Below are 57,671 nucleotides of genomic sequence, written 5' to 3'. Positions count from 1 at the left end.
ACCCTTACCCGAACCAGGACCGATCAGGGGCACATCATGCGTGATGCTGCCCCAAAACCACCAGCCCGTCAGCATCGCTGACCACAATATGTTTGCGCCGGCTTTTTACCAGCCCCTTCTTTTCCCACGCACTAAGCAGGCGGCTGATGGTGTGAAGGGTGGTTGCTGTCATTTCCGAAAGATCCTGCCGGGTGATGGAAAAATCCACCTCGATGCCATCCTTCACCTTGCGCCCTGTCTGTTCGACCAGGCGCAATAAAGTATTGGCAACACGCTGTTCAACCTGCTGGGTCGCCATTTCCACCACCCGCATATTGATTTCCCCCATCCGCTGGCCAACTACCTTATAGGTTTCCGACGAAAAACCTTCGTAATCGGCAACAAAATGGTCCCACATCGTGGTCGGCCAGCTCAGAATAATCGCTTCGGATGCGGTTATTGCCGTTGCCGGATAGGTATCACGCCCGATCGCCTTGGCGATGCCAAAAAGCTGCCCGCTTGGGATATGCAGGGAAATTACCTGCTCGCCCGCCGGGGTAATACGCAACACACGAATATACCCATCCAGCAGCATGTAAAACCGTTCGGCCGGGTCGCCCTCGGTAAAAACGGTAACGCCTTCGGCACAGCGCCGGGCGATTGCATGATCCAGTATTTCCCGGATCTGAAAATCCTTTAAGCGTGAAAAGGGCGGAATATGCGTCAGCAGGCTTTCATCAAGCCTTGCCAGTGACTTGTGTTCGCTCTGGTTTTCCATCCGCTTGTCTGTCCCCTTGCCTTTTTGTGCACATCCCCCGTGCACGCCGCCACACGAATAATTCTTAAATTCAACCGCGGATTCACTCCAAAGGTTGTTCTAGCGCAAAGTTTATATCGGTCAGTCAGGTATTTTCACCCACACAAATCAAAAACTGAAAGGGGATTGAAAATGTTCCGGACAATCGCAACAGCAATGGTTCTTGCCACCGTTTTTGGCGGAACGGCGCTGGCTGAAACGTTTGAAGTGCAGATGTTAAACAAAGACGGCGACCAGACAATGGTGTTTGCGCCCGACCATCTGCGAATCGCACCGGGTGACACCGTTAAATTTGTCCCGACCGACAAGGGCCATAACGCCGCCACCGTCAAAGACCGCATTCCCGAAGGCGCCAAACCCTTTGCTGGCAAACTCAGCAAGGAAATCGAAGTTACCTTCGATACCGAAGGCTTCTATGCCATTGAATGCAAACCGCATTACGCCATGGGCATGGTCATGACCATCGTGGTTGGTGACGCCCCGGAAGCCCCGCAAAGCTTCCTTGAAGGCCGCGTCCCGCCCAAGGCCAAAGCCCGTTTTGAAGAACAGCTTTCCAAACTTTGATCCACACATCCCCCCTTAAAAACTGAACAGAAGTTCAGGGCATTTCCAGAAACTGGAGGCAAAAATGCGTAAAATGTTCGATATCGACGGTCTGAAAATCAATCGGCGCAATATCCTGCGTGGCGGCTTTCTCGCCGGTGCCGCAGCCGCAACACTGGGTGCCGCGACCGCACAGGCCCAGCCGATTGCAGCCCGCCCCAAACTTGTCACCCCGCGCAAGCTGCCCATCGCGCAGGCAAGCGCACAGGCAGCCGAAAAACCCAAGGCCAAACCGGCCGATCTGACCGGCTATGACCGCGTCAAACAGGAACTGGTCATGCCGCCGTTTGCGCCAAAGCATGAACAGGTTGCCAAGGGCGGGCCAAAGATCATCGAAATCACGATGGATATCGAAGAAAAACTTCTGACCGTCGATGAAGATACCGGTGCCAGCATCTGGGCGCTGACCTATAACGGTTCTGTCCCCGGCCCGCTGATTATTGCCCACGAAGGCGATTATATTGAACTGACCCTGCGCAACCTTGCCACCAATGCGATGGAACATAACATCGACTTCCACGCATCGACCGGCGCGCTGGGCGGCGGCGGCCTGACCCATATTTACCCGGGTGAAGAAACCGTTCTGCGCTGGAAAGCCATCAAACCGGGTGTGTTCACCTATCACTGCGCCCCCGGTGGCGCGATGATCCCCTATCATGTCACACATGGCATGAATGGCGCGGTCATGATCCTGCCGCGCGATGGCCTGAAAGACCGCGATGGCAAAGCCCTTCGCTATGACAGCATCGCCTATATCGGCGAACAGGATTTCTACCTGCCGCGTGATGAAAATGGCGATTACAAAACCTATGACGCCGCAGGCGATGATTATGCCGACAGCGTTGATGCCATGCGCACCCTGATCCCGACCCATTCGGTGTTTAACGGTTCGGTCGGCGCCCTGACCGGCGACAATGCCCTGAAGGCCAAGGTCGGTGAAACGGTTCTGATGATCCATAACCAGGCCAACCGCGACACCCGCCCGCACCTGATTGGCGGCCACGGCGACTATGTCTGGGAAGCAGGATCATTTGGCGATGCCCCGCAAACCGGGCTTGAAACCTGGTTCATCCGTGGCGGCAGTGCCGGTGCGGCCATGTATACCTTCAAACAGCCCGGCGTTTACGCCTATGTAAACCACAACCTGATCGAAGCTGCCCTGTTGGGTGCAACGGCACATTTCGTTGTCGAAGGTGCCTGGGATAATGGCCTGATGGAACAGGTCGTCGCCCCCCGCCCGATTGCAAAGTAACGGGAGATCAAAAAAATGACCGCCGCCTGTCAGACTGGTTATCGTGCGAAGGCTTTCGTCGTTGCCGGGCTGCTGGCGGCGTCATTATGGGGCCTTGCTGCATGTAACAAATCCCATGCCGACCTTGCCTATGTGCCCGAACTGGCAGAAAAACCCGTAACCCTGCCCGATGGTCACAAAATTTACGTCCAGAAATTTGAAGTCACCATCGCACAATGGAACACCTGCCACGCTGAGGGTGCCTGCGAGGAAGAATTGCGGGCACCAGCACGCCACAACGCTGCCAATGTCCCGGCAACCGGGCTTAATTTTTCCGACGTGTCGCAATATCTGGCCTGGATCAACAAAAAGTCCCGCCATACCTTTCGCCTGCCGACATCTCAGGAATGGGCCTTCATGGCAAAAACGGTCCTGCCGGAAAAGCCCGCCCCCATCTTTACCGATCCCGATTTGCGCTGGGCATCGGCCTATCTGACCAAGGGGCTTGGTCCCCGCGCGCTAAAGGACCAGGGGTCGTTTTCAACCAGCCCCGAAGGCATTGTCGATCTTGATGGCAGTGTCTGGGAATGGACAAATGACTGTTACGCTGGCAACGGTATTTCACCCAACCCGGACCGTTGCCCGGCCTATTACGTTGCGGGCGAACATATGGCCGTTATCCCCTTTCTGGTGCGTGACCCGGCCCGTGGCGGCTGTGCTGTCGGCACCCCGCCCGCCCATCTTGGCTTTCGACTGGTCACCGACCAGAAGCCGGTATAACGGCTGGTGTAACGCCAAAGCTTTGACATCAAATACAAAAAAAGAAGGCCCACCATCACGGCGGGCCTTCTGCGTCAGTCCTGAACAAACTGACGGGTTGGTAAACGGGATATTTACTTAATCCTCGAAATGGCCGCGCGCGGCAAAACCACCACCCTGATAAATCACAGCAGGATCATGGCGGTCTTCCTCGGGGAATTTGGCCTCGATATCGGCACGGAATGCCTCGGAGCTATCCTGCGGCTGCCAGCCGATAAAGGCGGCATGGTCATTGTTCCACCAGACCGACTTGTTGGGTGAAACGCCATACATCACGGTATGGCCGGTCATTGCGGCGTCAAAAATCGCCTTGATCAGCGAAATAAAGTCCCGCGGGCTCATCCATGTGGCAAGCATACGGCGGTCTTTTGGCTCCGGAAAGCACGAACCGATACGAACGCTGACCGTTTCGACATCAAATTTGTCGTAATAATAGCTCGCCAGTGCTTCGCCATAACATTTGGTCACGCCATACAGGCTATCGGGGCGCAGTTCCGCCTTGTCATCAAGCAGTTCCGTGCGCTTGTGAAAACCGATCGCATGGTTGGAGCTGGCAAACATAATGCGCTTGACGCCATTTTGCCGGGCAGCTTCATAAACGTTATAGGTGCCCAGAAAATTTGCCTGCAGCAGGTCATCAAAGGCAGCTTCGATTGAAATACCGCCCAGATGAACAATACCGTCGCAATCCTTGACCAGATCAATCACCGCAGCACGGTCCGACAGGTCGCATTTTACAACTTCTTCATTCGGGCCAGCTTCGCCCATATCCGAAATATCGGACAGGCGCAGAATATCGGCATAGCCCTTCAAACCCTCGCGCAGGATTTTTCCCAAATTGCCGGCAGCACCGGTGATAAGAAGCCGTTTCATAGGATCTCCTGTAGATTAAGCTTTGTCTTTAATGGCATCTTTTAACTGCCGAAAACAAGGTTTGGTAAGGTCAGCGAAATGGCCGGAACATAGGTCGTCAGGGCCAGCGCCACCAGAATGGCCAGGTAAAACGGCCAGATCGTCAGAACGGCCTTTTCAATTTTCACCCCGCCAATCGCACAGCCAACAAACAGGCAGGACCCGACCGGCGGTGTACACAGGCCCAAGCCCAAATTCATCATCAAAACCATGCCAAACTGCACCGGGTCCATGCCAATCTGCACGGCAAGCGGCAGGAAGATCGGCGTACAGATCAAAATCAGTGCCGCCATATCCATCACCATCCCGGCAATCAGCAGCATCAGGTTGATCAGCAACAAAATGACAATCGGGTTCTGGGTGTAACCGGTGATGAAACCGGCCAGTGTTTCAGGCACCTGATAAAAGGCCAGCATATAGCCATATGCCGTGGCGCAACCCACCAGGATCATCACCAGCGCAGTTGTTTTGGCCGCCTGGCGCACGGCAGTTATAAAGCCATGCCAGCTAAGTTCGCGGTAAACAAGCGTGGTAATAACCAGTGCATAGGCAACACCAATGGCGCCCGATTCAGTAACCGTGAAAATGCCGCTTAACACACCGCCAACAATGATGACGGCGGTAAAGAAGCCCGGAATGGCGCGCACAGCAGTTTGCCACAACACCTTCCAGCCCGGAAACGGAACCGACGGGTAACCGTGCTTCACCGCAACCGTCCAGGCCGCAATGCCCAGCAAAACGCACATCAAAACGCCCGGCACAAACCCCGCCATAAACAGGCGCGAAATCGAAATACCGCCGCCTGCCGCAACGGCATACAGGATCATATTATGGCTGGGCGGGATCATGATACCGGCGATGGATGATGTCACCGTGACATTGACAGCATAATCAGCGCGGTATCCTTCCTTTTTCATGATCGGAATAAGGATGGACCCCAGTGCCGATGTATCGGCCACGGCCGAGCCGGAAATGCCGCCAAACAGCATGGATGAAAACACGTTCACAATGCCAAGGCCACCACGGCGCGCACCAACAAGGGCGGTTGCAAACTGCACCAGTCGGTTGGCAATGCCACCATGAAGCATCAGTTCGCCAGCAAAAATGAAAAACGGAATGGCCAGCAGCGAAAACGACCCTACCCCGGAAGACAGGCGCTGAAACGCCACGAAATAGGGCAAACCTTCGTAAAGAAACGCGGAAAGTGCCGCCAGTCCCAGCGCAAACGCCACGGGCATGCCGATGATGATACCAAAGGCAAACAGGCCCAAAAGAAGTGTAATGCCCATTTATTACGCGTCCTCGTCGAGCAGATCGTCACTGAAATACGGGCTTTGCGAAATCCTGTCCCAATTCGCCAGAATGCGCAAAATATGCAGGATCGAATAAAAGATCAGGCCACAGCCGCACGCCACCATCGGCACATAACGCCAGCCATCCGAAATATGAATGATCGGCACCTTCTTGATCCAGTTGACCTCGGCCAGCATCCAGCCGCCCCGGGTCATATAAAATCCGAACACGCAAATGCCGATATAGCTGAGGATCGCAAGGCCAGCGGCAATTTGCGACGGCATGGAATCACGCACATAGGCAACGGCAAGGTGGCTGTTATCGCGCACACCGGCTGCCGCAACCGGAAAGGTCACAAATACCATCAAAATCAGGGAAACCTGCTCAACCCAGGTCGGGGTGGAATTCAGGACATAACGGCCGAAAACCAGCCAGGCAAAACTCGGGATCAGCAGAACAAGGGATACGCCGCCAATCAGATAAAGTATCCGGGATATGAATTTACCCAGGCTGTCTAGCATCAGGGTTATTTGCATATTGGTTCACCAGCCACCTGGAAATTGAAAAATCGAAAAAATCAGGGGCGGCATGTGATGCCGCCCCTGACCAGAAATCACTTATTTCTGGGCTGCCTGGATTGCCTTGACCAGTTCGGCCTGGTCGGGGTTTTCCTGCTCGAATTTTTCGTAAATCGGCTGCATCGCTTTCTGGAACGGTGCTTTGTCGGTAATTTCGTTTACCTTCACACCCGATGCTTCGACCTTTTTCTTGTCTTCCTCGGCAACCTTGGACCAGGTTGCGCGCTGCAGTTCGGCGGACTGCATGGCGGCATCACGGACCAGTTTCTTGTCGTCATCCGACAGGCTGTCATACAGGTCCTTGTTCATGCACAGCACTTCCGGAAGGATCAGGTGCTGGGTCACGGAATAGTATTTTGCCGCTTCGTAATGGCCCGACGATTCATAGGACGGATAGTTGTTTTCCGCCCCGTCAATCACACCAAGTTTCAGCGACTGGAACACTTCGCCATAGGGCATCGGTGTTGCGTTGCCGCCAAGGGCCGCAACCATCTGCACATACAGATCGTTGCTCATGACGCGGAACTTCATGCCCTTCATGTCTTCGGGTTTTTCGATCGGCTTTTTGGTGTTGTAAAACGACCGTGCGCCAGAATCGTAATAGGCAAGCGGCTCAAGGCCGGCATTGCGGATACCTGCCGAAATCTGTTCACCGACCGGACCATCCATCACCTTGTGCATGGAATCCATGTCTTTGAAAATGAACGGCAGCGAAACCACATTGGCTTCCGGCACGATTTCACCTAGCGGACCAAGGTTGAACTCGGCCCAGTCCAGGCCGCCAAGGCGAACCTGCTGGATGGCATCGGGCTGATCGCCCAGCACACCGTTATTGTAAACCTTTGCTTCCAGACGTCCGTCTGAACCCTTGTTAATCAGTTCGGCGAACTTTTCCATGCCGATGGTCACCGGATATCCCGGCGGGTGAATGTTCCAGCCGCGCCATTCGCGCGCCTGGGCCACACCGGCCAGCATGGTTGCCCCCATTGCACAGGCGGCAATGGTCAAGGTCGTCGTCTTCAAAAACTTGTTCATTATTAGGAATCCTCCCGTGACGTTAATCGTCGGCTGAACCTTCCCCATGGATGGGGTCTTGTTGTTGTAAGAAAAGCGTACAACTTGTAACTTGTAATTACAAGAGAGTGTTTTCCTCTTTTCCAACAAATGACGTGCCGATTTCTTTTGTGGCTTCGTCAATTCCGGTCTGGCTGCCCTGCAACCGTTGAAATCCGCCTAGAACGGGTGTTTCACCACGTCCTTGCCAAATGCCGATGCCATCACACCGGCCAGCATTTTCAATTCTTCACCTGTCAAATCCGTTAGCGGTGAACGTACCGGCCCGGTATCACGGCCAATAACCTTCATGCCCGCCTTCACGATCGACACAGCATATCCCCGGCCCCGATCACGGATTGCCAGATAGGGATAGAAAAATTCCTTCAGCATCCGGTTCATGCTGTCATTATCATCGGCACACAGCGCATCGTAAAAACTCAGTGCCTGCTGCGGCAAAAAGTTGAAAATCGCCGATGAATAGGTCGTCACCCCCGCCGCCTTATAGGCCTTGGCAAAGACTTCCGCCGTTGGCATCCCGCCAATATAGCTCAGCCGGTCACCCAGCAACGTGCAAACACGGGTAACAAGTTCGACATTGCCATGCCCATCCTTGAAACCAATCAGATTGGGGCATTCTTCGGCAAGGCGGGCAATGCTTTCGGCACTCAGGATCGAATTGTCGCGATTATAAACGATAACGCCAATATCAACAGCCTGGCACACCTGGCGAACGCGATCCACCAAACCGGCCTGCTCCGCCCCAACCAGATATTGCGGCAACAAAAGCAACCCGTCTGCCCCGGCCTTTTGGCACGCCTGCGCCAGTTCAACCGCCATGGCTGTACCATAACCGCAGCCCGCGATAATCGGTGTATTTCCGGCAACGTCTTTGGCAGCCTTCACCGTTTCAACGACTTCGCTTTGCGTTAACGAAAAAAACTCGCCCGTGCCACCGGCGGCAAACAGGGCCGCAGCCGGATATTGCGCCAGCCAGGCCACATGTGCACGGTAATTATCCAGGTCCAGCCGTTGTTCGGCGTCAAACGGTGTTACCGGAAACGACAAAAGCCCGGCACCAATGGCGGTTTTTAATTCAGAAAAGTCCATTTCCATCCCCAGATAGCTTGTTTGCTGTTCTTGTCGGGAAATTTAACAACTCATCATATCTTTGTGTCAATTATTATATTACGGCATTTCCCGTAGGAGACACATATTGTTTCAATAATTAACATTGATATTCATATAGTTAATAAGAAAATTGACGCCTTGCATCACGCAAATTTTAACGCCATTCCTGTAAAATAGTATGATGATGAATCATTTACAACCTGCTGACAGGTTACAAAATGGCTGCCTTTTTGCCCCCTGCAACACGCCTGCTTTACCCGCAAACCCAACCTGCATGATGAATATCACCGTAAAAGCGGATTCGGCTGATCAATTCCCATGCCACTAAAACAAAAAATGGCCAGCATCCGCAGGCGCCCCCGCAAATACTGACCATTTTCCAAACCCCTCCCCCAAGGGGTAACGCACCCCATCGGGGCCACTACCTTTTTCAGCATCACATTCGCTGCGCGACACTACATGGCGCACAACGCACCGGCATCAGAAGCCCTTCTTATGCCTCGCGAAACCGCGTTACAGGCACACCGGCCACATCCACGCGCAGGGCCATGACCCTGCCCGCATCAGGATGATCTTTCAGCTTTTGCGCATCGTAATTTTCGCTATGGCTGGTCACGAAAATGGTTTTCATGTCCGGCCCACCAAAGCACGGCATCGTCGGGTTGAGCACCGGCAGCGGAATTGACATCAAAAGCGTTCCATCGGGCGCAAAACGGTTCAAATTGCCCGCAGATACACCCGCACTCCAATAACAGCCCTCGACATCGGTTGCGGCCCCATCCGGGCGGCCCAGGGTATCGTCAAGGTCAAGGAAACGGGCGCATTTGGAAATTTCACCGCTTTGCGCATCAAACGACCAGCGATTAACCCACGGCCCGCGCGAATCCGAATGATACATAAACCGGCCATCGGGCGACCAGGCCAGCCCGTTTGATATTTTAACGCCGCCAACCTTATGCTCGACCGCGCCCTCACCGGTTACGCGAAACAGGCCGGCAACCGGCTGTTTTTCGGCATTCTGATCCATGGTGCCAACCCAAAAGGCCCCATCAGGGCCAATTTTACCGTCATTGGTGCGGCTCATGGCGTTGCCGCCATCTACTTCGGCAATCTTTTCACGCACACCCGTTGCCGGGTTAAACAGGATCACATCACTTTTAAGCGCAATCACCCAGCGCCCCTGATCGGTCAACCCAAAGCAGCCAACTTCGCTTTCAAAGCTCCAGCTTTCGCGCGCACCAGTGTCAAGCGACAGCGCATGGATTTTCTGCCCCAGGATATCGGCCCATAACAGGCGGTTATTTTCCGCATCCCAGTTCGGGCATTCCCCCAACACGCACCGGTCCTGCACCACAAATTCAACTTCCGGCATTGCCAGCCTGCTATATTGCGCCACCCCGGCCTCCCATTTCATCACATGACATTGAAATAAATCTGATTATGTCATGCAGGCAGGATCAAAACTTGTCAATCTTGTTAGTCTTTAACTAACAACCCACCCCGTCCACTGCTCTAAAAACAGGACTTCAAGACGCGATGCCAGCCCGCCAGTTAAAATTTTAACTTATAAATATCAATATATTGACGGCTATTTTGCGCCCTTGGCCCGCCCCTGCCTGGAAAAGAGATTGCCAATCCCCAACTTGTAACTTAAAAATACAACCAGACATCACGGAGGTTACAATGAAAACAAGTGCCGTCACCTCGGCAGATCTGGGGAAATCGATCCTTGCCGTTCCGCCCCTCGCCCGCAATGCGGACCTTGGCGTTTCGGACGCGGAAAACCAAAAACTTGTAAACCATCTTAAACAGGGTGGCGTCAGCACCTTTATGTATGGTGGCAATGCCAACTTTTATAACATCTCGGTTGGTGAATATGACGGCGTCCTTGACCAGCTTGAAAGCTGGGTTGGCGAAGATGACTGGGTCATTCCCTCGATCGGGGCTGATTATGGCAAGGCCCTTGACCAGGTTAAAATCCTAAAAAACCGTAACTTTCCAACAGCGATGGCACTGCCGCTCAATTTCCCGTCCACACCCAAGGGTGTTGACCAGGGATTGCGCCGCCTGGCCGATGCCTATGGCAAGCCGCTGATCGTTTATGTCAAATCCGACAATTACCTGACCCCGCGCCACGTCGCCGATCTGCTGGCCGATGGTGTTGCCTGCGCGGTCAAATATGCCGCCGTGCGCGAAAACCCGTCCATTGATGCCTTTCTGACCGAACTGACCGGCTATGCTGGCACGGATCGCATCATTTCGGGCATTGGTGAACGTCCCGCGATCGAACATCTGATGGAATTCAAGCTGACCGGCTTTACCTCCGGCTCGGTCTGCGTGGCACCGGCCCTTTCCACCGCCATGCTGCATGCTCTTCAGGCCGGTGACGTTGCAACAGCAACCACCATTCGCGAAAAATTCATCGCACTTGAAGATTTGCGCGATGGTTTCTCGCCGCTTCGCATCCTGCACGAAGCCGTTCGCCTGGCAGGCATTGCCGATACCGGCCCGATGTATCCGTTCCTTTCCAACATCGATGACCCGAAAGTCCTTGATGATCTGGAAACAGCATCGAAAGAACTGCTGGCAGCAAACAGCGCCGCCTAAATCAAAATGCGAACGGGCGCGCGGCCATCCGGTTGCGCGCTCAAAACTGTTTTGCGCCCGGTTTGTTATGATAGCGACAAAGCATCGCAAAAGGCCGGTCTTAACAGACAGTCCAATCATTGATGCGGCCGTATCAAAGCCGCATCAATGGCCTGAACTGGCAATGTCCCGGGCCACAAAGCACAGGGCACACACCGTCAGATGCACGGCCCAACGTCAGCACGATCAGCATCACAAACCGGAAGCCACTTTTTCAAAACCCGGGGGATATTTGGTTATTTGTCGCGGGCGTGGTCGGTGACGCGCTGGCGAGCCTGCATCAGATGATAACGCATCAGCAAATCTGCCGCCGCGGCATCCCGGCCCAGGATGGCGTCAAAAATCTGCTGGTGTTCACTGCAAACTTTCTGGGCGCGTTCTTTTGACCCCGTTCGCGTAATGCTGAGCGCGACACCCATGGAACCGGCAATGACGGAATGAAGCGAATTAAGCATGGTAACAAAAATATCGTTGCCGCTGGCCCGCGCGATAGCAAGGTGGAAGTCAAAATCCGCCTCGTTCGCAATGCCGCCGCTGCCAATCCCCTTTTCAAGGGTCCGCAGCGCATGCTCAATTTCCTTATGATGGCGGGTACCCGCACGTTCGGCGGCGAGGCGGGCGGTTTCGCCCTCAATCGCGATACGCGCTTCAAAACAGCGCAGCAATCCCGCAACATCGGCGGCCTGGGCAAATTCGATCAATCCCTGCGGCGGGCGTTTTTTCACAAACGACCCCACCCCCTGACGGGCAAAAACCAGCCCGTCGGTTTGCAATTTGCGCAATGCTTCACGCACGACCGGCCGCGAAACCCCGAAAGACGCACAAATCTCGTTTTCCGAGGGAAGCTTGGCACCTTCGGCAAGGTTACCCGAAACAATCTGTTCCAGGATCTGCCCATAAAGCTGATCTGCCAGTTTTTCGCGTTTCTGGATTTTAAGCTTCAATCCCGCCATGACGTGCCCCGCCCCAACTTGTCATCTTGTAAATTAACGTTGCAGGAAATTAACGCCAAAATACAAGCGGGTAAAGGGCAGAGGTATAGCGATGTGACATGAAACGCCCGGAAACAAAATAAATTCACCCTGCACCTGTCCGATTTTCCTTGAACGGACAGGCGCGGATGGTCAACATCCTGTTATAAAATTTTACAAGAATCGAGAGGGATCATGGAGAGGAAGAAAACACCCGAACAGCTCAGAAGCCACCGCTGGTTTGGTGTCAATGACCTGCGCGCCTTTGGCCATCGTTCGCGTATGCTGCAAATGGGCTATTCGATTGACGATTTCAAAGGCAAACCGATTGTCGCCATCGTCAATACCTGGAGCGACATTAATCCCTGTCACGCGCATTTCAAAAACCGGGTAGAGGATGTCAAACGCGGCATTCTTCAGGCTGGCGGTTTCCCGGTGGAACTTCCCGCCATTTCGCTGGCCGAAACCTATGTCAAACCAACCACGATGTTCTATCGCAACCTGCTGGCGATGGAGACAGAGGAACTGCTGCGATCCCATCCGGTTGATGGCGTGGTTCTAATGGGGGGCTGCGATAAAACCACCCCGGCCCTTCTGATGGGCGCAATCAGCATGAACCTGCCCGCAATCCTGGTACCCGCCGGACCAATGCTGCGCGGTAACTGGGGTGGAAAAACCCTTGGCAGCGGGTCGGACGTCTGGAAATACTGGGCGGAAAAAGAAGCAGGCAATATCAGCCAGGCCCAGTGGGAAGAAATGGAAGCCGGGATTGCACGTTCCTATGGTCACTGCATGACAATGGGTACTGCCTCCACCCTGACCTCCCTTGCTGAAACGCTCGGCTTTACCCTGCCCAATGCCTCCTCGATCCCGGCCCCGGATTCCGGCCATCCGCGCATGGCGGCCAACACCGGCAAAGAAATTGTCGAAATGATCTGGCAGGATCGCAAACCATCCGACATCCTGACCCGGGGTTCGTTTGAAAATGCCCTGACGGTACAGATGGCGCTGGGTGGTTCCACCAATGCCATTCCGCACCTTATTGCTGTTTCCAAACGCGCCGGGCTGGATATTGGCCTGCCGGATTTTGAAAAGGCATCGCGCCGCATGGGCGTTATTGCCAATTTACGCCCGTCTGGCGAATTCCTGATGGAAGATTTCTTTTATGCCGGCGGCCTGATCGGCATGCTGGAAAATATCCGCGACCATCTTGATACATCCTGCATGACCGTAAATGGCAAAACCATTGGCGAAAACATCGCCGGTGCGCCGATTTACAATGATGATGTTATTCGCAAGGTTGAAAATGCCGTTTACAGCGCAGGTGCCACCGCCGTTCTTTATGGCAACCTGGCGCCGCGCGGCTGCGTGATGAAACCCAGTGCCGCCGATCCGCGCCTGCTGAAACATACCGGTCCGGCACTTGTATTTCGCGATTACAACGACATGAACGAGCAGATCAACCGCGAGAATCTGGATGTCACGGCCGATCATATTCTGGTCCTGCAAAATGCCGGGCCGGTAGGCGGGCCGGGCATGCCGGAATGGGGCATGCTGCCAATCCCCAAGAAGCTTTTGAAAGAAGGCGTACGTGACATGCTGCGCATTTCCGATGCCCGCATGAGCGGCACCAGCTATGGCGCCTGCATCCTGCATGTGGCACCCGAAAGCTATATTGGCGGGCCGCTGGCAGCCGTGCGCACAGGCGACATGATATCGGTCGATGTGGAAAACCGCAGCATCCATGTCGAACTTGATGACGCCGAAATCAAAGCCCGCCTGGCGGAATGGAACCCGCCCAGCCGCGATTTTGGCCGTGGCTATGGCCGCATGTATGCCAACCACATCACCCAGGCCGATGAAGGCTGCGATTTCGACTTCCTGACGGGTACTGCCCCCATCGAAGACCCCGAAATCCATTAACGTTAAACTCGCTTCATCGCGGTCAGACAATACAGGCCCGGCAATCACCGCCGGGCCTGTTCTTTTTCGTCACCCGCCATTTGCAGGCACACCCGTCAATCTTCGATCAGGCCCGGGGCCAGTGTCATGGTGCCCAGCAGGTTCTGCCCGCTTGCCAACACCAGAACATCGCCAAATTCCTTGAAATCAACACGGTTATGCACGTTCGGCACATGGGAAACCGGCTCCAGGCACACCGCACTGCCATCCTTGGGAATATAAAGCTGCAAATTACGCAATGTGGTCGATGCACCAATGGCAAGGCCCACACCCTCATCGGGCCATAAAATGCGCGCCGCCCCATCCCAGCCACTATAATGGCAATCCAGCCCGCGATAACGGCGGGCGGCATCCACGCTCGAAAAATCACGGCCCAGATCAACCACCGTTGCAGCAACCGGCAACATATCTTCGTCGGTGTTAAAGCAGCCATTGGCGGCAAATTCGATCATCACATCTTCGGTCGCGCGAAACCACGGATGCAGCCCGATGCCATAAGGCATGGCCCCCTGCCCCAAATGTTTGACACCCAGTTCCCATTCCAAAAACCCATCACGCACCCGAAATTCCTGCCAGGCGATGTAATCAAACCCGGTTTTGTGGCGATCCGCATGACGGGTTTCAAGGCGCAGGGCTTCGTCATCGCTTTTGGTAATTGCCCAGTCTTCGCGCGATGAAAACCCGTGAATGGCGTGCGGTCCCGGCGGGCGGTTGGCGGGCACGGCAATGGTTTTTCCATCAAACTCAAACCGCGCATATGCCATGCGGTTGGCAAAGGGCACCATGGGAAAACAGCCAAGATATGATGGATTACCCGATTCCATCGCCGATTGGTCAGACGGTCTTAGCAGATCAACGGCACTTCCCGTATCGGGCCTTGTCCATTCCAGCCGGGTGATGCCACCCCCAAAGGTCAGGAACCCCACGCGAAAATCACCACTTTGCCAAAACAATTCCCGTATTGGTGTTTTTTGCATGGTAATCATTCCCATATATCGTTAAATCATACTATGACTTTAGCCATAAACGATGTATCGCGTTAGGGCAAAGGCCGCCTGTCCACTATATGGCATGCAAACGTCAGATAAAGAGATTCCATGAACAATACCGCCCCGCAAAAAACCCAGCGTAAAGTATCCCTCACCGAAAAGGTGATTTCCAGCCTGCGACGGGAAATTGAAAGTGGCAATCTGACACCGGGTTCCAAACTGCCAACCGAACCGGCCCTGACCGAACAGTTTGGCGTCAGCCGGACCGTAGTGCGCGAAGCCATCGCCGCCCTGAAGGCTGACGGCCTGCTGGAACCGCGCCAGGGTGCGGGCGTGTTTGTTCTGGCCCCGGCACCGCGCAAAAATGCCGGATCAATCTTTGACGTCGATTTTGCCCAGATCTCCGATGTGCTGGAAATTCTGGAACTGCGCATGGCCGTCGAGATCGAGGCCGCTGGCCTTGCCTGCGCTCGAAGCTCGGTTGCGCAGCAGGCAAAAATTTACGAAGCCCTGCGTGAAATGGAAGTCCAGGTCCAGTCAGGCAGCCCGGCCGAAAAGGCCGATTACGAATTTCACCGTGCCATTGCCGATGCCACAAATAACCGCCGCTATGGCGAGTTTCTGGAATATCTGGGCGATAAGACCATTCCGCGCGCGCAACTGCGCCGCAAACCGGCCGAGGCCGAAGACCAGAAAGCCTATATGGATAAAATTCTGGCCGAACATCACCGGATTTATGATGCCATTTCCCTGCGCGATGCCGAAGGGGCGCGTGAAGCCATGCGCGAACATCTGAGCCAAAGCCAGGCACGCTATCAAAGCCTGCTGCGAAATCGCTGATCGGCCCGCCACCTGCCGTCACCTTCAAGCCCGCAATTTCACCTGCCATGCACCGCGCATCGGCAGGTGAAATTTTTTCGGGCGGGTTCGCCCAGGTAAACGCCCCAACCTGCTGACAGGATTGGCGGTTATCTGCATTTTCGCCATTGCCAATATTACACTGGACGGAAATGATGGCGACACATCCGCGCCAATGCCACCACCCTATTGCCCATCGCAGGAACATCCCCATGCCCGTCCCTACCCAACCTGCCCTTGCTCAACCTGCCCTCGCCCAACATCCGCTTGACCTGCCCGACGCCCGATTAATCTGGACCCACGAGGGGAATGAAACCGGCCCAACCCTGATCTGGGCGCATGGCCTGATGTCAGACAGCTATTCGCTGGAACAAAACGGAATTTATGATTTCGCCCCTATTTCTGCCGCAGGCAGGCTTGTGCGCTATGACGCCAGGGGGCATGGCCGATCAACCGCCAATCCCGTTCCTGAACGGTTTAGCTGGCCTTATCTGGCCGATGATTTACTGGCCCTCGCCCGCGCCGCATCACCTGATAAACCCGTTATCGGTATGGGCTGTTCAATGGGGACGGCAACCTTGCTTCATGCCGTTCTGAAGGCGCCTGACGCCTTTTCAAAACTGGTTTTGACGGCCGCACCGACGGCATGGGAAACACGGCAGGCTCAGGCATCGGTTTATGAAAACGCGGCCGCCACAATCGAAAAACTTGGTCAGCCCGCGCTTGATGCGCTGGTCGCCAATATGGCGCCACCGCCCATTTTCACCGACCTGCCTGCTTTTCCGGTGGAAATCACGCTGGAGATGCTGCCCGCCATCCTGCGCGGTGCCGGTATGTCGGACCTTCCCCCGCGAAACGATTTGACATCAATCACCCAGCCAACCCTGATCCTGGCATGGGAAAGCGATCCCAGCCACCCGATCGCCACGGCACAAACGCTGGCCAGCCTGATGCCCAATGCCGAATTGCATATCGCAAAATCCATCGGCGAGGTGAACAATTGGGGCCAGCGTATTGCGCAGTTTATGGGCGAATAAAACCCTCGCCCGGCCGAAACAAAAAAGGCGCGCAAGGATCTCTCCCGCGCGCCTTCAAACTTTAAATTCCGTATGGTCGGTCGCCCGTCAGGCGCAAATGGCGTTGGCGATATCGGCCATCGTTTCAAACACCTGGTGCGCACCCGCATCGAACAGGCGCTGGCGGGCAAGTTCACGACCGCCATCATAATGGCCACCACCGACAAAGCCCCAACAGGTCATGCCCGCGGCAATGGCCGCCTGCACACCAGCAACGGAATCTTCCATTACCAGGCAATTTGCCGGTTCAAACCCCATATCGCCTGCGGCATGCAAAAACAGGTCCGGTGCCGGTTTGCCGTTTTTCACGAAATCGGCACTATAAATGTGCCCTTCAAACCAGTGACCAAGGCCGGTCAGGCGCATGGTGGTCTCAAGACGCTGCACCGAACTGCTTGAAGAAATGCAAAACGGAATGTCACGCGCCTTAAGGGCAACCAGCACATCATCAATATCGGCAATCTTGTGAAGTTCGGTTTCGTATCTTACAAACAGGCGTTCATAGAAATACGGCTTGAATTCCGCACTTACATCCCGCCCGGTTTCATTAAGGATATGTTCTATTGGCGCGGCACTTGATCTGCCTGTAAAAAGGCGGGCTACGTCTTCGCCCGATAACGGCGCACCAAAATGGGCCAGGACGTCAACCAGTGTTGAAAGCGAAATCGGTTCACTGTTAACAAGGACACCATCGCAATCAAACAGGACCGCCTTGATCGCGGCGGGCAGCGAAATGCGCGACGCATGGGACACGGAATCGGTTTGCATTTGTTTCTCGGACGTTATTTTTTTGTAATTTTTAAACCCTATCCAATCGAGAATATTCGCGTCAACAAAAATGAACATTTGACCAATAGCTGGTCTTTTGTTCAATTTGCGCCATAACAGCGCAAGAAGGCAGACTGGCCTTCTTCTGGGCGCTCCGGATCGACAATAACAATGGCCCGGAAAAACAACGTCAAGAGGCGGGAGGACATATCGCCATGACCCTGAAAGACAAGGCAATTATCGGTGTTGATGTTGGAACCGGCAGCGCACGCGCCGGCGTATTTGACAGCACCGGCAAACTTCTGGGCAGCGCATCTTACCCGATCGCAATGAATCGCCCGCGCCCGGATTTTGTCGAACAGGATTCCGTAAATATCTGGCAGTCGGTTTGCAAATCGGTCAAGGACGCACTGGTGAAAGCCAATGTTGATGGCAATGATGTTGCCGCCATTGGTTTTGATGCCACCTGTTCACTTGTCATTCGGGGTGCCGATAACACGCCGCTGCCCGTTTCGCCCGGCGGCCCGTCCAACTGGGACGTTATTGTATGGATGGATCACCGTGCCACCCGTGAGGCCGAAGAATGCACTGCGACCGGCTCCAAGGTGCTGGAATATATTGGTGGCACCATGTCGCCGGAAATGGAAATTCCCAAACTGATGTGGCTGAAACGTCATAGCCCCGAAGTCTGGAATAAAATGACGGCGGCCTATGACCTAGCCGATTTCCTTGCCTATCAGGCAACCGGCGACAATGCCCGTTCCTGCTGCACCGTTACATGCAAATGGACGCACCTTGCCCACGATGAAACCCCCTGGAACCAGGATTTTCTTTCAACCGTTGGCCTGGACGATTTTATTGAAAAAGTCGGCATTGATGGACCGGCTGTTGCCGTTGGCACCCCGGTTGGCAACCTTTCGGCCGAAGCCGCACGTGACCTTGGCCTTAACACCAGCTGCATGGTTGGTGCCGGTCTGATCGATGCCCATGCAGGTGCGCTTGGCACCCTTGGTGCCCATCTGGGGGGCAATCTTGACCAGCGTTTTGCCATGATCGCCGGGACATCCACCTGTCATATGGCGCTATCGCCCGAACCGCGTTTCATCAAGGGTGTGTGGGGTCCGTATTTTGGCGCTGTTGCACCGGGCCTGTGGCTTAACGAAGGTGGCCAGTCCGCCACCGGTGCCCTTCTGGACCATATCTGCGCCATGCATCCCTTTGCCCGCGATATGGGCCGCGATGCCCACCGTCTGGCCGGGGAAAAACTGCTTCCCCGCATGATGGAAAAGGCTGATCTGGCACCGCGCCTGCACATGCTGCCCGACTTCCACGGCAACCGTTCCCCGCTTGCCGACCCCGAAGCCCTTGGTGTCATCAGTGGCCTGACCCTGGATCAAAGCGAAGACAGCTTCCTTGATCTTTACTGGGCCACCGCCTGCGCCATTGCCTATGGCACCCGACATATCATTGATGCGCTTAATGCAACGGGTTACGACATCCGCCACATCCATCTTAGCGGCGGCCACACGGCAAGCCCGGTTCTGGTCAAACTTTATGCCGATGTCACCGGCTGTGACGTTGTCATGTCGGAATGCCCCGAACCCGTCCTGCTGGGTTCCGCCATGCTGGCAGCAGCGGCACTTGATGCCGAAGGCGGGCTTGAAGCCGCATCGCGCACCATGGCCGCACCGGAAACCGTCAAATCCCCGGATGAAAGCGCAAAAACGGACCATGACCGCCGTTATGCGATTTTCCACAAGCTGCACGCCCATCGCCAGGAACTCGACGCGATGAGCGAAGCCTGATCCGGCATTGCGCCAGCCACCCCGTCATCAAACCATGACGGGGTGGCCCGCAGCACATGCCCCATCAAACACAAACCCCCGCCAGCGTGCTGACGGGGGTTTGTCATTTCTGATCCACAATTCCGGGATGGCTATCAAAGGACGCAGGCATTTAGCGTGCCAGCACCCCTTCGGGGTCTGCTTTCACCGCCTGCGCATCCCAAATCACCAGATGGTCGTCTTTATAATCAAACCGGGCCAAAGGCTGATCCGCACCCGTAATCGGGTTATTGCGGCGTGCAATGATTTCGCCATTAGGGTGGGCCGAAACCCATTGTGCGACTTCATCCATATCCACCAGCATCGGGATCGGCTGTTCCAACCGGCCCAGGAACTGGAACTGCGCATGGTATTTGCCCCAATAGGCCACATTGCGGCCAGCCTGCTGCTGGGTCTTCAGATACTGCGCCATCGGCCGCATATCGTAATCCGTTTGCAGGCGCGGGGCGGCAATCATGAACACCATGGCAACCAGCAGCAAGTTCACCCCGGCAATCACACCAACAGCGGCCACACGCCCGGTTTCAATCACCAGCAGGGCCAAACCGGCCAGCAACAGGAACGCACCCCACCAGCCTTCCAACAAACCAACCCAGGCCGGAATTTTGGCAAAGAAGGTCGGCAGGAACGGCGCGACCAAACCGGCAACACCCAGAATAACAATAAATACCGCAACCGGGATCTGATCAATCCGGCGGGTCGGCAGATCGGCCAGGATGCGGGCAAAAACCAATGCCAGCAATGGCAGAACCGGCAAAATATAATGCACGCGCTTGCCCGAAATCAGGCTGAACGCAACCAGCAAAAATACCGCCACCAGCATGCAGAAACGCAAACCGGCATCCATGTCCCGGCGCCAGCCAAACCCGAACAGCGACCGCCACAAACCACCCCAGAACAGCCAGGGCAACAGCATGGCTGGCAGCGCCACCAGATAGTAATAAAATGGTTCGACATGGGCAAAGCTATCCACCATGCGGCCCGCCGTCTGGCCCCAGAAAATCGCATTGCGATATTCCGCGCCGCCAAAAATTGCCGCTGGAACAGCCCAGCACAGCGCAATGGCCGCGCCCAACAACACCGCAAGGCCCATACCCGCATACCAGCGGCCAAGCCCATCAGGTGCAACGGCACCATTTACAGGCTTGGCAGCGGCAGCGTTTGAACCAGCAGCAGGTGATGCACCCGATTTACGGCCAATACCCAAACCAAAACCGTCGCGACGCCAAAGTGGTGCAAACACGGCAGCAGGCAGCACATAAAGCAAAATCACCGGCCCCTTGGCCAGCACACCCAGGCCAACGGCAATACCGGTAATAATCCAGCCTTTGCGACGGTCGCCGTCATTGGCAACAAAAACGCCATACCAGCCCAGCAACGCAAAGAAGCATTGCAGCATGTCAAAATAGGTCAGCGTGCCATAACCGGCATAATAGGTGCCCCCAATCAGGAACATCGGGGCAAGCTGCGCAATGGCGGTTTTACCAGGCCAGATACGCTTTGCCAGCAAAGCAACCATCACCATGTTCAAACCGGCAAAAAGCGGAGCAATCAGGCGGGCGGTAAAATCATTGACGCCAAAAATAGCCCAGCTGGCATTGATCAGCCAGAACAGCAGAGGCGGTTTGTGCGCATAGGGTTCACCATTCAGGTGCGGCACCAGCCAGTTGTGATGCACCCACATTTCCCACGCCACCGACAGGTAACGGGTTTCATCCACGGGCAATAACGGCCGGGCAGTAACGCCCACAACCGCAACCAAAACCCATAGAACAAGGATCACGCCAAACGAAGCCGTCTTTGCGCCGGTGCGGTTGTGAATGCTCATATAATTTCCGTTTAATTGATGGCCGTTTTATTCGGCTACGATCGACGGGATGGTTTCTGCCTTGGCGTCGCGTTTTTCACGGTGAATGAAATAAAGGTTCCGTGCATAAACGATCAGGCCAAAGGACTGCCCAAGAATAATGATCGGTTCGGCCCGTTGCAGGCCATAAACCATCAGGCAAATCCCGCCAGCAATGCTGAGATACCAGAATGCCACGGGAACAATGCTTTTGGCGTGTTTTTCACTGACCAGCCACTGAACCAGAAACCGGCCGGAAAACATCACCTGTCCGACAATACCCAGCACGAACCAGGCATCGATATTGGAGAACAACCTTGCAAGCCATTCCTGCATTGCCGCCCCCTATTCTTTTGATTTCACAACGGGTGTTTTGGCACGGGCCTGCAGCCACATCACACCCATAATATCAACAATGCCGACCCAAAGACGGTTCATCATGCTGTAATTCGATTGTCCCCGCAACCGTGGCCGGTGATTGACCGCCACTGAAAAGACCCTGCCGCCATCACGCAGCATCAGGGCCGGCAAAAACCGGTGCATATGGTTAAAACGCGGAAATGCCAGGAAATCTTCCCGGCGAAACAGCTTGATGCCACAGCCGGTATCGGGCGTCTGGTCCTTCAAAAGGCCACCGCGTACTTTGTTGGCAATGCGCGACTGAATGCGTTTCATCGCCGTGTCATGGCGGTTTGCCCGCCAGCCCGCGATCAGAACCTGTGCATCCGCCCCTTCGGCACGATAACGTTCAAGCATCTGCGGAATATCGGCCGGGTCATTCTGCCCGTCGCCATCAAGCGTTACAATCAGCTTGCCGCGCGCATTTTTCACCCCGGTCAGAACCGCAATCGACTGACCACAGCTTTTTTCATGGCAAATCAGGTGCAATTCTTCGATGCGCTGGCGTAAATCACGCACGATGGTCGTGGTTTCATCGGTGCTGCCATCATCAACATAGATAATTTCAAACGGCACCTTGCCGCGCAGGGCTGCGACAATTTCCGTCACCAGCGGTTCAATATTTTCAACTTCATTTTTGACTGGCACCACAACCGAAAGTTCCGGCGCGCCTGCATCAAAAACCTGTTTTGCCGCATCATCCCCCGCCCCGGTAGCCGGGTTGGATTGTTCAGGCAGCGCATTTTTTTCAATTGTCATTCTGATGAACCGTCATGGCGATCAACGCACCGCCTGCTCCACATGTCCCAAATCATCGGGCGGCCTTGCGGGCGCAGATGCGTCAATGTCCCTTATCCTGTTGAAACGTCGAAAAATTTAAAACAAACAAACCAAGCAATCATACGACATGAAACCTGACAATTCCATGAATGCCCGTGCAATAAAATCTGGCTGGCGCCAAAATTACAATCTGGCATGGAAATGACGGCATGGCCCCTTTTCGCCGCAAGCGCTGTTGATAATATTTTCCGGGTCCAACCGCAAGAAAACTCTTGTTTGCACCCTGCCCGCCACGGGCACAACAGCTATGAATATTTGCAGGCCAAACACCCGGCTTTTACGGCAGTTTTGTTCAAATCCGACAGCAGGCAAACATGCCCGCCTTTGCGGCCTAACCCCACAAAAACCACCAGATGAAAAACAGCTTTGATCGCTGGTTTCGTTCATCAATCATGCGTCACTTTCTCCGTCCAGGCGCAAAATAAAAGGCAGAGTAATATGCATCACCAACCCGCCATCATCGCGGTTGCGCGCATTAATGCTGCCGCCATGCGCCTCTATCGCGCGCTTTGCGATCGACAGGCCAAGGCCAAATCCACTTTTGCTGGCAATAAATCCATCATTGCCGGTATTGCCCGCAATGCCCTGCGAAACAGCTGTCACTCCGCCCTTTGTGCCTTCTTCGCCTGTTTCACCTTTTTGCCCGGCAGCGCCTGCATCACGGGTGAAAGGGTCAAACACGGTTTCAAGCATATCGGGTGCAATGCCCGGTCCGCGATCCGCAATGGTAATGTCAAAAAACTGCCGGTCATAATTGGCGCTTGCGGCAATTTCAACCAACTGGCCAGCGTGCGTATGATGCAGGGCATTACGAATGACATTTTCAAAGGCGCGGCGCAGCAATTCGGCATTGCCCAAAACCACGGGCACCGCGCCAAAATGATCCCAGCGCACAACAAGGTCGGCTTTTACGTTAATTCCCAGCCCCTCGGCCTCGAACCGGGCATCGGAAATCACCCGGCCCAGCAAATGGTCCAGGTCCAGATGCACAGGCTGGTGTGCAGCCCCGCTTTCCACCCGTGACAGGGTTAAAAGGCCACCAACCAGTTCATCGAGGCGGATGGTTTCTTTTTCGATGCGGTCGAACGAGCTTTCAACCCGTTCGGGTTTTTGCCGGGCCAGGGCAACTGCCATTTGCATGCGAGCCAGGGGTGATCGCAATTCGTGCGACACATCGTTTAACAGGCGGTCCCGTGCGCCAATCAATTGCTGCAGACGGCCTGCCATATGGTCAAAATCGCGGGCAAGATCGGCAATTTCATCGCGCCTGCGGCCCATTTTCGGGCGCAACCGATGGGACATTTCACCAGCGGATAATTGTTCAAACCCCTTGCGAAGCTGCAAAATCGGTCGCGTCAGATACCAGGCCAGAAATGCACTGAAAATAAGCCCGCCTGTCACCCCGGCAATGATCATGGGCATGGGAATGTTCAAATGCCGGTCGCGCGGCAATTGCGCCACGATATCGGCGGCATCAAACTGCAATTGCAGCCATTGGCCATCGGCCGATTGCACATTACGGGTGATAGACCCCGTTTCCCATGCCTGATGGGCAGCAATGTAACCTTCACGCAATTGTGCCGGGGTTAAACGGCGCGTCGGGCTGCCGGTTTTTTCGGACCATTCCGCCAGTTCCTGTTCGGTCGGTGCAACATTACCCGTCGCATCACTTTGCGCCTTTTGCGCAATGGCAGCAGGAATAACACGATAGGTCAGGCGTTCACGTTCGGCGCGTGGCCAGTCCTCCACCAATTGTTTTAATGCCGGTTCCCCGCCCCGTTCGGCAGCACGGCTTGCCATTTCCACATAACCCGGCACGGTGGCCGACAGATAACCAATCAAATATGGTGTCGGCGGATGGCCGTAAAACTGAAACAATAGCCATATGCCTTCGGCAATACCGACAAAGGTAATGGCGAACCCGACCAGAATTTTCCAGAAAAGCCGTCCCCTCATGCGTCCTGCCTCAGGCGATAGCCAAATCCGCGCACGGTTTCAATCAGGGTGGCATCGCCACTGGCCTGCTGCAATTTCTGGCGAAGGTTGCTCATATGCACATCAATCGAACGGTCATAAACCTCGCGCGGGCGACCCAGAACAGTCAGCGATAATTCATTTTTGGAAAGGGCCCGGTCACGCGCCCGCATCAGCGTTTCCAGAAGGTTGAATTCCGATACCGTCAAATCAAGCTCCTGCCCGCAATAGGCAGCAACCCGGCGCGCCGGGTCCAGGGTGATATCCCCCTGTGTCAGGGTTGCATCGCGCCCGCCATTTGCCGCACCTGCATCACCACCGCCCGCACTGCCAGCACCTGTCATGCCCGCAGTCCCGGCCCCTTCGGCCCGGCGCAAAACGGCCCGAATGCGCGCGACAAGCTCCCGCGGATAATAGGGTTTGGGGATATAATCATCCGCGCCAAGTTCCAGCCCCACAACCCGGTCAACATCATCGCCCTTGGCAGTCAGCATGATCACCGGCATCCGGCTTTGGGCGCGCACCTGGCGCAAAACCTCGATCCCGCCAATGCCGGGCATCATGATATCAAGCAGCGCCATCGCATAATCACCTGTCAGGGCATGGCGAATGCCGTCCGTTCCATTATGAACAACGGTAATCGCAAACCCCTCCCCCTCAAGATACTCTGCCAGCATCTCGCCAAGTTCGGTGTCATCATCAATCAGAAGTATTCGGGTCACGGGCGTTTTCTCCAGTACCCTGCCATCATACCGGCGAAAATTGTCGCGAAAAGGCCACATGCGCGCCCTTTACACATCCCTTACATATGTTTTTCATCCTCCTCACCCCATTGTGCGTTCAGGAATGCTATTTAGGATGCAGCCCCCTGGGTAAAACCCCACCAGGCACCGGGCAAAGCACATATCAATGCGCCCGGCGCGTTTTTATGTCTGTTCTGTTCAGTGCCTGTTTTTTGAATTCAGCCCAACGGATTCCCATGAAAAAACTGTTCGCCCGCCGCACCACCATAATCATCGTTCTGCTGCTGCTTGCCGCAGGCGGATGGTTGGGCCGCAATTATTTCTTTCCGCCCGAAACCACACCAAACTACGTCACCGCCACCGTTTCACGCGGCGACCTTGAAAGCACGGTTCTTGCCAGTGGTGCGCTGGAGGCATCACAGCTTGTTTCGGTCGGCGCGCAGGTTTCCGGGCAAATTCAAAAACTGTTTGTCGCACTGGGCGATGTCATCAAAAAAGGCGACCTGATCGCGGAGATTGACCCCTCGACCCAGCAAAACGCCCTAAGCGATGCCAAGGCAAAACTGGCCAATATCGAAGCCCAGCTGGCCTCAAAAAAGGCCACCCTGCGCCAGGCCCAGCAAGCCTTTGACCGCCAGAAAAAAATGCGCCGCCTCGATGCCACCCCGCAGGAAGACCTTGAAACCGCCGAAGCCACCCTTGCGGTAACCAAGGCCGAAATCAATGCCCTGAATGCCCAGATCGACCAGGCCCGCATTGCCGTTGATACCGCCCAAATCGACCTTGATTACACCCAGATCCGCGCACCCATGGATGGCACGGTTGTTTCCCTGCCCGTCAAGGTCGGGCAAACGGTGAATGCAGTGCAATCCACACCAACCATCATCAAACTGGCGCAGCTTGCCACCATGACGGTGAAGGCCGAAATTTCCGAGGCCGATGTTATTCGCGTCAAACCGGGCCAGGAAGTGTATTTCACCATTCTGGGCGATCCTGATTCACGCTATCACGCCGCCCTGCGTGCCATTGAACCCGCACCCGATGAAATTGATGATAATGACGATGGCCTCGCCGATAACGAAGCCGTCTATTACAACGCCCTGTTTGATGTGCCCAATCCCGATGGCATCCTGCGCATTGCCATGACAACCGAGGTCACCATTGTCCTTAAATCGGTCAAGGGCGCGCTGATCATTCCCTCATCTGCCTTGATGAGCGATGCGGATGGCAAATACTATGTCCAAATCCCCGATGCCAAAGGTGCCATTACCAAACAGCCTGTGAGTGTTGGTCTGAATACCAATGTCAAAGCCGAAATCACATCGGGCCTTAAAGAAGGCGACACCGTTATCATTGGTGCCGCCAGCGATGCCGCCCTTGCCAGCGCATCGGGTGGCCGTCGCCCGCGGGGGATGATGTTCTGATATGCAAGCCCCGTTAATCCAGATTACCGACCTGTGGCGTGAATACCCGGCAGGCGACCAGAAAATCGCGGTTCTCAAAGGTGTAAACCTGACGATCGAGCGCGGCGAAATGGTTGCCATTGTCGGGGCTTCAGGCTCGGGCAAATCAACACTGATGAATATTCTGGGCTGCCTGGACCAGCCCACACGCGGCACCTATCGCGTTAATGGCCGCGCCACCGATGCGCTGGAGGCCGACGAACTTGCCGCCCTGCGCCGTGAATATTTCGGCTTTATTTTCCAGCGTTATCACCTGCTGTCTGACCTGACAGCCCTTGGCAATGTCGAGGTTCCGGCCATTTATGCCGGTTATTCCGCCAGCCAGCGCCATGACCGCGCGTACAGCCTGCTGGAAAAAGTCGGCCTGGGCGACCGCACCCATCACCGCCCCGGTCAGCTTTCCGGCGGACAGCAGCAGCGTGTCAGTATCGCCCGCGCCCTGATGAATGGTGGTGATGTGATATTGGCCGATGAACCCACCGGCGCGCTGGATAGCAAAAGTGGCGAACAGACCCTCGCCCTTTTGCGTGATCTTCATGCCGACGGGCACACGGTTATCCTGGTTACCCATGATGCCAATGTTGCCGCCCATGCCGAACGCGTGATCGAAATTCTTGACGGCGAAATCATCCGCGACGAACGCCAAACCGCAACCGGCAGCAGCGAAAACACCACCCCCGCGCCAATTGCACAAAAACCCAAAGGCAAACGCCTGCTGGCCGAATTTGGCCGCTTTGGCGAAGCGTTTAAAATGGCGCTGGTTGCCATGATGGCGCATCGCCTGCGCACCTTTCTGACCATGCTGGGCATTATCATCGGTATTGCCTCGGTGGTATCGGTCGTTGCCCTTGGCACCGGGTCGCGCGAAAAGGTTCTGGCTGATATCAGCTCGATTGGCACCAACACCATCGACATTCGCCGTGGCAAGGATTTTGGCGACCGCGATGCCGATGCCATCCGCACCCTGACGGCGGATGACGCCAGCGCACTTAATAACGAATATTACGTCGATAGCGTCACGCCCAGCGTCTCAACCAGCGTCACCCTGCGCTATCGCAATATCGAGGTTACATCCTCCGTCACCGGTGTTGGTGTGGATTACGACCGCGTGCGCGGCTATGAAATGGACAGGGGCATCTGGTTTAACCAGCGTTCCGTCCAGAACCGCGATCAGGACGCGATTATTGATAACAACACCCGTGACAAGCTGTTTCCCAATGGCGAGGACCCGCTGGGCAAGGTGATTTTGCTGGGTTCTGTTCCCGTGCGTGTCATAGGCGTGACCAAACCCCATGACAGTGCCTTTGGCCGGGGCGACAGCCTTAATGTCTGGCTGCCCTACACCACCGTCATGACACGCCTGACCGGCCAGAATTACCTGACCAGCATCACGGTGCGCGTGGCCGATGCGGTGGATACCAAACTGGCCGATCAAAAAATTGGTGATTTCCTTGAACGCCGGCACGGCATTCGCGACTTTTTCACCATCAATACCGACACCATCCGCCAAACCATTGAAACCACCACCGCAACCTTGACGCTGCTGGTTTCCTCCATCGCGGTGATCTCGCTGATTGTGGGGGGCATTGGCGTTATGAATATCATGCTGGTATCTGTCACCGAACGCACCGGCGAAATTGGCGTGCGCATGGCCGTTGGCGCCCGGCAGGGCGATATCCTGCGCCAGTTCCTGATCGAAGCTGTCCTTGTCTGCCTTATTGGTGGCGGACTGGGGGTTTCGCTCGCCCTTTTGATCGGGGTTCTGTTTGGTATGCTCGGCACACCTTTCCAGATGATCTATTCCACCACATCCATTATCGCGGCCTTTGCCTGCTCTTCCATGATCGGGGTTCTGTTTGGCTTCCTGCCCGCGCGCAGTGCCGCCCGCCTCAACCCTGTTGATGCCCTGAACCGGGACTGAAGGATAAGAAAATGCTTAAATCAACCCTCAAAACCGGCACCATCCTTACCCTGCTTTTGCTTGCGGGCTGTTCCAGCCTGGAAAAGGCCACCTATAACCAGCCCGACGTCACCCTGCCAGCCGGCTGGCGCAGCGACAGCACCGTGACGGGCACTACGGCCACAAACCCGGCAAGCCGCAGCACACCTGCAACCAAAACCGGCACAACGCCACAATCCTCCGGCACGGCCAATAATGCAGGCGTTGCCATGGCCCCGTCCAACTGGTGGCACAATTTTAACGACCCGGCATTGGACCAGCTTGTCGCCAACGCGCTTGCTCAAAATAACGACCTTGCCGCCGCCACCATCAAGGTACGCCAGGCGCAGCTTCAGGCAGGCATCGCCAAAACCGACCTGTTCCCGGACCTGTCCGCCGGGGCCAATTCCTCGACCTCGCGCAACCTTGATACCGGGCGCATATCGCGCAGCTATGGCACCACCAGCAGCGTCAGTTACGAGGTCGATTTATGGGGAAAACTTGGCAGCAATTATGACGCCAAAAAATGGGAAGCCCTGGCCACCGAAAAGGACCGCGCCAGCACAGCCCTCACACTCACCGGCACCACCGCCAATTTGTACTGGCAAAGTGTTTACGACCAGCAACGCCTTGCCATTGCCCAGGCCAGCATTGACTATGCCCGCAAAACCCTTGAACTGGTGAATGTGCAATATCAGTCCGGCGCGTCCAGCTCGCTCGAACTTTATGAATCGCGCCGCAGCCTCGAAAGCCAGCTTGCCGATTACACCCAAATCGCGCAAAGCCTGAAAGCCAATAAAAACGCGCTATCCATCCTGTTTGACCAGCCCCCGCAGGAAATTGCCATCAGCCGCGATACCCTGCCCGATGGCACACTCCCGGCCGTCAAATCCGGCCTGCCCGCCGACCTTCTGGCACGCCGCCCGGATGTAAAAGCAGCAGAGCTTCGCCTGCGCGCCGATATTGCCAATATCAACACCGCCAAAACCAGCCTGCTGCCCACCCTGAACCTTACGGGTGAACTCGGCACCAGCAGCGATCAGCTCCGCAACCTTCTGGAAAACCCGATTGGCACATTGGGTGCCAGCATCGCCCTTCCCTTCCTGAACTGGAACGAAAGACAGCTCGATATCCGCGTCTCCGAAGCCCAGTACGAACAGGATGTAATCAATTACCGCCAAACCCTCTATCAGGCCTTCAGCGACGTTGAAACCGCCCTGTCTGCACGCGATCACTATATCGCACAGGCCCAGAACCTGCGCGCCGCCCTGAATGACGCGCGCAACGCCGAACGCATCTACGAAACCCGCTTCCGCGCCGGTGCCGTCTCCATGCAAAGCTGGCTGGATGCCCAGGAAAACCGCCGCACCGCCGAAGAATCCCTCCTGCAAAACCAGCTCAATCAGATTTTAAATCTGGTCACGCTGTATCAGGCGTTGGGTGGGGATAGCGAAACATGAATATTCGCTTCCAACCATAGAATCATAATCTTAGCTCAAGCTACTTAACCGATACAAATTTTGACAAATTAACGCCTTTGTTAATCTCAACCCCATAGCTATCTGGCACATTTGACAACTTCGCTAACCGAGACGGGGAAGTGTCTGCCGCCTTAATTTGATTTGCATATTTTATGCCGAATAAATGCACCATAACAGCAGCCTCCCCTGAAGCCGCACCTTCATACATTTCATTTAAAACATTTACCAAGTCTCGTTCATTCATAAAAACCTCCCTTGAACACATAAAACGAGCAACAAAAATAATATCACCCGATTCTTTTTCAGCAGCTACTATTATTAGTAATTTCTCTTCACTTTTGAACAGACAAACTCCTTAAATAGTTAAATGCATCAGACCCAAGAACGGAGACCTCCATGAAATGCCTCCGCATCTACGCCACCCCGGACGGGGAATCGCATTTTGATGAAGTTGAATTGCCGACGACAAAGCGCACGGTGCATCCTGAGGCCGTGCCATTTGATGTGACGGCAAGTTATCCGGCGTCGCGGGTTCGCATCACGCATATTCCAGCCGGGATGCGTGAGGTTTCTTGGCATACGGTGCCAGAACCGGTTTTAACGGTTCGGCTGGACGGGGCTGTGGATTATGAAACAAGTGATGGTGAGGTACGCCATGTGGCGGCGGGCAGTTTTGTTTTGGTAGAGGATACCCATGGCAAAGGCCATCTTTCACGCCACTCGCCAGAGGCGCAATCCGTGATCTGGGTATCGCTGCCAAACAGTTTTGATCTGTCGCCGGAATAAAAAATCCGCCATCCGTGGTTAAACAGATGACGGCTTTTTAAAATACGGGTCTTTAAACAGCGTGTGGGCGATTAGGCCTGCACGGTTGTCTGTTTCTGGCTGCCAAGGCCTTCAATGCCGAGTTCCATAACGTCACCGGCCTTGAGGTAGACCTGCGGGTTCTGGCCCATGCCAACGCCTGGGGGGGTGCCGGTCGAGATGATGTCGCCCGGTTGCAGGCTCATGAATTGCGACAGGTAGTGGATGAGGAACTGCACGCCATAAACCATCGTCTGGGTGCTGCCATCCTGGTATTTATGACCATTGACCGTCAACCACATCGGCAGGTTCTGCGGGTCTTTGACTTCATCGCGCGTTACCAGATACGGGCCAACCGGGCCGAAGGTATCGGCACTTTTGCCTTTTACCCACTGGCCGGAACGTTCGATCTGGAAGGCACGTTCAGACAGGTCGTTAACCACGCAATAACCGGCAACATGGTCCATCGCATTGGCTTCATCAACATATTTGGCTTCTTTGCCGATGATGACGCCCAGTTCAACTTCCCAGTCGGATTTTTCCGAACCGCGCGGAATTTCAACATTGTCGTTCGGGCCGCAAACAGCCGAGGTGGCCTTGAAGAAAATCACCGGTTCCGGCGGCACCTGCATGCCGGTTTCAGCCGCATGGTCGGAATAATTCAGGCCGATGCAAATGAATTTGCCCGGGCGGCCCACACACGCGCCAATACGCACATCACCCGACACTTCCGGCAGGCTGGCGGCATCAAGGGCAGCGATTTTATCGAACGTTTCCTGCGAGATGGTCGAAGGATCAAGATCGGCAATCACACCGGAAAGATCGCGAATGGTGCCATTGGCATCCAGCAGACCGGGCTTTTCCGAACCGACCGGACCATAACGTAACAGTTTCATTGGAATTTATCCTTTTGGTTTTTGCAGATTAGGGCCAAACCCCGTAACCGGACAGACCTTGAACAGACCCTGAATGGATCAGTTTACCCAGCCGCCGTCAATCACATGAATGGCACCGGTGGTATAGCTTGCTTCATCCGACGCCAGATAAGTGGCAAGGGCGGCAATTTCGCCGGGCTGGCCGATACGGCCAATTGGCTGGCGGGCGACAAAGGCCTTGCGGACTTCTTCAAAATCCCCGCCCTGCGATGCCATGCGCTGCTGAAGCGACGGGCTTTCGACCGTGCCGGGGCAAATCGCGTTGCAGCGAATGTTTTTACCGACAAAATCCGCTGCGACCGATTTGGTCATGCCAATAACGGCGGCCTTGGTCGCGCCATAGATAAAGCGGACCGGAACCCCCTTAACCGAGGATGCCACCGACGACATATTGACGATCGAGCCACCGCCATTTTCCAGCATGGCGGGCAGCAAAGCGCGCATCATGCGATATTGCGAACGCACATTAAGGTTAAAGCTGAAATCATAGGCATCTTCATCGCATTCAAGGATGGTGCCATGATGGACAAAGCCTGCGCAGTTAAACAGCACATCAACCGCACCCACCTTTTTGCCAAATTCGGCAATGGCGGCCCCGTCGGTCACGTCCAGTTTGTGGGTTTCCATGCCCGAAAGGCTTGCCAGGGCCTCTTCGTTAATGTCGGTGGCAATCACCCTTGCCCCTTCGGCGAGAAACATTTCTGCCGTGGCCCGGCCAATTCCCTGGCCTGCGGCGGTTACAACGGCGGTTTTTCCTGCCAGTCTTCCTGCCATTTCATTCTCCTGCGTGTGTGGCGCGCCCCTGTGCCGGTGTCCCGGCGGGCCTTACGCCATGTAAAAGACTTCTTCCATTTCCGCCCACCATTCGCCTTCCTTGCGCGTTGCAAGGGGGGACTGGCACGGGTCGGTCAATTTCCACCATTCCTGAGTAACCGGGTCTTTGGCGATTTCGGCCATATCGGCCTTAAAATCGCTGCCGTCATATTCCAGATGGCCAAATAAAAGGTCGGCATGCTGGTAAATCACGTAATTATGCACGTGATGTTTGCGCAAAGTGTCGATCACGCCGGGCCAGGGCTCGGCATGGAGTTTTTTATATTCGGCCAGTTTTTCCGGCCTTACATGGATCACCATGCCAACACGTTTCATTGCGGCCTCACTTGCCAATCACAATCGGGGTAAAAAGCTGCCCGGCGGCTATTGCATCCCAGTCCCAGTCAATGCCCAGTCCCGGCGCATCTGACGGCAGGGCATGGCCGTTTTCAATGCGCAGGCCCTGATGGGTCAGGCTGTCAAGCTGGGGGATATATTCCAGCCAGCGGCTGTTGGGCACGGCACAACACAGCGCGACATGCAATTCCATCAGGAAATGCGGGCACACGGCAACATCAAAACTTTCGGCCAGATGCGCCACCTTTAGCCAGGGAGTAATGCCGCCAATACGCGCCACATCAACCTGCACGATCGAGCAGGCCGAAAGCGCCAGATATTCGCGAAACTGCCCCAGGCTATACATGCTTTCGCCCACCGCGACCGGCAGGGTCGTTGCCGCCGCCAGGCGCTGATGGGCAAGAACGTTGTCCGCTGGTAACGGTTCTTCAAACCAGGCAATGTCAAAGGCTTCAAAAAGACGGGCACGACGTATTGCTTCGGAAAGGTCAAAGCCCTGGTTGGCATCGGTCATGATTTCAAAGTCATGGCCCACCGCCTCGCGCACGGCCTGCAGGCGTGCTACATCCTCGGCCGCGCGGGGTTTGCCAACCTTGATTTTTGCCCCACCAAAACCCTGCTGTTTCATGGCAAGGGCATCATCAACCAGTTGCGATGTTTCAAGCTGCAACCAGCCGCCTTCGGTGGTGTAAAGCGGGATTTTACCCTTCGCCCCACCGGCAAGCTGATAAAGCGGAATGCCGGTTTTACGTGATTGCAAATCCCAAAGGGCGGTATCAATCGCGGCCAGCGCCAGCGAGGTTATCGCCCCCACCGCCGTTGCATGGGTTGAAAACAGCAGATCACGCCAGATCGCCTCGATATCATGGGCATCCCGGCCAATAAGCTGCGGTGCCAGATGGTCACGCAGCAGCGCAACCACCGATGATCCGCCCGTTCCGATGGTGTAGCTATAGCCCGTGCCACACACGCCATCGGCATCAAAAATGCGGATAATCGGCGTTTCCTGGCTGACAAAGGACTGGATGGCATCCTGTCGCACCACTTTGGGCTTCAGGTCCACCATCCGGATATCGACATGGGTAATAATCGCCATGATAAACCCTTACAGCCGCTTTTCGCTGGTTTTGTCAAACAGGTGAACACTTTCCATGTTCAGATGCAGGGTAATGGTTTCACCCGGCGCAATATCGCGCGGATTAAACATGCGTGTTACCCATTCAGCCCCGCCATGTTCGAAAAACACCAGGCTTTCATTGCCCAGCGGCTCGGTCAAATTCACCTGCGCCTTTACGGTGCTGATATGGTTGCCAATGCGGCCATGGCCCTCGATCGCCATGTCTTCGGCGCGAATACCCAGGGTAACGGCTGTGCCCTCGGCCACGCGTGCCGCCATATCGGGGGCCAGTTGCAACACATCCCCGCTGGCAAGGGTCAGGCTGCCATTGCTACCCACAATGCCCTCGGCAAGGTTCATTGGCGGGCTGCCGATGAATTGCGCGACAAACAGGTTGGCCGGGTTATGGAAAATATCCATCGGCGATCCGACCTGTTCGATATGCCCGCCCCGCATGATGACAATGCGATCGGCAAGGGTCATGGCCTCAATCTGGTCGTGGGTCACGTAAATAACGGTGGTTTGCACCTTCTGGTGCAATTTCTTGATTTCGGTGCGCATCTGGGTGCGCAATTTTGCATCCAGGTTTGATAGCGGTTCATCAAACAAAAACACATCCGGGTGGCGCACAATCGCCCGGCCCATTGCAACACGCTGGCGCTGCCCGCCCGAAAGCTGGCCAGGCAAACGATCCATCATATCGCCCAGGCCCAAAATGGTGGCGGCCTCGGTGACGCGTTCGTCTATTTCGGCCTGGCTGCGCTTGGCAATTTTCAGGCTGAAACCCAGATTTTCCGCCACCGTCATATGCGGATAAAGGGCGTAATTCTGAAACACCATCGATACATTGCGATCCCGCGGCGGCAGGTCATTCACCACGCGGTCGCCAATTTTTACCGCACCATCGGAAATTTCCTCAAGCCCGGCAATCATGCGCAGCGTGGTGGATTTACCACAGCCCGAAGGCCCGACCAGCACGACAAATTCGCCATGTTCGATTTCAAGGTCGATGCCATGAACAACATCAATCGGCCCATACCGCTTGACGACTTTTTCAAGATTAACAGTTGCCATTTCTCTTTTCCCGTCGTTCCGATCAGCCTTTGACGCCGCCAAAGGTCAGGCCGGCCACAAGGTGTTTTTGCACGATGAAGGTCAGAAGCAGCGCGGGTACAATCATGATCACCGCCAGCGCGCACATTCCGCCCCAATTGATGGTAAATTCCGATGTGAAATCCAGAAGCCCGACCGGCAGCGTTTTTGACCCCGTTGACCGGGTAAGCTGGCTTGCCAGGGCAAATTCGTTCCAGCTTGTCAAAAAGGCAAAAATACCGGCCGATGCGATGCCCGATTTTGCCAGCGGAAATTCCACCAGCCAGAAGGCCTGCCACGGGGTGCAGCCATCAATCTGGGCGGCCTGGCTCATTTCCTGGGGCACCTGGCGGAAAAACCCGTCAATCAGCCAGATGGTAAAAGGCAGGTTCATCGCCACATAAATCAGGATCATGCCAAAATCGGTATCGATAATGCCAAGGCGCGCATAAACCATGAATAACGGCAAAGACAGCGCAATGCCCGGCACCGTACGCGACAGCATGAAGCCCAGAAACATCGTATCCTTGCCCTTGAAGCTATAGCGCGCAAAGGCGTAACCGCCAGCCATACCAATCAGAAGGGCAATCAGGGTGCTGGTGGTGGCAATGATCAGCGAATTCTGGAAATAGCTCCAGACCGGCACGGCACCCTGCCCCGGATCGGAGCTGAAGATGGCGGCGTAATGATCAAAATTAAGGTCCTGCGGAATCCAGATTGCCGGTTTTGCCAGAATTTCCACATTGGGCCGGAAAGACGACAGCACAATCCAAAGCCCCGGAATGCAAATGACCGACATTGCCAGAAACGTTCCGATCCAGCGCGCCCATTTCAGGTAAACCTTGCGCGTTGCGTGCGAAACCATCATTGCGCACCCCCCATATAGCGACGTGCCGCCATTAGTTTGCGGAAGAAATAAAAGGTGAAGAAAATCGACAGCAGGATCGAAATATAGGCCATGGCATTGGCCAGCCCCATATTGGCATCGACATATCCCGAGCGCGAAATCATCGTCCATAGAAGCTCGGTCCGGCGTGCCGGGCCACCGGCTGTCATGATCTGAACAATGTCATAGGCACGCGCGATATCGAGCGAACGAATGGTCATGGCAATGAACATGAACGGCATCAGATATGGCAGGGTGATATGGCGAAATGTCTGCCAGGCCGTGCAGCCATCCACCTTGGCAGCTTCCAGCGGGTCGCGCGGGATCGCCATCAGGCCTGCCAAAATCAGAATGGCAAAAACCGAAGTCGAAGACCAGATTTCCGCACTCAGGATCGAAAACAGGGCCAGATGTTCGTCCACCAGCCACGGGATCACCCGTTCCATGCCCATGCTTTGCAGGGCATTATTGACAAGACCAACCGTGTCATTGAACAGAAATTTAAACTGAAAACCGACCAGAATGGGCGAAAACATCATGGGAAACATCATGATGGTCCGCAGGGCGCGCTGGCCCATGGTGGCCTTGTTCACCAGCAGCGCCAGGCCAAGACCCAGCAGCATTTCCAGGTTCAGCGCAATGGTCAGCACAACAAAGGTGCGCAAAAACGCTGCCCAGAAATAGTAATCTTCAAACAGGCGGGCATAGTTGCGCACCCCGATCCAGCGATACAGCGTATCGGGACGCGTCAGCTTGAAAGGCGTAAAGCTGGTATAAAGCGATAGAAGCAGCGGAACCAGAACCACGGCCGCGATAATGATGATCGCAGGCAATAGCAGCAAAACTGGCGGGCTGAGAAATTTGCGTTTCATGCGCTCGGCAACCGCGAAAATGAAATGAAAAGGAAAAAAGGGCGGTTGAGGTGTGGATCAACCGCCCAAATCCCGGCGGGTAGGTTATGGCGCACCACCGGGAGGGAGCTTTGATGCCAGGATGGATCAGTATCCGTAATCAGCCATCATGTCGCCGACACGCTGGGCTGCTTCATCCAGGGCCTGTTTCGCGGTTTTGTCGCCCACGATTGCCGCCTGCAATTCAGGATAAATCAGGTTGGTGCTTTCCACCCATTCCGGGAATTTCGGCACGGCAAACGCGTGTTTGGATGCTTCCTGAAATGCCGAAAGCACTTCGGCGCGGTAGCCATCACCACTTTCCTTGACCTGGGCAATCAGGTCATCCCAAACCTGGGTGCGGGTCGGAAGCGGGCCTTTGGAGGCTTCAAAAAGCTGGCTGTCATGGTTGGTCAAAAACCAGATCAACGATGCCGCGGCTTCTTTCTGGTCACAATCCTTGGTCATGGAAAAACCATGCATGCCCGACCAGCCGGTACGTTTGCCGCTGCTGCCTTTGGGCTGTACGACGACGCCAACATCACCGGCAATTTTCGACTGTTTCGGATCGTTGAAATAACCCGCCCAGCCCGGCCAATCCAGGTCAAGCGCCACCGAACCACTGGCAAACCCGCTGCCCAGATCATCCCAGACATAGGAAAGCACGCCGGGCGGTACGGCCTTGGCTTTATAAAGGTCAACAAACCATTGCAGGGCCTGCTGTCCCGCCTCGGAATTGAAGGTCGGCTTCCAGTCTTCGTCAAACATCTGCCCGCCATTGGCGACCAGCAATTCGTAAAACCGGCCAACAACCGCTTCTTCCTTGCCCGCATATTGCGTGCCATAAAAATTGGGCGGATCGGCAAAGAAAATCGCCTGGTCCTTGAACTGGTCAAAGGTTTCCGGCGGGGTCAGATCATAACCGTACTTTTCCTTGAATGCCTTTTGTTTGGCGGGGTCGGCATACAGGCTTTTGCGATAATAAAGCGCGCTGACATCAAACTGCGCGCGCGGCAGCATCTGCAATTCGCCGTTAATGGTGGCCGCATCAATCAGGGCTGGCGAAAATTTATCAAGGGTATCTTGCGGGATATAAGGCTTAAGGTCGGTATAAAGGCTGGTATATTGCGGGGCAAAACTGACATGGTTATAGCCCACGCACCAGTCGGTCGAACCCGCCGCGATATCGGATTTGATTTCCTTGTCGATTTCAAAATGGCTTTTCTTGGAAATGATTTCCACTTTGCCACCGGTCGCTTTTTCCCAGTCCGTGATGCGGGAATAAAGCGGTTCATACTGGTTTCCGCCAATAAATTTGGCCTTCAGGGTCACCCCTGAAAAATCCCCCATTACTTCATCCTTGGCCTGTGCGGCGGTGCCTGCACCAAACAGGATGACAGCGCTCATGGCGGTTCCTAACAGAAACGCCCTGCTTTCTGACTTCATGAACGTAACCTCCGTGATGTGCCGGTTTTTCCCAGCTCAAATTACAATCGGTAAAATTGCGTTGCCGTTTTTCCGGCAATCTTTTCAATATCCTTGGGGGCAAAAGTCCCCAGCCATTGCCGGGTCATTTTCACCCAGTCGGCATAGTCGGCTGCCAGTCCCAGGACCGGCCAGTCACTGCCCCACATCAGGCGATCCGGCCCGAAAACGCGCGGCAAATGGTCAAGATAGGGTTTCAGATCATGCAAACCGGCATGGGGTGCAGCCTCGGTCAGCAGGCCCGACACCTTGCAATAAACATTTTTAAGCGGGGTGAATTCGCCCATCATACGTGCCCATTCGACATAGGCATCGGGGCCATGAATACCATTGCGAATTTTGGGTTTCGCCGCATGGTCGATCACGATACGCAAATGGGGAAAACGCCGGGCCAGAATATGCAAATTCGCCAGATGACGTGGTAAAACCAGCGCATCAAACGCCAGATTGCGCGCAATCAGTGCTTCAAAAACCGGCAAAAATTCCGCACGCAGCATCCAGTCCGCATCTTCGATATCCTGCATCATCGGCCGCACGCCAACAAATTTGTCGTTGCGCGCCCAGCGAGCAATATCGGCAATGGCGGCATCGGGTTTTTCAAAATCAACCCAGCCCACCACACCGGCAATAAAGTCATGCGCATCGGCCAGCGACAGCATAAAATCGGTTTCCGCCGTGCTGGGGGCGGCTTGCACCAGCACCGTTCGCGTAATCCCCTGCCCTGCCAGGATCGGTTTCAGGTCATCGGGCAAAAAATCGCGATACAGCACCGACAGGTCTGGCGTGATCCAGCCATAATCGCCACGGTCGATTTTCCAGAAATGCTGATGCGCATCAATCAGCGATATATCGCGCGACATCAGGATGCATCCCCACCGGCCAGCAAATCTTCGCCGGGCACGGGCACATCGGGCCGCAACAGGCCCTGATCACGCAAATCGCTCCACAGGGCGGATGGAATGTTCATTTCCGCCCATTCCACCGCCTGGGTCACATGGCGCGGCGAACTGGCACCGGGAATAACCGACACCACCGCCGGATGGGTCAAGGGGAATTGGATGGCCGCTGCTGGCAGCGGAACGCCATGATCGGTACAAATCCGTTCAATCTTCTGCGCGCGTTCCAGAATATGTTGCGGGGCATTTTCGTAATCATATTTGGCACCCGGTTTTGGCCCGGTCACCAGAATGCCGGAATTAAATGCACCCCCAACCACGACCGATGCATTACGCCGCAAACATTCCGGCAGGAAACTTTCCTGTGCTTCCTGCTCCAGCAACGTATAACGCCCGGCCAGCAAGAACACATCCATATCGGTTGATTTCAGGGCTTCAAGGCAGACTTCCCATTCATTGACACCCAAACCATAAGCGCCAATCAATCCGGCCTTTTTAAGCTCGTCAAGCGCGCGTGCGCCGCCTTCCATGGCATCGCGCATCAGGCGCGGATGGGCATCAACGCCGTGGGTCAGGCTGCCAATATCGTGGATATAGGCAATATCAATGCGCCGCAGGCCAAGGCGCTGCCAGCTATCCTCGACCGAGCGCATCACCGCGTCATAGCTGTAATCGTAAACTTCAACAAATGGCAGGGCATCAACAAAGGGCCGGTCGGCGGGGATGTCACCCTCAATCCGGTGCAGCAGGCGGCCAACTTTGGTCGACAGGATATAGGGCTCGTCTTGCGCACGCAGGAAATCACCGGTGCGCCGTTCGCTCAGGCCATAACCATATCGCGGGGCCGTGTCAAAATAGCGAAATCCAGCATCCCAGGCGACCTGCAAGGTTTCGCGGGCCTGCGCATCGTCCAGCGGGCGATACATATTGCCCAGCGGCGCACCCCCAAAACCAAGAACACTCACCTCTAAACCGGTATTACCAATTTGGCGCTTCTGACGGGCCATAATTCATATCCTCCCAAACTCGCATTCTTGCGACGGGTGGATCGTTTCATATTTAAACCGTCATTTCAATTATATTTTGCGACAAATCGTCTCCTGCGGGCAAAGACCCGGGCAAAAATCCCGTAAAAGCGGTTATTTGTCGGGCCTACAGCCCCCCATGCGAACCGGTCAGGCGGGTTATTTCCTGTGCAGTCTCAACAATAAAGGGCACCGTATCGGCCACTTTATAGGGTGTGCTTGGCCCTCCCAGATAAGGAATGGTCAGGCTGGCCAAAATCTCGCCACCCTCGCCCTGCAACACAGGCGCACCCACGTCGATAATGCCGACAGTCGCGGTACTTTGCACCTCGACATATCCCCGCGCCCGAATGGCTTTTAATTCATATTCCCAAACTTCGGCATTAAAGGACGCCCCCAGCCGTTCGGCAAAATATTCCATCAATGGTGCACGTCGTTCGGGCGACATCCAGGCCAGTAAAACCTTGCCCGAACCGGAATCCGCAAGGCTGCGCCGATACCCCACACGCACCGAAAAACCAATGGCTTCGGGGCTTTCAACGCGGGCAATCACCACCATCTGATCACGCGATGGCACCGCAAGGTGGCAGGACTGCCCCACCCGTGCCGCCAGGCGCCGCATTTGCGGCAAGGCTGCTTCCAGCAAGGTTGAAACCGGCGAAACCTGCATGCCCAGTTCAAACAGATGGTTGGTAATATGAAACAGTTCCGACCCGTCCCGCCGTTCCAGATAGCCCTTTTGCTCCAGCACCGAAAGCATGCGGAATATCTCGCTTTTGGAACGGCCAAGGGCGCTGGCAATCGCCCCCATGCTCATGGGGCGGCGTTCCGCTGCCAGAATTTCCAAAATCTCCAGGCCCTTCTCAAGTGCGGGGGCCTTATATGTGCGTTTGGTTTCGTCGGTCATTTTTAACCCTTATTCGTCAAGTGCCACAGCTTTTCGCAAAAAACGGGTCTTGCCAAGCACCAAAATACACCATATTTAAAACGTTATTCCATTTATAAAATAAAGAGGCATCAGGGATGAGTCCGGTTATCACAGGGATCAAGGCAATCGATATCCGTTTTCCGACATCGCGTCAGCTTGACGGGTCGGATGCAATGAACAAGGACCCGGATTATTCTGCTGCCTATGTCATTATTGAAACCGACCAGCCCGGTCTTTCCGGCCACGGCCTGACATTTACCATCGGCCGGGGCAATGATGTGTGTGTTGCCGCCATCAATGCCATGTCGCATCTGTTAGTCGGCAAATCGCTTGGTGTTTTAACCGCCAATATGGGGCAAACCTGGCGCGATCTGACGGGCGATAGCCAGTTACGCTGGCTTGGCCCGGATAAGGGTGTGATGCATCTGGCAACCGGTGCGGTTGTTAATGCGATTTGGGATATGTGGGGCAAGGCCGCGGGCAAACCCGTTTGGCAGCTTGTCGCCGAAATGACGCCGGAACAGTTCGTGGAATGTGTTGATTTCCGCTATCTGACCAACGCACTGACCCGTGATGAAGCCCTTGAAATTTTACGTGCTGCCGAACCGGGCAAACAGGCCCGCATCGATGAAATGCGCAATCAGGGTTACCCCGCCTACACCACATCGGCAGGCTGGCTGGGTTATAGTGATGAAAAACTGCGCCGCCTGTGCCAGGAAGCCATTGATGCCGGATGGACCCATATCAAACTGAAAGTCGGCCTTGATGTGGAAGATGACCGCCGCCGCCTTGCCATTGCACGCGATGTAATTGGCCCGGACCGCAAATTGATGGTCGATGCCAACCAGAACTGGGAAGTCTCCCAGGCCATTTCATGGATGAAGCAACTGGCCGAATTTGCCCCCTGGTTCATCGAAGAACCCACCAGCCCTGATGATATTCTGGGTCACAAGCAAATCCGCGAGGGGATTTCCCCCATTCGTGTCGCCACGGGCGAGCATTGCCAGAACCGCATCATCTTCAAACAGTTCCTGCAGGCCGATGCGATTGACGTGGTGCAGATCGACAGTTGCCGTGTGGGCGGCGTAAACGAAATCATGGCGATTTTGCTGATGGCCAAAAAATTCAACAAACCCGTCTGCCCCCATGCCGGCGGCGTTGGCCTGTGCGAATATGTCCAGCACCTTTCCATGATCGACTATATCTGTGTGTCTGCCACGCTCGAAGACCGTGTGCTGGAATATGTGGATCATCTGCACGAACATTTTGAAACCCCGTGCATCATCCGCAATGGCCGCTATATCGCGCCGACCGCACCGGGTTTCTCGATCACCATGAAGCCCCAAAGCATCCAGGACCACACCTTCCCTGACGGTCGTGTCTGGCAGGAAGAAACGGCGTCTTAAACCGCCGCTTCCAAACCCTGTCAAACGCTCTCTCTCCGGCCGGGGTTATTCCCGGTTTGAACCCCCGGCATCTGTCAGTGGCCGGGGGTTTTATTTTCGCCACTCACATCATATTCCCTCAGACCGGCCGGATGATTTAGCGCAAAAGAAAACCCCGCCAATCGGTTACGATCAGCGGGGTTCGCATCAATGCAAATTAACGCCTGCCTATTTCACATCAGGTGCGTTTTCGCCAATATCCCAGAAAACACCGGCCATAATCTGCAGGGCTTCGCGGCTAAGGCCCTTCAGGATATGTTCGTTTGGTGCATGCTGCGAACAGGCGGCATAGGAATGCGGGATCCACACGGTTGGCATGCCCAGAATATAGGCAAAGGTTTCATTAGGTAGCGATCCGCCAAGGTTGGGCAAAATGGCGGGGGATTTGCCCGTGGTCCGCATGATTGATTCCCGCGTCCACGATACCCACGGATGATCCGGATCCAGGCGGGTGGCCTGGAAGAAGCCCTTTTCCGCCGGAATAATTTCAATATCGGTAAAGCCATGTTTATCAAGATGGCGGCGCAATGCAGGCAAAATATCATCCGGGTCGGTACCCACAACATAGCGCAGCTGGCAATGCGCAATCGCCCACGGGGCAATGGCATTTACCGGCTTCTCCGGGTTACCGCTTTTCATTGCCAGAATGGCAAAGCTGTTCCAGCCAAAAACCTTTTCAGCCAGGCTCAGGCTTTCTTCGCCCCAATCCGGGTCTATTTTCGGGCCGGTCGGGTTTTCAGTAATCGCACAATCTTCAAGGGCTTTGCGGACCGGTGCGGTCAGGCTGTCTGGCCGCCATTCCGGGATCTGGATTTGGCCGCGCACATCGGTAATTGTTGTTAAGGCATGGGATAAAACCATGCCGGGGTCTTTTAACAGCCCCCCCCAATTGCCCGAATGATGGCCGCCTTCACGATACTTCAGCGACAGCGAAAAATTGATAGCCCCGCGCGACCCCATAAACATGGTCGGGCGATCCGCACTCAGGCGCGGGCCATCGGATGCAATCAAAACATCGGCGGAAAACAGCTCTTTATTCTGCTCGAAAATTTCGGCTAGGCCGGGGGACCCGGTTTCTTCACCGGTTTCAATAATCACTTTGCAGTTAAAACCAAGCCGCCCGCGTTCCGCGATAACAGCACGCAATGCCGCAAGATTGATGCAATGCTGGCCCTTGTTATCGGCCGTGCCACGGCCATAAATACGATCCCCTTCAACCGTGATTTTGAACGGTGCCAGGCCTTCGCGCCATTCGCCTTCCTGCCCCAAAATCACATCACCATGGCCATAGGTCAGGATGGTGGGTAGATCGTCGCCTTCGTGGCGTTCAGCAAACAGAAACGGGCCAAATCCGGCTTTGGGGTTTTCAAGAACGCGGGTGGTAAATTCCATCGCGCCCAGCATCGGAATCATCTGTTCATCAATATAGCGCTGCAACTCAGCAGCACGGGCGGGGTTCTGGCTTTCGCTGGGAATTTCGACCAAGGCTGTCAATTCCCGCAGGAAATCACCGTCATCGAAATAGCGGGTTATGCGCTCTATGGCCTGTTCACGGGTGGTCATTGTTCTTGCTTCCTTTGCTTCGTCATGCATTTTCCGCCACCGCATCACCCCAGGGCGACATGATTTCGGTCGCGCCGTAATTCACATTCCCGGCCCGCTCCACTCCCGCAGGGCAGGCAAAGGCATAGGGGAACATGGTGCGTCGCGTTGTTACGGTTGGGTAATTCTGTTTAAGCTGAGCCAGAACATCATCTGGCAGGCTTTGATCGGCAATTACGGTATCGCCACCACTGCTATCCACCCGTTGCTGATGGATTGCCTCTTCCAGGGTCATGCCGAAATCGGCCATGAAGGAAGTCAGCTGTAAAATGGCCGGTAAAATCTTGCGCCCGCCAGATGCCCCAATGGCAAAGCGACGGCCGCCAATTTCACCCAGCGCCGGGCACACATTCATCAAACAGCGTTTTGCCGGTGCCAGCGAATTGGGTTTGCCCGGTTCGGTATCAAACCACAAAATGCCGTTATTCATCAAAAGGCCGCTTTGCGGCAGCACCACCTTGGACCCGAAAATGGACAGCAGGGTCTGGGTGACCGCCACCATATTGCCATGGCGGTCCACTACGCTGAAATGGGTGGTACAGGTTGGCGCAGCATCGTCATTGATATCGCCCATTTCGCGCAGGCGGCGATGGTATGTTTTGCGCAGGGCATCCACATAGGCCAGATAGGCCTGCGCGCCCGGCCGATCACCAGTAAAATTCTGTTTGCCCAGCATCCCAAGGCATTCGGCCAGGTTTTCACCAGCCGTGAAATGTGCGGGGGCAAAAACTTTACCGCCACGATAATCAACAGCAAGCGGGGTTTGAATTTCTGCCCGGTAATCGCGCAAATCCTGTGCGCTCAGGCATCCGCCGGCATCCTGCACATCGGCAGCAATTTCATGGGCAAGGTCACCTTCGTAAAATTCGCGCGCACCTTTATCGGCCATGCGGCGCAAGGTTTGCGCCATGACCGACATATCAATGCGTTTGTCCGAAAGGGCGGTCCAACCCGCGATGGTGGGCCACTGGCCATCCTCGAGATAGGTTTTTGCCGCGGTCGGGTTTTTTGCCAGTTCACGGGTGCTCGCCGCAATGACAAGGGCAGCGTACCAGTCCACATGCAGCCCTTCATCGGCAAGCTTTACTGCCGGGTTTAAAAGGTCGCCCCACGCCAGTTTGCCAAATTTATCATGGGCGGTTTCCATCCCGGCCACGGTCCCGGGCACGGCAATGGCGGTTGCGCCCACCTGGTTGCGGTCTTCCACCACATGCGACCAGGGAAATAAATCACCCGCGCGGCCCTGCCCCGATAGCGGATAATCCGCCGGATTCAAACCGGCAGGTGATCGCATGCCGAAATAAACCGTATAGGCGCGGTCTTCATCGGCACGATAAATCATCATCGCCCCGCCACCGGCAGGCCCGCTCATCCAGGGTTCCAGCACCCCCATGGCAAAGGATGTGGCAACCGCCGCATCCACCGCATCGCCCCCATCGGCCAGGATGGCGGCACCGGCCTGCGCACCACGTTTATGCTGGGCGGCAACAATGCCGCCATTGGCACTTCTGGTAGCTGGTTTGCGAATGATTTGTGAATTGGAAAAACTGTCCATTATCTATGCTTTTTGTTGGGCATGATCACATCGGAACGACAAAGACGCGCCTATCCTGCGCCGTAAAGGTGGCATTCGACACGGCGATGGTCCTCGCGCAGGCAGGGCGGGGCCACACTTGAACAAACATCCATCGCCTTTGCACAACGTGGATGGAAATGGCACCCGCTGGGCGGATCAATCGGGTTGGGGTAAACCGCGCCCAAATGGGTATCAGGCACGCCCATAAACGGATCAGGCGTTAAAACAGATTCCAAAAGGGCCGAACTATAGGGATGGCGCGGTTCGGCAAAAAGCGGGGCCGCAGCTGATTCCTCAACCACCCGGCCCAGATACATCACCGCAACCCGCGTTGCCAGATGTTCGATCACCGCCAGATTATGGCTGATAAACAGATAGGTCAGGCCCAGTTCATTGCGCAGATCCACCAGCAGATTAAGGATCTGCGATTGCACCGATACATCAAGTGCCGATGTTGGTTCGTCGCAAATGACGATTTCGGGTTTCATGATCAAGGCACGCGCAATGGCAACACGCTGGCGCTGCCCACCGGAAAGCTGATTGGGGAAGCTGCGCAAAACACGTTTGGGCAAACCGACAAAATCAAGAATATCGGTTGTTTTCTTGTCCCATTCGCGGGCATCACCCACCTTATGCACCCGCAATGGCAGGGAAATAATATCGGCAATGCTTTTGCGCGGGTTCAGTGATGAATACGGGTCCTGAAAAATCGGCTGAATGCGCCGCGCCAGATAGGAACGGTCCTGCGTGCCGATATCTTCACCATCAACCAGAACCTGGCCGCTGGTTGGTTTTTCAAGGCCCAGCAAAATACGCGCAAGCGTACTTTTCCCGCAGCCAGATTCACCGACCAGCCCCAAAACTTCACCCTTGTTCAAGCGCAAATCAACTTCGTTAACCGCCTTAAGGGGCTTGCGTTTGCCAAACATGCCCTGCTTGATCGAAAAGGTTTTGGAAACGTTTTTAAGTTCCAGAACAGGTGTTTTTTGATCAGCGCTCATGGCCGGCCCTCGCTTTGGCTGGTGGCAGTCGGGCTTTCGCCCGGTGCCTGGAACGGTATTTCGCTGTTATCATGCACGCAGCGGTAAACATGCCCGTCAACGCCCTGGCGTTCGGGAATGTCGTGTGCGCAGGCATCAACCGCCACATCGCAACGGCCACGAAACGCACATCCCTGTGTTTTGCCAATCAGGGATGGCACAATACCGGGGATGGACCCCAAATGTTCACCGGGTCTGGTTTTGCCCGGCACCGGGATACAGCGCAGCAAACCACGGGTATAGGGGTGTTTCGGGGCGGTAAACACATCCTTTGAATTGCCCGATTCAATCACTTCGCCCGCATACATGATCGCGACCTTGTCGGCAACGCGCGCCACCACGCCCAGATCATGGGTGATCAAAATCATCGCCATGTTCATTTCGCGCTGTAAATCCACCAGCAACCGCAAAATTTGCGCCTGAATTGTTACATCAAGGGCGGTTGTCGGTTCATCGGCAATGATCAGGTCGGGTTCCGCCATCAGGGCCATTGCAATCATCACACGCTGGCGCAGCCCGCCCGATAATTGATGCGGATATTGCCCCAACCGGCTGGCCGCAGCAGTAATGCCCACTTTTTCCAGCAACTCGATGGCGCGGGCCTCTGCCGCCTTGCGTCCGACCTTGCGATGAAGAAGCAACGCTTCGGTCAACTGGTCGCCAATGGTGTAAGCGGGGTTTAGCGACGTCATCGGTTCCTGGAAAATCATCGAAATCCGGTCACCACGCAAACTGCGCATTTTGCGGTTATTCGCCGTTGCCAGATCAACCCCGGAAAATTCCAGTTTTTGCGCCTGCCGTTTGGCAAGTTTGGGCAGCAACCCCATAATCGCAAGCGACGTCAAGGATTTGCCACTGCCGGATTCCCCTACGATGCACAGGGTTTCGCCGCGTGCCAGGTCAAAATCCAGCCCGCGCACGGCATGCAGAGTGCCACCAGCCAGCGGAATATCCACCCGAAGATCCCGTACAGAGAGAATATTTTCCATTGCTTCTCTCCTTTCCTTAATTGCGGTTTTCAGGGGCGGTGACATCGCGCAAACCATCGCCAAGCAGGTTGATCACCAGCACCAGCACAAACAGCGCGACACCGGGAATGGCAATCAGCCACGGTTCAAACAGCAGCATCTTTTTGCCCTCGGCCACCATCAAACCCCAAGACGGCGTTGGCGGCTGCACACCCAGCCCCAAAAAGGACAGGGCTGCTTCCAGCAGGATGGCATGTGCCATTTCCAGCGTCACAACCACAATCAGGCTGTTGACGATGTTGGGCATGATTTCGCTAAACACGATGCGCGAGGTTGAACAGCCAATGGCACGTGCCGCATTGACATATTCCATCGATCGCAATTGCTGGGTCGAAGACCGCATGACAACGGCAAAGCGGTCCCACAACAGCAAGCCCAGAACCAGGATAACCACCTGAAGCGAACCACCAAAAACCGCAACCACCGCCAGTGCTACCAGTACCACCGGCATGGCCAGGCGGACATTGATGATAAATGTCACCACCGTATCGACCTTGCCGCCAAAATACCCGGCAGCAACACCCATCATGGTGCCAATCAGGCCGGAAATCAGGGCTGCTACCCCACCAATCAACAGTGAAATACGCGCGCCATAAATCAGACGGGATAAATAATCACGGCCCAAATGGTCCGTCCCCAGGGGGTGATCCCACGTGCCCTTGGCAAACCAGACAGGCGGCTGCATGCGTGCCAGCAGGTTTTGCGCATAGGGATCATGCGGGGCCAATACCGGGGCCAGCACGGCAACAATGCAAATTGCCGCCAGAACCACGCCACCAAACATCAACCCGCGATGGCCGAAAATGCGCCCGCGCAATACCTGGCCCGGTGTCGGGCCACTCAGGGCGGCTTCGACGGATTCAATTGTTTTTGCCATGTCAGCCCACCCTCATGCGCGGATCAAGCCACGCATTCAACAAATCGGAAAGGAAGGTAAAAACGATATAGAACAGCGCAAAAATCAGGATAAGCGCCTGCACTGTTGGCAAATCGTTCCGGCCAATGGATTCCCACGCCAGATATCCTGCCCCATGCAGGGCAAAGATGGATTCAACCACAATCGATCCACCCAGCATGAACCCCATCTGAACAGCCGAAAGGCTGACAACCGGGATGATGGCATTGCGAAGCGCGTGTTTGAACATCACACGGACTTCGCTGGCACCTTTGGCGCGCGCAGTACGCACATAATCGGCACTTAAAACATCAAGCATCCCGGCGCGCGTCAGGCGCATGATGGCAGGCATCGCGTAATAGCCCAGCACAATGGTTGGCATCACGAAATTCTGCCAGCCATCCGTGCCCGACGGTGGCAATAGCCGGAATTTGATACTGAAAATCACCACCAGAACCAGGCCAAACCAGAAACTGGGCATGGCCTGCCCCATGACCGAAATGAACAGGGCCATCCGGTCAATCATGCTGTTGGGGCGGACGGCTGCTGCAACGCCCAAAGGCACCGCCGTCAGAATGGCAAAGGAAATGCCACAAATGCCAAGTGTCATCGTGATCGACAGCCGGTCGCCGATCAGTTGGGCAACGGGCAGCTGAAAGTAATAACTTTCACCAAAATCACCCCGAAGCGCACTGAACAGCCAATCGGCATATTGCACGATCAATGGCCGGTCGAACCCGTAAAAGGCGCGAATGGCCGCGATATCTGAATCCGTTGCGGATTCCCCGGCAATCGCCGATGCCGGGTCCCCCGAAAGATGCAGCAAGGTAAAACTCAGCATCGAGACGGCAAGGGCAACCAATAAGGCCAGCCCCAGCCTTTTGAGTGTGTAAATCAACACCGTCCGTACCCCGTTTTCTGGTTACCGGAAGATTATTTCCAGCTCATCTGGAAGAAGCGCGGAATAGCATCCGTGGTAGGCGTGTAATCCAGATCGTTGGTGAAGACGTAGTTGGCGTTATAGGAAAATAACGGCACCCAATAAGCCTGATCGGCGATCTTTTTGAAGGCCTTGGCGTAATATTCCTTACGCTTTTCAGGATCGATGGAGCTATCAGCCACATCCAGCCATCCCTTGATTTCCTCGTCACGTGCGGTGTCGAGTGATCCAAGCTTGAAGAACTGGCTGACAATTGCCGATGCATCATTGATCGAATAGGAACCCCATGTCTGGAATGACATCGGCGTACCCTGCTTCATGCGCAATTCACGCAATGCGGAATATTGCAGCAGCTTGAAATTGGTCTTGATGCCCACTGCATTCAGGTAATTGGCAAGGGCTTCAGCATATTCGCGGTCACGATAGGCATAGAAATCGATGGTGAAACCGTCAGGATAACCGGCCTCCGCCAGCAGTTCCTTTGCCTTTTCCGGGTCGTAATCGTATTTGGTAACATCCTGGGTGCAGCCAAACTGGGTCGGAAAACAGGCGGCATCGACAACCTTGGACTTGCCTTTTAACAACCCGTCAACAATGGCCTGGCGATCAATCGCATGGGCAACGGCCTGGCGAACCCGCACATCGGTCATCGGGTTTTTCTCGCCGGTGCGGCCTGCGGCGTCCATGTCGATATAACCAATGCGCATCGTGCTTTCATTGGCAACCGTGAACTGGTCCATTTCCTTGAATTTTTCGGCCTGGTCGGCGGGCACCTGCCAGATCCAATCCAGACCGCCGCTAAACAGTTCGGCAGCTTCGGTATTGATATCGGGGATGGTGCGAATATCAAGATGGCCGATTTTCGGCTGCCCCTTGGGGCTGTCCTTGAAATACCCATCGAATTTTTCCAGCACAAAATGCTTGCCCGGTTCGACCGACACAACCTTGTAAGGGCCGGTGCCAACCGGGTTCTGGCCCATGCCGCTGGGGCCAACCTTGGCATAATATTCATGCGGATAAATCGGAACCGGGCCGGAAAGATATTCAAATGCAGCCGGGAACGGAGCCTTCAGGTGCAGGCGGACTTTGTAATCATCCAGCTTTTCCGCACTTTTCATCCAGTTGACATTGCGCTGGGTTTTCACCCCATGCGCCGGGTCAACCACCCAGTTTACGGTGTAAACAACGTCGTCAGCCGTGAAATCAGCCCCGTTATGGAACTTCACGCCCTTGCGCAGGTCCAAATCCAGGGTGACGTCATCAACCCATTTCCAGTCCGTTGCCAGGTTCCCCTTGTATTCACCCGTTTCCGGGTCGCGATACAACAGGCTGTCCCAAACGGTGCGCTGCATGATCACCCCTTCGCGGGATGAGTTGAAGTAACCGTCGACGTTTTCAAGTTCTTTGGTGAACGAGATGTTAAGCGTGTCGTCTGCTTTACCGGCAAGGGCAGAACCCGAGGCGGCCAGCATCGTGAGGGCGAACAGGCTCGCCCCCTTAAGAACCGTCTTCATGATGCCTCCGTGACATATATGTTTTTTGGTGACGGCGTTGTTCGCCGAAACATTTTGTATTATATTGTAATACAGATTACTGTATACCAATCAACGATAAGAAGCCTTGATTAATGAGTCAAGCATCCTGATCTATTTGTTCGGAACGAAATGGGGGAAAGTCCGGGATGAAAGATCGCGAAAAGCCGCGACAGGACACGCTGTATGTCGCTTCGCTGGAAAAGGGTTTACGCATTCTTGAAGTCTTTTCGGAAGACAAGCTTGAGCTCAGCCTTTCCGAAATTGCCCGCGAAACAGGGCTTGATAAAAGTGCGGCCCAACGGTTTGTTAACACGCTGCACCAGTTGGGTTATCTTAACAAAAATGCGGAAACGCGGCGTTATCGGCCATCTCTGAAATATCTGGATATGGCCTATGCCTATCTCTGGTCGGATAACCTTGTGCAACTGGCCATGCCCCGCCTGATCGAGCTAAGCCGCCAGCTTCAGCAAACGATTAATATGGCCCGCCCGATTGATCAGGAAATCATGTATGTCGTGCGCATTCCCGGCTATCGGACCAGCTATGGCGCATCGGTAATTGGCCGACGGGTGCCCGCACTTACGGCATCGTCGGGCCGCGTTATTCTAAGCCGCCAGGACGAAGCCACCATTCGCAAATGCGTCAATGAATGGCCGCTAAAACAATATACCCCCTGGACAACGCTGGATCGCGGCAAAATCCTTGAAGATATCCTGACCGCGCGGGACAAGGGATATTGCATGAGCCTGCGTCAGGTCCTGCCCGATGAAATAAATATTGCCGCCCCCATCTGCACCCTGGATGGCACACCGGTTGCCGCCATTCACTGCTCGCTTCCCGTGATCCGCTGGACGCTGGAACAGGCCGAAGCCGAAATCGTCCCCCACATCGTCGAAACCGCCCGCTCCATTTCCCCGCCGCGATAGGGCTGGCAAAAGCTGGCAATTTTTAGCGCTGCTGACGCAAACAGCTATCCGCGTAAATTATGGGGCGGGTTCCAACCCGCTTTGCTGAACATTGCGCAACAGCCGGATGCGCAGTCTTTGTGCGTTGCGGATGTGCAGGCGTGCGGCGGCATCGGCGCCATCGCCATTACCGGCACGGATATTTTCAACAATATCGCGATGTTCGTCATAGGCGCTTTGTGGCCGCCCGTCATACTGCAGGGTTGTCCCCCCCAAAAGCGCCATCGCGTTCGATAACGAATTTAACGCATCAATCAGGTAACGGTTGTTGCCCATGCGATACAGGGCCTGGTGAAACAGCCGGTTAATTTCGGCCACTTTGATCTGATCGTTGCCGTTTTTCAGCATCAGTTCGTTCAAATCTTCCAGTTCGGCAATTTCAAGTTCCGATGCATGGCGCGCGGCATAACGCGCTGCCGTGCCCTCCAGCACTTCGCGAATCTCGTAAAGTTCAATCACCTCGCGGTGGTCCAGTTCCTTGATCACGGCCCCCTGCCGCGGCACATGGATCAGTAGGCCATCGCTTTCCAGCCGGCGGATCGCATCGCGCACCGGGGTACGACTGATATCGAATTTTTCGGCAACTTCCACTTCGCGAATGCGGGTTCCAGGCTTGAGTTCTCCATGCTGGATCGCCGCCAAAAGCTTTCGATACGCCACTTCGCCGCGCGGCTGTTGATCATCCGAATCAGAACTCATGAACAGATACCTTGAGTGTTTTTATTGAATTTGAACTTGACACATTCCGCATCGAGTTACAACCTTGCGCACGATTGTATACAAAAGTATCCAACAGAATTCCATAAAGGTGAGATCCTTGTGAAAACGCTTCATGACCATTACGACGTCCTTGTCGCGGGCGGCGGGCAGGCCGGGTTGATCGCCGCCATCGTCGCGGCGGAAAAAGGCGCGAAGGTTTGCCTGCTTGAAGGGGCCCCGCGCACCTATCGCGGCGGCAATACCCGCCATACCCGCAATTTGCGCCCCCTGCATATCGGCCCCCTTTCCGTTCTAAGCGGCACCTATGACGAAGCCGAATATTGGGAAGACCTGCTGCGCGTTACCAAAGGCAAAACCAACGAAAAACTTGCCCGCATGACGCTGCGCAAATCGGCCGAGGCTGTAAGCTGGCTGGAACAACGGGGTGTGCAGTTTCAACCACCCCTTGGCGGCACCCTGCATCTGGGCCGCACCAACGCGTTTTTCATGGGCGGCGGCAAACAGCTTTTAAATGCGCTGTATCGCCATGCCGAAAAGCTGGGCATTGAAGTTCATTACGATGCAATGGTGACTGCCATTGAAATTGAAAATGGCACCTTCAAACGTCTGCATGTGGGCGACCATGTCATTTCGGCCAATGCCTTTGTTGCTGCCGCTGGCGGGTTTGAAGCCAATGTCGAATGGCTGAAAGAAGCCTGGGGCGATATCGCCGAAAACTTCCTGATCCGTGGCACCCCCTATAACCGGGGCGGGCTATTGCGCCTGTTGCTGGATCATGGCGCCCAGCAAATTGGCGAACCCAACCAGTGCCACGCCGTGGCAATCGACGGGCGCGCCCCCAAATTTGATGGCGGTATCTGCACCCGGGTCGATTGCGTATCGTTAGGTGTCGTCGTCAATGAAAATGCCGAACGTTTCTATGACGAGGGCGAGGATTTCTGGCCCAAACGATATGCCATCTGGGGTCGGCTGGTGGCCGACCAGCCCAACCAGGTCGCCCATGTCATTATCGACCAGAAATCAAAGGGCGGTTTCATGCCGCCGGTTTTCCCTGCCACCACCGCCAACAGCATTGACGAACTGGCACGAAAAATCGGCCTGGATGCCGATATTTTGCAAAAAACAATCGCCGATTTTAACGCCGCCGTTCAGCCGGGCGCGTTTGACCACACAACACTTGATGGCCTGTGCACCAATGGCCTTGCTGTTAACAAAACCAACTGGGCACGCCCCATCGACCAGCCCCCCTACAGTGCCTATTCCCTGCGGCCAGGCATTACCTTCACCTATCTGGGCGTCGAGGTCACCGAAAAGGCCGCGATGAAAATGGCGGATGGCAGCCTAAGCCCCAACATCTTTGCCGCAGGCGAAATCATGGCGGGCAATGTGCTGGGTCAGGGTTATCTTGCCGGGATCGGCATGACCATTGGCAATGTATTTGGACGAATTGCAGGAAGCGAGGCCGCCGATTATGCGCTCAACCGATAAAACAACCGAAGCCGCGCGGGTCATGTCGATCTGCAATGCCTGCCGTTATTGCGAAGGCCATTGTGCCGTGTTTCAGGCAATGGAACTGCGCCTTGAGTTCAATGCCGATACCGTCGATTACCTTGCCAATCTGTGTCACAATTGCGGGGCGTGCTACCATAATTGCCAGTATGCCCCACCCCATGAATTCGCGCTGAATGTCCCCGCCGCCATGGCCGAATTGCGCCAGGAAAATTACGGCGTTTATGCCTGGCCGGGCTTTATGGGCAAACTGTTTGTCAATAACGGCCTGTGGGTCAGCTTGCTGTCCATCATTGTGATAACGCTGTTTGCCATCACAACCGCCCAGCTTACCGGCAATGACTTTTTCAGCGCCCATGCCAATGCCTTTTACGGCGTCATTCCCCATAATGTATTGGCAGGTCTGTTTGGTGCAGTGGGCCTGTTTGTGCTGCTAGCATTAACCCTGTCCTGCATTAAATTCTGGCGGGCCATGCAGTTGCCAAACCCTTTGCGCCTGAATTATCGCCAGGTTGGCCAAGGCATCAAAAACGCGCTGACCCTTAAATATCTTGATGGCGGCAATGGGCAGGGCTGTTCCTACCCCGATGAAACGCCATCCATGGCGCGACGCTGGTTTCACCAGTTCACATTTTGGGGCTTTATGCTGTGTTTTGCGGCAACCTCGACAGGAACAATCCTGCATTACGGGTTTGACCTACCCGCCCCTTATGGCTTTGTCAGCCTGCCCAAACTGTTTGGTATTCTCGGTGGTCTTGGGCTGATCATTGGCCCGCTGGGCTTGCTTGCCCTTAAAATAAAGGCCGACCCCACCCCCAAAGGCAAAACCAACAAGGGCATGGATGTAAGCTTTCTGGTGTTGCTGATGTTAAGTGCTGCAACCGGGCTGGGTTTGATGCTGCTGCGTGATACCTCATTGGTGGGCATTACGCTGTGTATTCATCTTGGTGTGGTGCTGACCCTGTTTTTATCCATGCCTTACGGTAAATTCGTGCATGGTTTTTACCGGCTGATCGCCCTTGTGGTTTTTGCCGTGGAAACGCAGGACCACAAAGCCATCGTTGGCACACCCAAAACCGATACCCAAACCAAAATCAAAGCCGCCTGATCAATTCGGGGCAACACAAATCCTGTGCGGGTTCAATTTGCATGGGTCCATTCCATCACCGAAAGGCAATACGAACCCGCAATCCTTTGCCATCTACCCCGTCTTCCAAGCTTAAAACCGCATCATGGGCATCGGCCACTTCCTTGACAATCGCAAGGCCCAGCCCGCATCCCTGCTTGTTAGCATTTTCCAGGCGCACAAACCGGCCCAGCACCCGTTCGCGATCCTCCGGTGCAATGCCCGGCCCGTTATCTTCCACCTCGATAATCGGCCCGGTGACGGCACCGCTGCCAATCACACGCACCGTAATGGTGGACCCTGCCGGGCTGTAGATCATGGCATTATCAATCAGGTTGCACAGGGCTTCGCGCAGCAACACTTCGTTGCCGGTTTCAATTTCGCAATTCAGCCCGTCGCTTTGATCATCAAACCCCAGATCAATTTCATAATTAAGGGCGGCCCGCACTTTTTCCGCCGTTACCCGGGCCGCAAAGCTCAGCAGATTAACCTTGGATAACGTTCCCGCCTTGCGCCCTTCGGGTGAAACACGCGCCAAATTCAAAAGCTGCGAAGTCAGACGGGCAGTTTCGCGGGTTTGCTCAACAATCCGTTCCAGCGCCTGGCGGTCCTCGTCACTGTGAATATTGCGAAGTGCCCATTCCGCCTCGGCCTGCACAGCGGCAAGCGGGGTGCGCAACTGGTGCGAGGCATCGGCAATAAATCGCTGATTGGCGGTGATCGAACTTTCAAGCCGTGCCAGAAGCGCATTTAAAGAACTGACAACTTCGGTCACTTCCTTGGGCATGGCATGGCGAATGGGGCGCAGATCATCGGTTGAGCGGCGGCGAATGGCCTGTTGCAGGCGCTGCAAGGGTGCCAGACCATGTGAAACACCAATCCAGGCAAAAATGCCGCTTAGAAACATCAACACCAGATAATCCGTGGTCGACCCCATCAATTCATCATAGATCAGGCTGTCACGCTGGCGCCGTGTCTGGTTCACATCGATGCTGACCCAGCCATGCACATTCGATGACGGGTCGGAAACCAGATATTTCATGGTTACCGCACGCACATCTTCGTTGCGGTAATGGGCATTGTAAAAATAAGGAACGCCGGGCTGCAAAACCACATCCTGCGGCGGGCGCGGCAGCCCGAAATCACCGGTGACAAATGCCCCGTCCGGGCCCTGAACGCGGTAATAGGTGTTATCGCGGGTAAACTGTTCCAGCAGCAATTCAATATCGCGCGATAACAAATCCCCACTGGATTTGATCGCATGTTCAGAAATCGTCACCGCCAGCGCGACCAGCAACCGGTCCTGGATGCGGTTGGCAACCTCGCTGACCGAAAGGTAGTTTTTGGCAAGCAGGCCGGTCGCCATGATCATGCCCGGTAACAGCAGCCACATCAGCAATCGTGCGCGCAGCGAAGTGGTTTTAAGGTTTTCCGTCATTCGTCAATCATATAGCCTAGGCCGCGAATTGTTCGGACTTCGACACTGCTTTTCGCGATCTTTTTACGCAGCCTGCTGATGTAAAGTTCAATCGATTTGACACTGGCTTCATCATCAAAACCAAACAGATGCAGGGCAATGCGTTCCTTGCTGATCACCTGACTGATATTGAGCAACAACACTTCCAGTACCCCGCGTTCACGCGGCGTCAGCAATACCGGCTCGCCCGAAATCGTCACAGACCGGTCAATGGAATTAAAAACCAGTTCGCCTACCGATATATCAGGGTTTCGCACCCCGACATTTCGCCGCAAAAGCGCACGGGCGCGTGCTTCCAGCTCGCAAAGCTCAAACGGCTTGACCATATAATCATCTGCACCGGCATCAAGGCCGGCAACCCGTTCATCAA

53 protein-coding genes (1 of these 53 only partly in view) are annotated in these 57,671 nt (G+C 55.0%); 16 read left to right on the top strand and 37 right to left on the bottom strand.

From position 1 onward, the window contains the following. Window positions 1-34: 34 nt before the first annotated feature. Window positions 35-757, bottom strand: coding sequence for a Crp/Fnr family transcriptional regulator (locus CSC3H3_RS22215; protein ID WP_101286570.1), 723 nt, complete (start codon window positions 755-757; stop codon window positions 35-37). 171 nt (window positions 758-928) lie between these two features. Here CSC3H3_RS22215 and CSC3H3_RS22210 point away from each other — a divergent pair, with 171 nt between their 5' ends. The 3 genes from CSC3H3_RS22210 to CSC3H3_RS22200 all read left to right on the top strand — a co-directional run bounded on the left by CSC3H3_RS22210 (window position 929) and on the right by CSC3H3_RS22200 (window position 3,410). Continuing rightward, a complete protein-coding gene (locus CSC3H3_RS22210; protein ID WP_101286569.1) occupies window positions 929-1,360 on the top strand; it encodes a pseudoazurin in 432 nt (143 codons plus the stop codon). Between the two features lie 64 nt (window positions 1,361-1,424). After that, window positions 1,425-2,651 (top strand): copper-containing nitrite reductase, encoded by a 1,227-nt coding sequence (gene nirK / locus CSC3H3_RS22205; RefSeq protein WP_101268615.1) that lies wholly within the window; start codon window positions 1,425-1,427, stop codon window positions 2,649-2,651. A gap of 15 nt (window positions 2,652-2,666) precedes the next feature. Further along, on the top strand, window positions 2,667-3,410 hold the full coding sequence (locus CSC3H3_RS22200; protein ID WP_101286568.1) for a formylglycine-generating enzyme family protein: 744 nt from the start codon (window positions 2,667-2,669) through the stop codon (window positions 3,408-3,410). A 117-nt stretch (window positions 3,411-3,527) separates the two neighbouring features. On the opposite strand, the gene CSC3H3_RS22195 is transcribed toward CSC3H3_RS22200, so the two are convergent. From CSC3H3_RS22195 to CSC3H3_RS22170, 6 genes are all read right to left on the bottom strand, one after another. After that, entirely contained in the window at window positions 3,528-4,322 is a 795-nt protein-coding gene (locus tag CSC3H3_RS22195) for an NAD-dependent epimerase/dehydratase family protein (RefSeq protein ID WP_101268619.1), read from the bottom strand. A gap of 41 nt (window positions 4,323-4,363) precedes the next feature. Next, entirely contained in the window at window positions 4,364-5,650 is a 1,287-nt protein-coding gene (locus CSC3H3_RS22190) for a TRAP transporter large permease (protein ID WP_101268621.1), read from the bottom strand. 3 nt (window positions 5,651-5,653) lie between these two features. After that, the gene (locus tag CSC3H3_RS22185) at window positions 5,654-6,190 is read right to left on the bottom strand and encodes a TRAP transporter small permease (protein WP_101268622.1); all 537 of its coding nucleotides are present in this window, start codon (window positions 6,188-6,190) and stop codon (window positions 5,654-5,656) included. Window positions 6,191-6,271: 81 nt separating this feature from the next. Beyond that, window positions 6,272-7,267, bottom strand: a complete 996-nt coding sequence (locus CSC3H3_RS22180) for a TRAP transporter substrate-binding protein (protein WP_101268624.1) — start codon at window positions 7,265-7,267, stop codon at window positions 6,272-6,274. A 198-nt stretch (window positions 7,268-7,465) separates the two neighbouring features. Then, the gene (kdgD, locus tag CSC3H3_RS22175) at window positions 7,466-8,395 is read right to left on the bottom strand and encodes a 5-dehydro-4-deoxyglucarate dehydratase (protein ID WP_101286875.1); all 930 of its coding nucleotides are present in this window, start codon (window positions 8,393-8,395) and stop codon (window positions 7,466-7,468) included. Window positions 8,396-8,909: 514 nt separating this feature from the next. Then, window positions 8,910-9,812, bottom strand: coding sequence for an SMP-30/gluconolactonase/LRE family protein (locus CSC3H3_RS22170; RefSeq protein ID WP_245881437.1), 903 nt, complete (start codon window positions 9,810-9,812; stop codon window positions 8,910-8,912). Between the two features lie 287 nt (window positions 9,813-10,099). Between CSC3H3_RS22170 and CSC3H3_RS22165 the strand changes: the two genes are divergently transcribed. Further along, complete coding sequence (locus CSC3H3_RS22165; protein ID WP_101286566.1) at window positions 10,100-11,023, top strand: dihydrodipicolinate synthase family protein; 924 nt, start codon at window positions 10,100-10,102, stop codon at window positions 11,021-11,023. Window positions 11,024-11,298: 275 nt separating this feature from the next. On the opposite strand, the gene CSC3H3_RS22160 is transcribed toward CSC3H3_RS22165, so the two are convergent. Next, a complete protein-coding gene (locus tag CSC3H3_RS22160; RefSeq protein WP_101268630.1) occupies window positions 11,299-12,015 on the bottom strand; it encodes a FadR/GntR family transcriptional regulator in 717 nt (238 codons plus the stop codon). 213 nt (window positions 12,016-12,228) lie between these two features. On the opposite strand from CSC3H3_RS22160, the gene araD reads away from it, so the two are divergent. Next, window positions 12,229-13,956: an L-arabinonate dehydratase gene (gene araD, locus CSC3H3_RS22155; protein WP_101286565.1), complete on the top strand. Its 1,728-nt coding sequence runs from the start codon at window positions 12,229-12,231 to the stop codon at window positions 13,954-13,956. Window positions 13,957-14,051: 95 nt separating this feature from the next. Here araD and CSC3H3_RS22150 read toward each other — a convergent pair whose 3' ends face one another. Then, window positions 14,052-14,972 carry an aldose epimerase family protein gene (locus CSC3H3_RS22150; protein ID WP_157831990.1) on the bottom strand — a complete coding sequence of 307 codons (921 nt, stop codon included), beginning with the start codon at window positions 14,970-14,972 and terminating at the stop codon, window positions 14,052-14,054. Between the two features lie 120 nt (window positions 14,973-15,092). Between CSC3H3_RS22150 and CSC3H3_RS22145 the strand changes: the two genes are divergently transcribed. Both CSC3H3_RS22145 and CSC3H3_RS22140 read left to right on the top strand, forming a co-directional pair. Then, window positions 15,093-15,824 carry a FadR/GntR family transcriptional regulator gene (locus CSC3H3_RS22145; RefSeq protein WP_101268636.1) on the top strand — a complete coding sequence of 244 codons (732 nt, stop codon included), beginning with the start codon at window positions 15,093-15,095 and terminating at the stop codon, window positions 15,822-15,824. Window positions 15,825-16,054: 230 nt separating this feature from the next. Further along, window positions 16,055-16,879 (top strand): alpha/beta fold hydrolase, encoded by an 825-nt coding sequence (locus tag CSC3H3_RS22140; RefSeq protein ID WP_157831989.1) that lies wholly within the window; start codon window positions 16,055-16,057, stop codon window positions 16,877-16,879. 87 nt (window positions 16,880-16,966) lie between these two features. Here the strand turns inward: CSC3H3_RS22140 and CSC3H3_RS22135 are convergent, their stop codons facing one another. Continuing rightward, window positions 16,967-17,686 carry an HAD family hydrolase gene (locus CSC3H3_RS22135; protein WP_101286874.1) on the bottom strand — a complete coding sequence of 240 codons (720 nt, stop codon included), beginning with the start codon at window positions 17,684-17,686 and terminating at the stop codon, window positions 16,967-16,969. A gap of 215 nt (window positions 17,687-17,901) precedes the next feature. Between CSC3H3_RS22135 and CSC3H3_RS22130 the strand changes: the two genes are divergently transcribed. After that, window positions 17,902-19,491, top strand: a complete 1,590-nt coding sequence (locus CSC3H3_RS22130) for an FGGY-family carbohydrate kinase (protein ID WP_101286562.1) — start codon at window positions 17,902-17,904, stop codon at window positions 19,489-19,491. A 151-nt stretch (window positions 19,492-19,642) separates the two neighbouring features. Here CSC3H3_RS22130 and CSC3H3_RS22125 read toward each other — a convergent pair whose 3' ends face one another. The 5 genes from CSC3H3_RS22125 to CSC3H3_RS22105 all read right to left on the bottom strand — a co-directional run bounded on the left by CSC3H3_RS22125 (window position 19,643) and on the right by CSC3H3_RS22105 (window position 25,266). Next, window positions 19,643-21,358, bottom strand: coding sequence for an ArnT family glycosyltransferase (locus CSC3H3_RS22125; RefSeq protein WP_101286561.1), 1,716 nt, complete (start codon window positions 21,356-21,358; stop codon window positions 19,643-19,645). Window positions 21,359-21,385: 27 nt separating this feature from the next. Then, window positions 21,386-21,712 (bottom strand): lipid-A-disaccharide synthase N-terminal domain-containing protein, encoded by a 327-nt coding sequence (locus CSC3H3_RS22120; RefSeq protein ID WP_101268646.1) that lies wholly within the window; start codon window positions 21,710-21,712, stop codon window positions 21,386-21,388. A 9-nt stretch (window positions 21,713-21,721) separates the two neighbouring features. Further along, on the bottom strand, window positions 21,722-22,534 hold the full coding sequence (locus tag CSC3H3_RS22115; protein WP_101286560.1) for a glycosyltransferase family 2 protein: 813 nt from the start codon (window positions 22,532-22,534) through the stop codon (window positions 21,722-21,724). Window positions 22,535-23,005: 471 nt separating this feature from the next. Next, entirely contained in the window at window positions 23,006-24,571 is a 1,566-nt protein-coding gene (locus tag CSC3H3_RS22110; RefSeq protein ID WP_101286559.1) for a sensor histidine kinase, read from the bottom strand. Continuing rightward, the gene (locus tag CSC3H3_RS22105) at window positions 24,568-25,266 is read right to left on the bottom strand and encodes a response regulator transcription factor (RefSeq protein ID WP_245881440.1); all 699 of its coding nucleotides are present in this window, start codon (window positions 25,264-25,266) and stop codon (window positions 24,568-24,570) included. Before CSC3H3_RS22105 ends, CSC3H3_RS22110 begins: the two co-directional genes overlap by 4 nt. A 302-nt stretch (window positions 25,267-25,568) precedes the next feature. On the opposite strand from CSC3H3_RS22105, the gene macA reads away from it, so the two are divergent. From macA to CSC3H3_RS22090, 3 genes are read left to right on the top strand one after another with little or no spacing between them, the layout of a single operon-like run. Continuing rightward, entirely contained in the window at window positions 25,569-26,756 is a 1,188-nt protein-coding gene (gene macA, locus CSC3H3_RS22100) for a macrolide transporter subunit MacA (protein WP_101286873.1), read from the top strand. Window position 26,757: 1 nt separating this feature from the next. Beyond that, window positions 26,758-28,716 (top strand): MacB family efflux pump subunit, encoded by a 1,959-nt coding sequence (locus CSC3H3_RS22095; RefSeq protein WP_101286557.1) that lies wholly within the window; start codon window positions 26,758-26,760, stop codon window positions 28,714-28,716. A gap of 11 nt (window positions 28,717-28,727) precedes the next feature. After that, a complete protein-coding gene (locus CSC3H3_RS22090; protein WP_101286556.1) occupies window positions 28,728-30,194 on the top strand; it encodes an efflux transporter outer membrane subunit in 1,467 nt (488 codons plus the stop codon). A 40-nt stretch (window positions 30,195-30,234) separates the two neighbouring features. On the opposite strand, the gene CSC3H3_RS22085 is transcribed toward CSC3H3_RS22090, so the two are convergent. Then, on the bottom strand, window positions 30,235-30,459 hold the full coding sequence (locus CSC3H3_RS22085; RefSeq protein WP_101268660.1) for an HTH-like domain-containing protein: 225 nt from the start codon (window positions 30,457-30,459) through the stop codon (window positions 30,235-30,237). A gap of 152 nt (window positions 30,460-30,611) precedes the next feature. Between CSC3H3_RS22085 and CSC3H3_RS22080 the strand changes: the two genes are divergently transcribed. After that, entirely contained in the window at window positions 30,612-31,001 is a 390-nt protein-coding gene (locus CSC3H3_RS22080; protein WP_101286555.1) for a cupin domain-containing protein, read from the top strand. A 71-nt stretch (window positions 31,002-31,072) separates the two neighbouring features. Here CSC3H3_RS22080 and CSC3H3_RS22075 read toward each other — a convergent pair whose 3' ends face one another. The 11 genes from CSC3H3_RS22075 to CSC3H3_RS22025 form a co-directional block, all read right to left on the bottom strand. Further along, complete coding sequence (locus CSC3H3_RS22075) at window positions 31,073-31,915, bottom strand: fumarylacetoacetate hydrolase family protein (RefSeq protein ID WP_101268666.1); 843 nt, start codon at window positions 31,913-31,915, stop codon at window positions 31,073-31,075. A 78-nt stretch (window positions 31,916-31,993) separates the two neighbouring features. Continuing rightward, on the bottom strand, window positions 31,994-32,728 hold the full coding sequence (locus tag CSC3H3_RS22070; protein ID WP_101268667.1) for an SDR family oxidoreductase: 735 nt from the start codon (window positions 32,726-32,728) through the stop codon (window positions 31,994-31,996). Window positions 32,729-32,779: 51 nt separating this feature from the next. Further along, window positions 32,780-33,103 carry an L-rhamnose mutarotase gene (locus CSC3H3_RS22065; protein WP_101268669.1) on the bottom strand — a complete coding sequence of 108 codons (324 nt, stop codon included), beginning with the start codon at window positions 33,101-33,103 and terminating at the stop codon, window positions 32,780-32,782. A gap of 7 nt (window positions 33,104-33,110) precedes the next feature. Then, on the bottom strand, window positions 33,111-34,220 hold the full coding sequence (locus tag CSC3H3_RS22060; RefSeq protein WP_101286554.1) for a mandelate racemase/muconate lactonizing enzyme family protein: 1,110 nt from the start codon (window positions 34,218-34,220) through the stop codon (window positions 33,111-33,113). A 9-nt stretch (window positions 34,221-34,229) separates the two neighbouring features. Then, window positions 34,230-35,315, bottom strand: a complete 1,086-nt coding sequence (locus CSC3H3_RS22055) for an ABC transporter ATP-binding protein (protein ID WP_101268674.1) — start codon at window positions 35,313-35,315, stop codon at window positions 34,230-34,232. 22 nt (window positions 35,316-35,337) lie between these two features. Continuing rightward, window positions 35,338-36,201, bottom strand: a complete 864-nt coding sequence (locus CSC3H3_RS22050; RefSeq protein WP_101268676.1) for a carbohydrate ABC transporter permease — start codon at window positions 36,199-36,201, stop codon at window positions 35,338-35,340. Continuing rightward, window positions 36,198-37,091, bottom strand: a complete 894-nt coding sequence (locus CSC3H3_RS22045) for a carbohydrate ABC transporter permease (protein WP_101268678.1) — start codon at window positions 37,089-37,091, stop codon at window positions 36,198-36,200. The genes CSC3H3_RS22050 and CSC3H3_RS22045 overlap by 4 nt, the downstream gene beginning before the upstream one ends. A 126-nt stretch (window positions 37,092-37,217) precedes the next feature. After that, on the bottom strand, window positions 37,218-38,516 hold the full coding sequence (locus CSC3H3_RS22040) for an ABC transporter substrate-binding protein (RefSeq protein WP_172963480.1): 1,299 nt from the start codon (window positions 38,514-38,516) through the stop codon (window positions 37,218-37,220). 80 nt (window positions 38,517-38,596) lie between these two features. After that, on the bottom strand, window positions 38,597-39,454 hold the full coding sequence (locus CSC3H3_RS22035; protein WP_245881436.1) for an amidohydrolase family protein: 858 nt from the start codon (window positions 39,452-39,454) through the stop codon (window positions 38,597-38,599). After that, on the bottom strand, window positions 39,454-40,497 hold the full coding sequence (locus tag CSC3H3_RS22030; RefSeq protein ID WP_101286552.1) for an aldo/keto reductase: 1,044 nt from the start codon (window positions 40,495-40,497) through the stop codon (window positions 39,454-39,456). Before CSC3H3_RS22030 ends, CSC3H3_RS22035 begins: the two co-directional genes overlap by 1 nt. Window positions 40,498-40,642: 145 nt before the next feature. Beyond that, complete coding sequence (locus tag CSC3H3_RS22025; RefSeq protein ID WP_101268684.1) at window positions 40,643-41,422, bottom strand: IclR family transcriptional regulator; 780 nt, start codon at window positions 41,420-41,422, stop codon at window positions 40,643-40,645. A gap of 116 nt (window positions 41,423-41,538) precedes the next feature. Between CSC3H3_RS22025 and CSC3H3_RS22020 the strand changes: the two genes are divergently transcribed. Then, complete coding sequence (locus tag CSC3H3_RS22020; protein ID WP_101286551.1) at window positions 41,539-42,849, top strand: L-fuconate dehydratase; 1,311 nt, start codon at window positions 41,539-41,541, stop codon at window positions 42,847-42,849. A 207-nt stretch (window positions 42,850-43,056) separates the two neighbouring features. Here the strand turns inward: CSC3H3_RS22020 and CSC3H3_RS22015 are convergent, their stop codons facing one another. Genes CSC3H3_RS22015 through CSC3H3_RS21985 form a run of 7 tightly spaced genes read right to left on the bottom strand, consistent with a single transcriptional unit; the run spans window position 43,057 to window position 51,483 of the window. After that, window positions 43,057-44,451, bottom strand: coding sequence for a M20 family metallopeptidase (locus CSC3H3_RS22015; RefSeq protein ID WP_101286550.1), 1,395 nt, complete (start codon window positions 44,449-44,451; stop codon window positions 43,057-43,059). Between the two features lie 22 nt (window positions 44,452-44,473). Further along, window positions 44,474-46,045, bottom strand: coding sequence for a gamma-glutamyltransferase family protein (locus CSC3H3_RS22010; RefSeq protein WP_101286549.1), 1,572 nt, complete (start codon window positions 46,043-46,045; stop codon window positions 44,474-44,476). Window positions 46,046-46,095: 50 nt separating this feature from the next. Further along, window positions 46,096-47,067: an ABC transporter ATP-binding protein gene (locus CSC3H3_RS22005; protein WP_101286548.1), complete on the bottom strand. Its 972-nt coding sequence runs from the start codon at window positions 47,065-47,067 to the stop codon at window positions 46,096-46,098. Next, window positions 47,064-48,095: an ABC transporter ATP-binding protein gene (locus CSC3H3_RS22000; RefSeq protein WP_101286547.1), complete on the bottom strand. Its 1,032-nt coding sequence runs from the start codon at window positions 48,093-48,095 to the stop codon at window positions 47,064-47,066. The genes CSC3H3_RS22005 and CSC3H3_RS22000 overlap by 4 nt, the downstream gene beginning before the upstream one ends. A 16-nt stretch (window positions 48,096-48,111) precedes the next feature. After that, window positions 48,112-49,011, bottom strand: a complete 900-nt coding sequence (locus CSC3H3_RS21995; RefSeq protein WP_101268696.1) for an ABC transporter permease — start codon at window positions 49,009-49,011, stop codon at window positions 48,112-48,114. A 1-nt stretch (window position 49,012) separates the two neighbouring features. Then, the gene (locus CSC3H3_RS21990) at window positions 49,013-49,930 is read right to left on the bottom strand and encodes an ABC transporter permease (RefSeq protein WP_101268698.1); all 918 of its coding nucleotides are present in this window, start codon (window positions 49,928-49,930) and stop codon (window positions 49,013-49,015) included. 32 nt (window positions 49,931-49,962) lie between these two features. Then, a complete protein-coding gene (locus CSC3H3_RS21985) occupies window positions 49,963-51,483 on the bottom strand; it encodes an ABC transporter substrate-binding protein (RefSeq protein ID WP_101286546.1) in 1,521 nt (506 codons plus the stop codon). A gap of 167 nt (window positions 51,484-51,650) precedes the next feature. On the opposite strand from CSC3H3_RS21985, the gene CSC3H3_RS21980 reads away from it, so the two are divergent. After that, the gene (locus CSC3H3_RS21980; RefSeq protein WP_101268702.1) at window positions 51,651-52,430 is read left to right on the top strand and encodes an IclR family transcriptional regulator; all 780 of its coding nucleotides are present in this window, start codon (window positions 51,651-51,653) and stop codon (window positions 52,428-52,430) included. A gap of 57 nt (window positions 52,431-52,487) precedes the next feature. Here the strand turns inward: CSC3H3_RS21980 and CSC3H3_RS21975 are convergent, their stop codons facing one another. Further along, window positions 52,488-53,168, bottom strand: a complete 681-nt coding sequence (locus CSC3H3_RS21975) for a GntR family transcriptional regulator (protein ID WP_101286545.1) — start codon at window positions 53,166-53,168, stop codon at window positions 52,488-52,490. A gap of 120 nt (window positions 53,169-53,288) precedes the next feature. On the opposite strand from CSC3H3_RS21975, the gene tcuA reads away from it, so the two are divergent. Together tcuA and tcuB are read left to right on the top strand one after the other, a co-directional pair. Further along, window positions 53,289-54,677 (top strand): FAD-dependent tricarballylate dehydrogenase TcuA, encoded by a 1,389-nt coding sequence (gene tcuA, locus CSC3H3_RS21970; protein WP_101286544.1) that lies wholly within the window; start codon window positions 53,289-53,291, stop codon window positions 54,675-54,677. After that, window positions 54,661-55,806, top strand: a complete 1,146-nt coding sequence (gene tcuB, locus CSC3H3_RS21965; protein WP_101286543.1) for a tricarballylate utilization 4Fe-4S protein TcuB — start codon at window positions 54,661-54,663, stop codon at window positions 55,804-55,806. Before tcuA ends, tcuB begins: the two co-directional genes overlap by 17 nt. Window positions 55,807-55,861: 55 nt before the next feature. On the opposite strand, the gene CSC3H3_RS21960 is transcribed toward tcuB, so the two are convergent. Together CSC3H3_RS21960 and CSC3H3_RS21955 are read right to left on the bottom strand one after the other, a co-directional pair. Beyond that, window positions 55,862-57,262 (bottom strand): sensor histidine kinase, encoded by a 1,401-nt coding sequence (locus CSC3H3_RS21960; RefSeq protein WP_101286542.1) that lies wholly within the window; start codon window positions 57,260-57,262, stop codon window positions 55,862-55,864. Then, window positions 57,259-57,671, bottom strand: partial view of a response regulator gene (locus CSC3H3_RS21955; RefSeq protein ID WP_101268712.1) — the 3' portion only. It continues 250 nt past the right edge of the window; the window shows 413 of its 663 coding nt (coding positions 251-663); its start codon lies beyond the right edge, outside the window; it ends in the stop codon at window positions 57,259-57,261. The genes CSC3H3_RS21960 and CSC3H3_RS21955 overlap by 4 nt, the downstream gene beginning before the upstream one ends.

This window comes from Thalassospira marina (assembly GCF_002844375.1).
GTDB lineage: Bacteria > Pseudomonadota > Alphaproteobacteria > Rhodospirillales > Thalassospiraceae > Thalassospira > Thalassospira marina.
The sequence above is the reverse complement of the archived record's forward strand: the minus strand, read 5'-3'. Positions and strand labels throughout refer to the sequence as shown.

Coding starts and splice junctions, on each gene's coding strand:
- CSC3H3_RS22215 (WP_101286570.1), bottom strand. CDS start 757: ATGGAAAACCAGAGCGAACACAAGTCACTGGCAAGGCTTGATGAAAGC.
- CSC3H3_RS22210 (WP_101286569.1), top strand. CDS start 929: ATGTTCCGGACAATCGCAACAGCAATGGTTCTTGCCACCGTTTTTGGC.
- nirK (WP_101268615.1), top strand. CDS start 1,425: ATGCGTAAAATGTTCGATATCGACGGTCTGAAAATCAATCGGCGCAAT.
- CSC3H3_RS22200 (WP_101286568.1), top strand. CDS start 2,667: ATGACCGCCGCCTGTCAGACTGGTTATCGTGCGAAGGCTTTCGTCGTT.
- CSC3H3_RS22195 (WP_101268619.1), bottom strand. CDS start 4,322: ATGAAACGGCTTCTTATCACCGGTGCTGCCGGCAATTTGGGAAAAATC.
- CSC3H3_RS22190 (WP_101268621.1), bottom strand. CDS start 5,650: ATGGGCATTACACTTCTTTTGGGCCTGTTTGCCTTTGGTATCATCATC.
- CSC3H3_RS22185 (WP_101268622.1), bottom strand. CDS start 6,190: ATGCAAATAACCCTGATGCTAGACAGCCTGGGTAAATTCATATCCCGG.
- CSC3H3_RS22180 (WP_101268624.1), bottom strand. CDS start 7,267: ATGAACAAGTTTTTGAAGACGACGACCTTGACCATTGCCGCCTGTGCA.
- kdgD (WP_101286875.1), bottom strand. CDS start 8,395: ATGGACTTTTCTGAATTAAAAACCGCCATTGGTGCCGGGCTTTTGTCG.
- CSC3H3_RS22165 (WP_101286566.1), top strand. CDS start 10,100: ATGAAAACAAGTGCCGTCACCTCGGCAGATCTGGGGAAATCGATCCTT.
- CSC3H3_RS22160 (WP_101268630.1), bottom strand. CDS start 12,015: ATGGCGGGATTGAAGCTTAAAATCCAGAAACGCGAAAAACTGGCAGAT.
- araD (WP_101286565.1), top strand. CDS start 12,229: ATGGAGAGGAAGAAAACACCCGAACAGCTCAGAAGCCACCGCTGGTTT.
- CSC3H3_RS22150 (WP_157831990.1), bottom strand. CDS start 14,972: ATGCAAAAAACACCAATACGGGAATTGTTTTGGCAAAGTGGTGATTTT.
- CSC3H3_RS22145 (WP_101268636.1), top strand. CDS start 15,093: ATGAACAATACCGCCCCGCAAAAAACCCAGCGTAAAGTATCCCTCACC.
- CSC3H3_RS22140 (WP_157831989.1), top strand. CDS start 16,055: ATGCCCGTCCCTACCCAACCTGCCCTTGCTCAACCTGCCCTCGCCCAA.
- CSC3H3_RS22135 (WP_101286874.1), bottom strand. CDS start 17,686: ATGCAAACCGATTCCGTGTCCCATGCGTCGCGCATTTCGCTGCCCGCC.
- CSC3H3_RS22130 (WP_101286562.1), top strand. CDS start 17,902: ATGACCCTGAAAGACAAGGCAATTATCGGTGTTGATGTTGGAACCGGC.
- CSC3H3_RS22125 (WP_101286561.1), bottom strand. CDS start 21,358: ATGAGCATTCACAACCGCACCGGCGCAAAGACGGCTTCGTTTGGCGTG.
- CSC3H3_RS22120 (WP_101268646.1), bottom strand. CDS start 21,712: ATGCAGGAATGGCTTGCAAGGTTGTTCTCCAATATCGATGCCTGGTTC.
- CSC3H3_RS22115 (WP_101286560.1), bottom strand. CDS start 22,534: ATGACAATTGAAAAAAATGCGCTGCCTGAACAATCCAACCCGGCTACC.
- CSC3H3_RS22110 (WP_101286559.1), bottom strand. CDS start 24,571: ATGAGGGGACGGCTTTTCTGGAAAATTCTGGTCGGGTTCGCCATTACC.
- CSC3H3_RS22105 (WP_245881440.1), bottom strand. CDS start 25,266: ATGCTGGCAGAGTATCTTGAGGGGGAGGGGTTTGCGATTACCGTTGTT.
- macA (WP_101286873.1), top strand. CDS start 25,569: ATGAAAAAACTGTTCGCCCGCCGCACCACCATAATCATCGTTCTGCTG.
- CSC3H3_RS22095 (WP_101286557.1), top strand. CDS start 26,758: ATGCAAGCCCCGTTAATCCAGATTACCGACCTGTGGCGTGAATACCCG.
- CSC3H3_RS22090 (WP_101286556.1), top strand. CDS start 28,728: ATGCTTAAATCAACCCTCAAAACCGGCACCATCCTTACCCTGCTTTTG.
- CSC3H3_RS22085 (WP_101268660.1), bottom strand. CDS start 30,459: ATGAATGAACGAGACTTGGTAAATGTTTTAAATGAAATGTATGAAGGT.
- CSC3H3_RS22080 (WP_101286555.1), top strand. CDS start 30,612: ATGAAATGCCTCCGCATCTACGCCACCCCGGACGGGGAATCGCATTTT.
- CSC3H3_RS22075 (WP_101268666.1), bottom strand. CDS start 31,915: ATGAAACTGTTACGTTATGGTCCGGTCGGTTCGGAAAAGCCCGGTCTG.
- CSC3H3_RS22070 (WP_101268667.1), bottom strand. CDS start 32,728: ATGGCAGGAAGACTGGCAGGAAAAACCGCCGTTGTAACCGCCGCAGGC.
- CSC3H3_RS22065 (WP_101268669.1), bottom strand. CDS start 33,103: ATGAAACGTGTTGGCATGGTGATCCATGTAAGGCCGGAAAAACTGGCC.
- CSC3H3_RS22060 (WP_101286554.1), bottom strand. CDS start 34,220: ATGGCGATTATTACCCATGTCGATATCCGGATGGTGGACCTGAAGCCC.
- CSC3H3_RS22055 (WP_101268674.1), bottom strand. CDS start 35,315: ATGGCAACTGTTAATCTTGAAAAAGTCGTCAAGCGGTATGGGCCGATT.
- CSC3H3_RS22050 (WP_101268676.1), bottom strand. CDS start 36,201: ATGATGGTTTCGCACGCAACGCGCAAGGTTTACCTGAAATGGGCGCGC.
- CSC3H3_RS22045 (WP_101268678.1), bottom strand. CDS start 37,091: ATGAAACGCAAATTTCTCAGCCCGCCAGTTTTGCTGCTATTGCCTGCG.
- CSC3H3_RS22040 (WP_172963480.1), bottom strand. CDS start 38,516: ATGAGCGCTGTCATCCTGTTTGGTGCAGGCACCGCCGCACAGGCCAAG.
- CSC3H3_RS22035 (WP_245881436.1), bottom strand. CDS start 39,454: ATGTCGCGCGATATATCGCTGATTGATGCGCATCAGCATTTCTGGAAA.
- CSC3H3_RS22030 (WP_101286552.1), bottom strand. CDS start 40,497: ATGGCCCGTCAGAAGCGCCAAATTGGTAATACCGGTTTAGAGGTGAGT.
- CSC3H3_RS22025 (WP_101268684.1), bottom strand. CDS start 41,422: ATGACCGACGAAACCAAACGCACATATAAGGCCCCCGCACTTGAGAAG.
- CSC3H3_RS22020 (WP_101286551.1), top strand. CDS start 41,539: ATGAGTCCGGTTATCACAGGGATCAAGGCAATCGATATCCGTTTTCCG.
- CSC3H3_RS22015 (WP_101286550.1), bottom strand. CDS start 44,451: ATGACCACCCGTGAACAGGCCATAGAGCGCATAACCCGCTATTTCGAT.
- CSC3H3_RS22010 (WP_101286549.1), bottom strand. CDS start 46,045: ATGGACAGTTTTTCCAATTCACAAATCATTCGCAAACCAGCTACCAGA.
- CSC3H3_RS22005 (WP_101286548.1), bottom strand. CDS start 47,067: ATGAGCGCTGATCAAAAAACACCTGTTCTGGAACTTAAAAACGTTTCC.
- CSC3H3_RS22000 (WP_101286547.1), bottom strand. CDS start 48,095: ATGGAAAATATTCTCTCTGTACGGGATCTTCGGGTGGATATTCCGCTG.
- CSC3H3_RS21995 (WP_101268696.1), bottom strand. CDS start 49,011: ATGGCAAAAACAATTGAATCCGTCGAAGCCGCCCTGAGTGGCCCGACA.
- CSC3H3_RS21985 (WP_101286546.1), bottom strand. CDS start 51,483: ATGAAGACGGTTCTTAAGGGGGCGAGCCTGTTCGCCCTCACGATGCTG.
- CSC3H3_RS21980 (WP_101268702.1), top strand. CDS start 51,651: ATGAAAGATCGCGAAAAGCCGCGACAGGACACGCTGTATGTCGCTTCG.
- CSC3H3_RS21975 (WP_101286545.1), bottom strand. CDS start 53,168: ATGAGTTCTGATTCGGATGATCAACAGCCGCGCGGCGAAGTGGCGTAT.
- tcuB (WP_101286543.1), top strand. CDS start 54,661: ATGCGCTCAACCGATAAAACAACCGAAGCCGCGCGGGTCATGTCGATC.
- CSC3H3_RS21960 (WP_101286542.1), bottom strand. CDS start 57,262: ATGACGGAAAACCTTAAAACCACTTCGCTGCGCGCACGATTGCTGATG.